The following is a 57,671-nucleotide window of genomic DNA, read 5'->3' as shown; positions in this document are numbered from 1 at the left end:
ACCGGATGGCCTGGGTCGTCGAGTCCGTTTACCGTCGTTGCCGTGGGTCACAACGACCTGTGGATGGGCCCCAGTCAATCCGCGCTCAGCTCGGCTTGCGAATCGGAAGCCCCGCGGCGAGGTAGATCGAATCGATGACCGACATGTTTTCGACCGCGTCCTCGGGCGTGGTCGACACCGGCTCTCCCCGCAAGATCGCCGCGGCGAATGCATCGAGCTGATAGGCATAGGTGGCCCGTCGCGGGAAGCGCTCCACCCGGCTGCGGCCATCAGCTCGTACCCAGAACCGATGAAAAAGGTGGGGCAGCACCGGGTTCAGCACTCGCAGCTCGCCACGATCACCGACCACGTTGACGCTTATCTTCAACAGATTGGACGACCACATCGAACAGCGAAGCCGACCGATGTGGCCCTCGGGGAACCGCAACTGGGCCGTCATCGCCCGGTCCACCAAACGGTCGCGCAATTTCGCTTGCGCCGAAATAACTTCGGGCGTCGAACCGCCGAACGTCCGCAACATGTGTACGGCGTAACATCCGGCATCCATCGTCGCGCCGCCGGCGAGTGCGTAGTCGTAGCGGATGTTGGAGAATCTCGGCAGCGGAAAGCAGAAAGCGACATCGACCCGTTGTAGGGTACCGAGCTCACCCGACGCGATGATCTCCTCGGCACGTAACGCAAACGGGTGATAGCGGTAGTGGAACGCTTCCATCACCACCTGGCCCGACTCAGCAGCCAACTGCGCGATCTCGCGAGCCTCGGCGGCATTGGCGGTGAACGGCTTCTCACACAACACGTGCTTGCCGGCCTCGAGTGCGGCTCGAGTCCATCTGCCATGCAAGCTATTCGGCAACGGGTTGTACACCGCATCCACATCCGGGTCAGCGATCAGAGCCTCATAGCTGTCGTGCACCCGACCGATGGCGTGTCTGGCCGCAAAAGCTTCAGCACGCGCGACGTTGCGCGCAGCGACTGCCGCCACCACGACCTCGTTGTTGTCCTTCGCCGGGCCGATCAACGCCGCCGGCGTGATTCGAGCGGCCCCCAAGACACCGATCCGCACGCGACTCACCACTAGCCGACGAATCCGTTCGTTGCGTCCGGCGGTACCGCGAGCCCGGCCGGCGTCTGCGGCCGGCCGCCGTCGCACACGGTCCGAAGCCGATATCGCACAGGTGCTCCTTGCCTAGCCGACCGACCGTACGCACTCGCAGTCCGCCGCAGGCCGGTGGCCATGATGAGGGTACGCCAACCGAGCATTGCACAGCACCATTGCGGATCAAGGTGTGCGGGTTGAGCATAAACTGTGGCCCGTGTTCGCCGTTGGGTCATTGGGCCGGATGAAAACCCGACGGCGCGTGCACACGAATTCACCCCCTGACGGTCCAACCCGCCCATGCGTTGTGGTGGTCTCAAATGTCAGCCGCTTCGGCGGTGGCGGCGTGATTGATTTTCATGACGCGCTATTGGCGGTGCGCAACAAGCGGCCGGATGTCGGTCTCGTCGCGATCGTCCCGCAAAAGGGCGACGTCGCACAGCGCTGTGCCGACGACGGTATCCGAACCAAGATCGCCTGGACACCGTGGTGGGCTTTTGGCAGATGGAGCCGTTCCCCACACGTCGACCCTCACGCGCTCATCGGTTGGCTGCCCTACACCGCTTTGCTTCTCCCGGGCATTGTGCAAGCACTGGTGTTCTTCCTACGTGAACGCCCAACAATGGTTCTCACCAACACCATGACCATTCCATCGCATGCCATCGCCGCCAAAATCCTCGGTATTCCCCACCACTGGATGGTTCGCGAGTTCGGTCGAGGTGACCACCGGCTCTGGTTCCTGTTCGGGTACCGCAGATCCGTCCGCTTGATCGGCCGGTTGTCGAAGTCGGTGATCTGCAATTCCCACGCCGTCGAGCAGGCGATGCTCGCGCTGGATCCCACGTTGAAAACACACGTCGTTTACCCCGCGGTCGACACCGAACTGGGCACGCCGCCTGAAAGGCAACCCGGCGAACGCATGCGCACCATCCTTGTCGGCTATTACTCCGCCGCAAAGGGACAGCGCCTGGCCATCGAGGCCATAGCGATCGCCCGCAGAGCCGGCGTCGACATCGAGTTGACGCTGGTCGGCGCCGGACGACGCGAGCCGTTTCACAGCCTCGCCCAGCGTATGGAGGTGGACGACTTGGTGACGATCCACGGACCGACAGACAATGTCGGACGCTTCTGGGCCTCCGCCCACGTCGGCCTGATGTGTAGCCACAGCGAAGCGTTCGGCCGCGTCACCGTTGAGGCCATGAGAGCCGGACTGCCGGTATGCGGGACGAACTCAGGTGGCACCCCTGAGATAGTCGAACACGGCGCCGCCGGACTCCTCAGTCCGCCAGGTGACGCGACCGCGTTGGCAGCCAACCTGATGAGACTCGAAGCAGACGAAGATCTGCGCCGAGACCTGGCGAACGGGGCGCTGGAAACTTCGCAACGCTTTCAACGCGGCAATCACGACGACGGGCTGATCGCCATCCTCGACCTGTCATGACGCGGATCGCCCGTGCGGGCACCTCAGTCGCACGTCCGAAAGCCCGACCTTTTTGACGTTCACGTAAGCGTTTTGCCATGGGCGCTTCTCATCGTTGATACGATCCCGAATCGGCCCGGACCAGGCCAGTTTTGGTCCATCAGGTTGAGGAGCGCAATTGTGCCTGACGGCGACTTGACGGGGCGTGAGGCAGAGCGCGTCGAATGGGATGTCATCGTCGTCGGCGCCGGCATGGGCGGAGGAATGCTCGGCCATTGGCTGGCACAAGCCGGGCGGCGGGTGCTCTTCGTCGAAAAAGGACGCTCCACCCTGCCAGGCACGCCGGGAACGATCCGCTCGACGATGCCCGAAATGGCCGAGCCACTGTCAGCCCGGTCGATGAAGACCTACTTCGACACGCTGGCGCGCGGCGGACGCAGCACGGACGAGATCACCGACATCACCGGCCGCTTCCCCAGACGGTTCGTGCCGTTCATCGGCAGCGGCACGGGCGGATCGTCGGCGCTCTACGGCATGGTGTGCGAACGGTTCTTCGCCGACGATTTCAGCCCGCGCCAACACTTCGCCAACCCGGGCGAATCGACCGTGCCCGAAGCCTGGCCGATCTCATACGAACAGCTGGCGCCCTGGTATTCGGAGGCCGAGAAGCTGCTCGGGGTGCGTGGTCAACGGGATCCGCTACGCCCCGAGGTGGCTGACGTCGACCTCCCCGCCGGACCCCCTTTTTCCGTGGACAACCAACCGCTGGTCAACTATCTGACCGGGCGCGGCCTGCACCCCTATCGCCTTCCGATGGCCTGTGATTACACCGACGATTGTCCGACGTGCCAGGCCTATCTGTGCCCCAAGGCATGCAAGAACGACGGCGCCCGAAGCGGTGTGTTGCCCGCCGTCGTCGAGTACGGCGCCGGCCTGCTCGACGAGTGCCGGGTCGTACGGCTCGAGGCGGACCGAACCCGAGTGCAACAGGTGATTTGTCAGCGCGGCTCCGACATGCTCGCGCTCAAGGCAAAGGTGGTGGTGCTGGCCGCGGGAGCGCTGGCTACCCCCATCCTGCTGCTCAATTCGCGCTCCGGGGATTGGCCGCGTGGGCTGGCCAACGGCTCGGACATGGTGGGCCGCAACCTGATGCGTCATCTGATGGACTGGATCGAGGTCTGGCCGCACCGCGGCAGCAAGATCACCGCCGAGAACAAGGAAATCGGGCTCAACGACTTCTATTTCATCGATGGCCAGAAGTACGGCACGGTGCAATCGGCCGGCTCGATGGCGTCGTTGGCGCCACTGGACATGATGATGAACCAACCCCGCTGGGCATCGAAGGCACTGCGCCTGGCGAACTCGGCCGTGCGGCCGGTCTACAACGTGCTCCTCAACGGCGGGCTGATACTCGTCGCGATGATGGAGGACCTGCCATATCTCGACAACCGTGTGCTGCCGAGCGATCAGCCCAGTTTCGACGGACGCCAACGTCTGCGCCTTCAGTACCGGTTCCACCCCAGCGAAATCGAACGCCGAAAGGTGTTTCTGCGTCAGATCAAAGAGGTGCTGCAGCCGTTCCGCACGCTCACTCTGCGCCACGGCGAGAACAACCAAACCCTGGGCCACGTCTGCGGCACGTGCCGGTTTGGAACCGATCCCACGACCAGCGTCCTGAACCCGCAGAACCGTGCCCATGAAGTCGACAACCTCTATGTGGCGGATGCGTCGTTCTTCCCGTCCAGCACGGGCCTCAACCCGAGCCTGACCGTCGCAGCCAATGCCTTACGCGTCGCAGACCACATCAACGGGCTGCATTTCGCTGCATAGCCGAACGCTGGATTCAGCGTCTAGACCGGCTGGCGAGGCGACAGGCCGGCAGCCCGATAGATGTCATCGATGACGGTCATGTTCTCGACCGCTTCTGCCGATGTCGTCTTGACCGGCTCGCCGCGCAGCACCGCCGCAGCGAACGCTTCCAGCTGGTAGTCGTAGGTCGTGCGGGCGCGAAAGAAGCGCTCCACACGGCTGCCGTCGGCAGATCGGACCGAGAACTGCTGAAAGGGAATCACCGGATGCAGTCGCAGTTCACCGCGGTCGCCCACCACCCTGGCGGTGACGTGTGGCAAATCGGCCGACCACAGCGAGCAGCGGAGCCGCCCGACATGACCGTCGGCGAACTGCAGCTCAGCCGTCATGGCGCGGTCTACCTGAGGACTTCGCAGTTTCGCTTGTGCGGAGACGACTTTCGGCGTGGAACCGCCGAACGTCCGGAGCATGTCGACCACGTAGCTGCCGAGGTCCATCAGCGCACCGCCGCCGAGGGTGTAGTTGTAGGCATTCGCCGAGAACTTCGGCAACCAGAAGCAGTCGGCCGCGTCGACCCGCTGCAGCGTGCCCAGCTCGCCCGACGCGATGATCTGCTCGACGCGTGCGGCGAACGGGTGGTAGCGGTAGTGGAATGCCTCCATCACGACGCGGTCCGACTTCGCCGCCAGCTCAGCGATCTCGCGGGCTTCCGCCGCGTTGGCGGTGAAAGGCTTTTCGCACAGCACGTGCTTACCGGCTTCAAGTGCGGCCCGAGTCCACTTGCCGTGTAAGGCATTCGGCAGCGGGTTGTACACCGCATCCACGTCTGGGTCGTCGATCAGCGCTTCGTAGCTTCCGTGGACCCGGGCGATGCCGTGTTTGGTGGCGAACTGCTGAGCACGTGCGACATCACGCGCTGCCGTCGCGACGACGGCGACCTCCGCATTCCGCTTCGCCGGCTTGATCAGTGCCGCAGGCGCAATGCGGGCTGCACCCAGAATGCCGATGCGGACCAGGTTGGCGCTGTCAGACATACACTCGATGCGATGGCGACATCCGCCGAACTGCAACTATTTTCGCCAAAACACGCCCGTTCCGTCGATGTCGATGATCTCCGCGGATATTCCGTGCTTCTCGCGGTAGTCGGTAACGGCTTTTTCGCAAGCCTTCACCGCCAGATAGTCATCGACGATGCAGAACCCCCCGGGCGACAGCCGCGGGTACAGCGCATCCAGGGCCTGGATCGTGGATTCATAGAGATCGCCATCGAGTCGCAACACCGCGATACGTTCGATCGGGGCGTCGTGCAAGGTGTCTCTGAACCACCCTGGGAGGAACCGAACTTGGTCGTCCAACAACCCGTAACGTTCGAAGTTGGCTCGGACGTCTGCTTCTGACACACCCAAGATGCCGGCCGCGAACTCTGCCCTGATCCCCTTGTCCGCCTTGTAGTTCTGGGTGTCGGAGCGCGGGACACCCTGAAAGGAATCGCACAACCACACGTTGCGGGTCGTGTCCCCATATGCCGCCAAGACCGCCCGCATCAGAATGCACGCACCGCCCCGCCACACTCCGGTTTCGACGAGATCGCCGGGCACGTCATCGGCGAGTACGGTCTCCACACATTCTTGCAAGCTGGTGAGCCTCTTCATGCCGATCATCGTCTCGGCCTCGGGCGGCCAGTCCAGCCCTGCATCGCGCACGTGTTGGCCCCGCACGCCGGCGCCTCTGAGCTTGGGGGCGACCGTATTGACCGCTTTGAGAAGCAGTCGGCGCCGCAACGGCCAATCCGACGGCATCCGCTCGTGCATCCCGAACCGGGTCAGGTTGCGCCGAAGCAGATCAAGGTACAAATAGCGCACGTCGTAGTCGGTAACGGTCAAGATGGCCCACTCTCGCACAGCGGCAATATCGGCGCTGAGTCTAGACTTACACTGTCGTCAATATTTGTAAATTTCGGGATCCGGCGCTACTCAGCCGACACGCTTGCGGCGCGCGTAACTCTCCATGAGGTCGGCAGCGGCGGCGACGCTGTCAGCGGGCTTGGTCATCCGGGTCGCGACCCGGCGGGCGCGGTCGACGTAGTCTGGGGCGAGGATGGTCCGCAGGTCGGCAACCAGCGTCTTCTCGGAAGCCGCAGAGAACCGCCGCGATGTGCCCACCTTCAAGCCCTTGACCGCGGCCCCCCAGATCAGCTGAACATCGGCCATCCAAAGCACCAGCGTGGGAACTCCAGCCCGCAGACCCGCCGCTGTGGTACCGGCGCCGCCGTGATGGACGACCGCACGGCAGGACGGAAAGACCGTCGCGTAATTGACCGCCCCCGCCACCTTGACGTGGTCGAACTGCGGAACGTTGCTCAAGTCGGTCCAACCGGCACACACCAGCGCCCGCTCGCCGACCTGCGCGCAGGCACCCGCAATCATGGCGACCATCTCGGCAGGCGACTCCACCGGAATGCTGCCGAACCCGAAGCAGATCGGTGGCGTCCCCGCATGAATCCAGGACATGACGTCCTCGTCCTCGTCCGTCGGCAACTCCAGCGTCAAGGTGCCGACGAAGGGTCGTTGACCATCCCATTTCGCCCATTCGGTCGCCAGCCCCGGAAAGAGCACCTCGTCATAGGCCTGGATCTCCAGCAGCCCACGTTCTGCGATCCGAGCCGGCACAGGACCCGTCGCGCGGACCAAGCCCAGTTCACGCCGCTGCGCAGCAACGACCTTTCGCACCCCACGCCAGATCAACCACTCGTACACCCGCATCGCGGCGCGGATCACCGGCGCAGGCAGATTCGGCACCAACCGGCCATTGACCCGCATCGGAAACCACAACACCGTGGCCAGCGCGATATCGCGAGATTCCGCGACATCGAAGGCGAGTTCTTCATAGCTGATCCCGGTAACCAGCAGATCGGCCCCATTCGCGAGCGAAACCAGGGTCTCGGTCATCTCCTTCCAGGCGCGAATGCCCGGCTCCCGCGATTCCCGCAGGTACCTCTGCACATCGCGGACCTTCCAGAAGTTGCGGAACAGGTAGCCCCAGAAGTCACGCGTGTCCTCCAGCCATGCCTTTGTCTCAGGTCCGTAAGGAGTCGCCGTGAGGCCGACCGACTCCGCCGAGTCCAACAGGTCAGGCGGAACGGCCATGCACACCTCGTGACCGCGGCGCGTCAACTCGCGGCCGAGCGCGATGCCGGGCTCGACATCCCCACGGGTTCCGTAGAAGGCCAGCACGAACTTCATCGGTCGCTTTCCACCCTCCTCCGCGTGCTGGCGCTATGCACGTCAAAGCGCCGGGCTCAAGGCCCAGGCTCAGTCGCCGGGCAGCGTTGTCCACCCCGGCGAACTACCCCGACCGAGACCCAATAGATCGCGAAAGCACCCCGGATATTCTGACGCTCGTGTCAAATATGTTCGACTCGTCGACGCCGACGACGTAGCGGAAGCACGCGCGACCATCGGAGGCCATCCGTGACCACTCAGGACCCTGTACGCGTATCCGGCCGTGATACGAAGCGGGACAATCGGCTCGCGTTGATGGACCAAGCGTTCTATGCAGGACATCGCGCGACCGGTCAGAAAGAAGTCATGCAGGTGGTGTGGCTCTACGACCGCGCCATCGATCTGGATGGGTTGGGCCGGTTTCACCAGAGCATGAGCCGCTCCCTGTGGGGCCGGCTGATCGAGCGTTCCCCGCTGCCGTTCGCTCGGTACCGATGGGTGGCGGACCAGCGGCCCGCACCCGTCGATATCGCCGACGCCACCCGCCCGCGGGCGGAACTCGGCGACTGGTTGGACGAGCGCGCGCAGGTTCCGGTCGATCCGGAGCAGGGGCCGGCCTGGCACATCGGCGTCCTTCCACTGACGGACGGTTCGACCGCGATCACCATGGTGATCTCGCACTATGTGCTCGATGGCCTCGGCAGCGTCGTCGAAGTGGCCAAGGCGGTGATGGGCTTGTCCCGGGATTACGACTATCCGCCGCCCCGCTCGCGCGGCCGCCTGCGTGCGTTGGTCGAGGATGCCGGTCAAACGGCGCGCGACTTGCCTGAGGTCGCCCGGGCGCTGGTCGCCGCCGCCAAGGAAGCGCGTCGGCGCCAGAACGACGACGCCCGACGCACACCGAGGACAACGGCCGTCCGAGAAGGCGGAGATCGCCACGTCGTCGTCCCCGGGGTCTGGATCCTGATCGACGCAGAGGAGTGGGATGCCCGCGCGAAAGCTCTTGGCGGTGCGAGCAACACACTGGCCACCGGGCTGGCCGCCAGGCTCGGGGAACGGTTGGGGCGCCGACATCGCGATGGCACCGTCAAGATGCAGGTCATTGTCAGCGACCGCACCGAGGACGACACGCGCGCGGTCGCGGTGTCGTTTGCCCGGGTGAGCATCGACCCGACACAGGTGAGGAAGGACCTGAGCGCTGCCCGCGGAGCGATCAAAGAGGCGCTGAAGACGCTGCGCGATACGCCAGACGAAGCTTCACCGCTACTTCCACTGACGCCGTTCACCCCGAGGCGGACGTGGAAACAGCTGATGGACTGGGCGATGGACGACCCTGATCAACCGACGGTCATTTCGAATTTCGGTGACGTCGGCTCAGCGGTGACCTGCCCGGACGGCACCCAATGCCAGAGCGCGTGGGCACGAGGAACGAATCAGCACATCAGCGAAGAGCGGCTCGAGCGAACCGGTGGACTATTGCAGGTGCTGTTCGGCCGGCTGCCCTCGGTGGGCCAGATCTCGATGAGCATCCAGGGCTACCAGCCCGGGGTGGTCACCACGAAGTCGGCTTTGCGGGAGCTGGTCGCGGACACGCTGGCCGAATTCGAGCTGTCAGCCCAGATCGACTGACACCGACGAAACGCAACGACGTCTACAGATCAGCGGATTTGCTGGTTGCGACGACGCAAGTCGAGAACGGATCCCAGGGCGGTGCCAGATCCCCCGATACGTCACAGGCTGATGCTTTACGATCCGTTACGGAAACGTCAATATGTGGTCACCTGCATGGTTGGGTGTCCTCAAGATCGGTCGCGGTCTTCAAGACGGTGGGCGTGACGAAAAGCCGCTGTTCGGCTGGCATGGCCCGTTGGTAAAACCGTCGGAAGGGGAAAGGAATGGGTGCGGTGGTCGACGGCAGCACGCACGACGTTGGGCCGGCCCGATCCGACGTCGCCGTCGAAGACGCCCCCGAAACCCCCCAGCGCCCCGCGCGCCGGCGTTTCTATCACCGACGAGAACGTCGACCTTCGCCGGATCCCCGCGTCAACGGTGGGGTTCGGAGACGTCGCCGAACCCCGGCATCGGCGATGTTCCGGCTCCTCAGGCGCGTGTGGCTGCCGCTCGTCATCGTGGCGGTCGTCGTCGCCGGCGGGTTCACGGTTTCGCGCCTGCACAACATCTTCGGCACGGTGAACTCTTTGTCCTACGGCGACACCAAGGCGGACGAGACTCCCATCAATCCCAAGTACTTGCGGTACGAGATATTCGGGCCGCCGGGAACGGTGGCTCAAATCAGCTATTTCGACGAGAACGGCAACCCCAAGTTCCTCACCGATGTACCCCTGCCGTGGTCGCTCGAGTTCCCCATCACCACCGCCGCGGGTGTCGGCAGCATCGCTGCGAACGGGGACAGCGAAAGGCTCGGCTGCCGCATCTTGGTCGACAACGTCGTGAAATCAGAGAACATCAAACACCACGCGGTCAGTACCTTCACCAGCTGCATGTTGAAGGCCGCATGAGCAACCACCAGCTGTACGACACTCAGCCTTTGGCGGCGCGAGCCATTCGCCGGTTCTCGCTGCCGATCATCTTGGCGTGGTTGGTGGTCATTGGTGTCTTGACCGTCGCCGTGCCGACTCTCGAGGAAGTCGAACAGCGACAAGCACTTTCACTCAACCCAACAGAGGCGCCGTCGTTTCAAGCCGCGGAACGGATGAGCGAGGCTTTCAACTCACCCGACTCCGGTGGCGCCGTAATCATTGTTCTGGAAGGCGATAAACCGCTAGGCCAGGACGCTCACGACTACTACGACCAATTGGTCGGTGAGCTTCGAGGCGATCAGAAACATGTGCAGAGCGTTCAGGACTTCTGGGGTGACGAACTCACCAGGGGGGCTGCGCAAAGCAGTGATGGCAAGGCTGCCTATGTCCAGATAAGCCTCGTCGGCACCCAGAACCAGGCCACGATCCTTGAATCGGTTGCCGCCGTTCGAGACATCGTCGACCGTTCACAACCGCCGCCGGGCGTCACTGCGTATGTCACCGGCCCTGCGGCGGTCGCCGCGGATATCAGCGTCAGCGGTAACAGGACAGTCATCCTGATCACGGTGGTGAGCATCGGCGTCATCTTTGTGATGCTGCTGTTCGTATACCGTTCGATCGCAACCGTTCTGCTCTTGCTGCTGGTGGTCGGTATCCAATTGCAGGCCGCCCGTGGAATTGTCGCGTTGCTTGGCCTACACGAGGTCATCGGCCTGACGACTTTCGGCGTGAACCTGCTGGTCGCTCTCTGCATCGCCGCCGGAACCGACTACGGAATCTTCTTCTTCGGGCGCTATCAGGAAGCACGCCAGGCCGGCCAGGACAAAGCGACCGCCTACTACACCACTTACCGCGGGGTCGCCAAAGTTGTGCTGGCCTCCGGGTTGACGATCGCCGGGGCCCTCTACTGTCTGAGCTTCACCCGGTTGCGCTTCTTCAGCCTTCTGGCGCTCCCGTGCGCCGTGGGCGTTCTGGTCGCGATCGCGGTCGCTCTCACGCTCTTCCCCGCGGTCATCGCTGTGGGAAGCCGGTTCGGGCTGCTTGACCCGAAGCGGAATCTCCACGCGCACGGGTGGCGGCGGATCGGAACGGCAATCGTGCGATGGCCCGCGCCCATCCTTACGGCCACCATGGCGATCACGCTGGTCGGACTGCTGGCCCTGCCCGGATTCAAACCGAGCTACAACGATCAGAAGTATCTACCGAAAGACATTCCGGCCAATCAAGGCATGGCGGCCGCAGCCCGGCACTTTCCCGAGTCGGTGATGATGGCGCCGGAAATGTTGATGGTCGAAACCGATCGCGATCTACGCAATCCGACCGATTTCTTGGTCCTCAACAAGCTCGCCAAAGCCGTCCTCGCCGTTCCGGGCGTTTCGAAGGTGCAGGCGGTGACTCGACCCGAGGGCACCCCGATCCCGCACACCACGATCCCGTACATGCTCAGCATGCAGCAGGCGGGCCAGCAGCAGTACATGGCCTTCCAGAAAGCGCAGATGGAGCAGATCCTCGAGCAGGCTGAAATGCTCGAGCAAGCGGTCGGAATCATGCGACATATGTACGGATTGATGGAACAGATGGTCGCCACGATGCATGACATGACCGCCAACACTCATGAAGTGCAGGAAATCACCGAACAACTACGGGACAGCATCGCGAATTTCGACGACTTCATCCGGCCGATTCGCAACTATCTGTATTGGGAGCCGCACTGCTACAACATTCCTCTCTGCTGGTCGATCAGGGGAATATTCGACACGATTGACGGCGTCGATGTGCTCACCGAAAAGCTCGACGCGCTGGTGGTGAACCTCGACAAGATCGACGTTCTCATGCCCCAGATGCTCGTCCAATTCCCCCAGATGATCGCGATCATGGAGAGCATGCGGTCGATGATGCTGAGCATGCACGCCACGATGTCCGGCGTCTTCGGTCAAATGGACGAAGCCAACGTCGATCCGACCGCCATGGGCAAGTCGTTCGATGCCGCACAGAACGACGATTCCTTCTATATACCGGCGGACATCTTCAAGAACGAAGACTTCAAACGCGTGATGGATATCTTCATCTCACCGGACGGAAAGTCGGTTCGGATGTTCATCACGCAAAAGGACGATCCGGCTTCCCCAGAGGGTATCGCGCGGGTAGATGCGATCCACAATGCCGCCGAGGAGGCACTCAAAGGAACGCCCCTGGAGGGCTCTCCGATCTATCTCAGCGGGACCGCCGCCATGACGAAAGACATTGTCGTCGGGTCGCAATTCGACCTGATGATCGCGGTCGTGTCGGCGATCTGCCTGATTTTCATCGTCATGCTGATCATGACGAGAAGCGTCGTGGCCGCTCTCGTCATCGTGGGCACGGTTCTTGTTTCCCTGGGTGCGGCCTTCGGGGTATCCGTCTTCGTTTGGCAGTATCTGCTTGGCATACAGATTCACTGGGCAGTGCTCGTGATGGCGGTGATCGTCCTTCTGGCAGTGGGCTCCGATTACAACCTGTTGCTTGTCGCACGGATAAAGGACGAACTGGGCGCCGGAATCAACACCGCGATCATCCGTGCGATGGGCGGCACCGGCAAGGTCGTCACCACTGCGGGGTTGGTCTTCGCCGCCACGATGGCCTCGATGGCGATCAGCGACTTGCTCAGCATCGGGCAGATCGGCACGACGATCGGACTGGGCCTGATGTTCGACACGTTGATCGTGCGCGCGTTCATGACGCCGTCGATCGCGGCCTTGTTGGGACGGTGGTTCTGGTGGCCGCAGCGAGTCCGGCAGCGGCCCGCGAGTTCGTTGCTGAGGGCCACCGGCCCCCGTCCCCTGGTGCGCGCTCTGTTGGAAAGCCCGCCGCCCGAAGGGGTCGACTTCACTGCGGGTGCCGGCAACGGCGGAGCGCATCGTGGTACAAGGCGGTAACAACCTCGGGCGCCGCTGCCTGCTGGCGGCCCCATGAGCCCCGAGAACCGTCGAATCCCCTTGATGGCACGGACGATTCGCAAGTTCGCGCCGCTCATCATCCTGGCCTGGGTGGCGCTGACCCTGCTCGTCACCTTTGCAGTCCCGTCCCTCGAGCAGGTCGGCCGCGAGCAGGCCGTGCCGATGAGCCCAAGGGATGCACCGGCGGTTCAGGCGATGGCGCGGATGGGGCAGGTATTCGAAGAATCTGATTCCGACAGCACGGCGATGATCGTGCTGGAGGGTCAGCAACCTCTCGGCGATGAGGCGCGCACATATTACGACGGGTTGGTCCGCGCGCTGAAAAACGACCCGCATGTCGAGCACGTCCAGGACTTGTGGGGCGATCGCCTGACGGCGGGAGGGGCCCAAAGCCCCGACGGCAAGGCCGTTTACGTGCAGTTGAATTTGGCCGGCGATCAAGGCACGCCCAAATCGCAGGAATCCGTCGAAGCTGTCCGCGACATCGTCGACCGGACTCCGCCGCCGGCCGGCGTCGAGGTCCATGTCACCGGGTCGGCAGCGCTTGTCGGCGATATGACGCACAGCGGTGAACGATCCATTCTGAAGTTGACCTTCGTCGGCGCCCTGATCATCTTCGTGGTGCTGCTCATCGTCTACCGTTCGTTCGCCACCGTGATACTGCTGTTGGTCACGGTCGGCGTGGAAGTGTTCGCGGCACGCGGAATCGTTGCCTTCATCGGCCATCACGACTTGGTTCTGCTCTCGACCTTCTCCGTCAACTTGTTGGTGGCGCTCGCGATGGCGGCCGGAACCGACTACGGGATCTTCTTTTTCGGCCGGTACCAAGAGGCGCGTCAGGCCGGCGAAGACAGGGAAACGGCTTTCTACACCACCTACCGCAGCGTGGCCCGCGTGGTCCTGGGTTCCGGCTTGACGATCGCCGGCGCACTGTTGTGCCTGAGCTTTACCCGGATGTCGATCTTTCAGACCGTTGGCGTGCCATGCGCGGTGGGCATGGTTGTCGCGGTCGTCGTCGCGCTCACGCTTGTCCCATCGGTTCTGACCATCGGAAGCAGGGTCGGGCTGTTCGACCCCCGGCGGTGGATCGGCACCCGTCGATGGCGCCGGCTCGGCACGGCGATTGTCCGCTGGCCCGGCCCCATACTCGTTGCGACGTTGGCGGTTACGTTGGTCGGTCTGATCGCACTGCCGGGTTACCGAACAAGCTATGACGACCGCCAGTACCTACCTGAAGACGTTCCGGCCAATCTCGGGTATGCCGCGGCTGATCGGCACTTCTCTCAAGCGCGAATGATGCCCGACATCCTGATGATCGAAACCGATCACGACATGCGTAACCCCGACGATTTTCTTGTGCTGCACAAGTTGGCCAAAGCAATTTTTCAAGTTCCAGGGGTCTCGCGGGTGCAGGGCATAACCCGTCCCGAAGGAACACCGATCGAACGAACGTCGATTCCGTTTCTCATCAGCCTGCAGAACGCCGGCCAGGTGCAAATGATGAAGCACATGAGGGCCCGCGTCGACGACATGCTCACGCAGGCCGATCTGATGGACAAGCAGATCGCCATAGCCCAAGTCATGTACGACATACAACGGCAGATGACCGACATCACCCATGACACGGTCAACATCACGAGAGACATGTCGGCAGCGGTGGCCGATCTCAGAGATCACCTCGCGAATTTCGACGATTTCTTCAGGCCGATCCGCAACTACTTCTACTGGGAGCCACACTGCTTCAACATCCCAGTCTGCTGGGCACTTCGAAGTGTCTTCGATGCACTCGACAACGTCGACATCCTCACGGGCAAGATGGACGAACTCGTAGCGGATCTGGAAAAGGTCGACGCCCTGCTGCCGCAGTTACTTGAATCATTGCCGCAAATGATCGACATCATGAAAACCATGCGGAACATGCTGCTGACCATGCACAGCACCATGTCCGGGCTTTTCGACGTGCTGAACGAATCCAACGAAGACGCGACGGCCATGGGTCAGGCATTCGACGCGGCCAACAACGACGACTCTTTCTATCTGCCTCCGGAGGTTTTCCAGAACCCCGATTTCCGCCGCGCGATGGATTCCTTCTTGTCCCCGGACGGAAGAGCGGCCCGATTCATCATCTCCCACAAGGGAGACCCGGGATCACCCGAGAGCATCGCGAACATCGATCAGATGAGAATGGCGGCCGAGGAGGCGCTGAAGACAACCCCGTTGCAGGGCGCCAGCATTCATATCGCCGGCGCCGCATCGACATTCCAGGACCTTCGCGACGGCTCGAAATACGATCTGTGGATCGCGGCGGTCAGCGCGCTCTGCCTGATTTTCATCATCATGCTCGTCATCACTCGCAGCATCATCGCCGCGCTGGTCATCGTCGGCACAGTCGCGCTCTCGCTGGGCGCATCCTTCGGGATGGCCGTTCTGATCTGGCAGTACATTCTGGGCATCAACTTGCATTGGATGGTGCTTCCGATGGCCGTGATCATCCTCCTCGGCGTCGGGTCCGACTACAACCTGCTGCTGGTATCCCGGATCAAAGAGGAGATTTCGGCCGGCATAAACACCGGGATCATCCGTGCCATGGGCGGCACGGGCAAAGTCGTGACGAACGCCGGGCTCGTGTTCGCGTTCACCATGGCCGCGATGGTGGTCAGCGACTTGAGGATCATCGGTCAGGTCGGCACCACCATCGCGCTGGGCCTGATGTTCGACACATTGGTCGTGCGGGCGTTCTTGACACCGTCGATCGCCGCGCTGCTCGGTCGGTGGTTCTGGTGGCCGCAAATAGTGCGCCCGCGCCCGGCCAGCCTCATGCTTCGATCCGAAGGACCTCGGCCGGTGGTGCGCGCGTTGCTGCTGCCGAAGGACGAAGACGACGCAGTTACAGACCAGCTCGAGGTTGTCAAGTAAGGATTGTCGACCCGACAACGGACTTTTCGGAGCAAGAGCTAGCTATCGTGGGTGTGTTTGGGTTATTGTCCGCAAAGTAAATTATCTGCAGAAACGAGGGCCAGACCAGTGTGTCGCGACGTGAGCGTCCCGAACTGGCAATGCCCTACGAGCACCTAGGGTTTCGATGGCAAAGCACCGAGCGAAGAGGGGCGGCGCGTTTGTCGGCGCGATGGCCGTCTCCACCGCGCTTGCGACCGGCACCTTCAGCGGAGTTCCGGCCGCCAACGCGACTTGCTTCTCGGCCTTCGGGCTGAACAACGGCAACGGTTGCACAAGCAACATCACATCGATCGCGATCGCGATCGGCCCCGGTGCCACCGCGAATGCCTCGATGGGATTCTTCAGCAGCGCCGTGGCGATCGGCGCCGGTGCCAACGCCACGGCTGCCCTGAGCGCCTTCACCGCCGTCACCGCGTTCGGCGACCACGCGACAGCAGGGGCGATCTTCTCCTTCTTCAGCATGGCGACCCAGATCGGGCCGGGAACAGCCGCGGCAGTCGGCGGACCCAATCTCGTCATCAGCGCCTCGCCCCTCGGCAACGCGGCCGCAAATGCCGGCGCCTCCGGCGGGGCCAACATCGTTTTGCAACTAGGGCCGGGCAGTGCCTCGGCGATCGGCATCGGCAACGCCGCACTCGGTATCTCGCCTTGGGGCGACGGGTCACAGAACACTGTTGCCGGTTTCATCGGCACAGCCGCTCTCAACCTTTACAGCAACAGCTACGCCGCAGCACAGGGTTTCCTCGCCCTCGCCGTGAACGTCCTGGATTACACGCTGTGGCCGTTCCAACCGCTGGTCGATGTGCTTCAGTGGATTGCCAACGGGCTCAGGGACATCCTGCAGGCCATCGGAGTGATCCCGGCGCCCCCGCCACCCGAGCCCGAACCCGAACCCGAACCCGAGGCGTCGGCTCTGGCGGCCGGGGATGACGACCTTGCGCAGCAGTCGGTTTCCCTCGCCGCGCGGCAGATGGCGGCGGCTGCTCTCGACGTCGACGGACCGGGTGGCACAGACGAGCAGGAAGCCGAACAGGCGCCGGCCGCGGACGCCGTGACAGAAGAGAATGCGGCTGACGAAACGACGGTCGAGGAGACGGACGTCGAGACTGACGTTGACACCGAAGTGGACGCCGCGATCGACGAGACCGACATCGAGGTGGACGTCGACACCGACACCGACACGGACATCGACATCGACATCGACACCGACGTGGATCCCGACACGGAAACCGACACCGTGGAGGCAACCAAAGAGGATGACGGCGCAGCCGAGAGTGTCGCTCCCGCATCGACAGGTCCGTCGGGGACCGTTTCCAAGCAAACATCGGGCGGCGACGCCAACACCGGCGACAGCGATCCGAGCGATACCCGCAAGGCAGCCGCATAGTCGGCAACGTCGATACCGGGTGGCTGCGCATTAAAGGGGCTGGCGGAGAAACGATTTCGTCATGAAGGGAATCATCCTGGCGGGCGGTTCGGGAACGCGCCTGCATCCGATCACGCTCGGGGTCTCCAAACAGTTGATCCCCGTCTACGACAAGCCGATGGTGTACTACCCGCTGTCCACGCTGATGCTGGCGGGTATCCGGGACATCTTGGTGATCACGACACCCCACGACGCGGAGAGTTTCGAGCGCCTGCTGGGCGACGGCTCACAGTTCGGCATCTCGATCACGTTTGCCCAGCAGCCCTCACCGGACGGACTGGCCCAAGCGTTCACGATCGGCGAGGACTTCATCGGCACCGAGAAAGTCGCCCTGATTCTGGGTGACAACCTCTTGTACGGGCCGGGCCTGGGTAGCCAACTCAGCCGCTTCGACGATGTCGACGGCGGCACGATATTCGCCTACTGGGTGAGCGAGCCCTCCGCGTACGGGGTGGTGGAGTTCGACGCCAACGGCGTGGTGGTGTCTCTGGAGGAAAAGCCCAAGCAGCCGAAGAGCAATTTCGCGGTGCCCGGGCTTTACTTCTACGACAACGACGTCGTCGCGATCGCGCGCGACCTCGCCCCCAGTGCGCGCGGTGAGTACGAGATCACCGACGTCAACCGCGCCTACCTGGAGCAGGGCCGATTGCGGGTTCAGGTGCTCCCCCGCGGGACCGCATGGCTGGACACCGGAACGTTCGACCAGATGACCGACGCGGCCGACTTCGTGCGCACCATGGAACGACGCACCGGCTTGAAGATCGGCGTGCCCGAGGAAATCGCCTGGCGCCAAGGGTTTCTCAACGACGACGAGCTGTGTGACCGCGCCACGAAGCTGATCAAGTCCGGTTACGGAACGTACCTGCTGGATCTGCTCGAACGGGGCCGCTAGTGGCTCGGATTCTCGTCACCGGAGGTGCGGGCTTCATCGGATCCAACTTCGTGCATTACCTGGTCAACCAGACCGCCCACCACGTCACGGTCCTGGACAAACTCACCTACGCCGGCAACCGCGCGTCGCTGTCCGGCCTGCCGGAGAACCGGGTGGAATTCGTCCATGGCGACGTCGCCCACCCGGAGCTGGTCGACGAGTTGGTGGCATCAGTCGATGCGGTCGTGCACTACGCGGCGGAATCGCACAACGACAATTCCCTGCACTTCCCGCAGACGTTCGTGCGCACCAATGTGATCGGCACTTTCACTCTTCTCGAGGCAGTTCGAAAGCACGGCGTCCGCCTGCACCATGTCTCGACCGACGAGGTGTACGGCGACTTGGCGCTCGACGATCCGGCGAGGTTCACCGAATCCAGTCCCTATCAGCCGTCCTCACCGTACTCGGCGACCAAGGCCGGCAGCGACATGCTGGTGCGGGCGTGGGTGCGATCGTATGGCGTTGAGGCGACGATCTCGAACTGCTCCAACAACTACGGTCCGTACCAACACGTCGAAAAGTTCATTCCCCGACAGATCACGAACGTGTTGTGGGACATCCGCCCCAAGTTGTACGGCGACGGTCGCCATGTCCGCGACTGGATTCATGCCGAAGACCATTCATCGGCGGTGCTGGCGATATTGGAGAAGGGCCGAATCGGCGAGACCTATCTCATCGGCGCCGACGGCGAAAAGGACAACAAGACGGTCGTCGAGCTGATCCTGACCATGATGGGCCATGACCCTGCTGGGTACGACAACGTCACCGACCGCGCCGGACACGATCTGCGGTACGCAATCGACTCGACCAAGCTGCGTGACGAACTCGGGTGGCGGCCGCGGTATGGCGACTTCGAAGAAGGCCTGTCGGCGACCATCGACTGGTACCGCGATCACGAGGATTGGTGGGCGTCAACCAAGGGAGCCACCGAAGCGTTCTATGCCGAACTCGGGCAATGACGGAGAATCCAAGCGATGACGGTGTACGGCAAGACCTTGGAGGCTGAGCACACGCCTATTCCCGGGCTGACGGTTTGGCAGCTGCCCGTCCACGGCGACAACCGAGGGTGGTTCAAGGAGAACTGGCAGCGCGAGAAGATGCTCGCCGCGGGTATGCCGGACTTCGGTCCCGTCCAGCACAACATCGCCTTCAACGAACACCTGGGCACCACGCGCGGCATCCATGCCGAACCTTGGGACAAATTCGTTTCCGTCGCGGCCGGGCGGGCGTTCGGGGCGTGGGTCGACCTGCGCGCGGGCGCGACGTTCGGGACCGTCTTCACCGTCGAACTGGATCCGTCGCGCGCCGTGTTCGTGCCCCGCGGGGTGGGCAACGCATACCAGACGCTCGAGCCGAACACGGTCTACTCCTACCTCGTCAACGACCACTACTCCGCCGATGCGAGCTACACATCGGTACACCCCGCCGACGAGAGCGTCGCCATCAGCTGGCCGATCCCGCTGGACCGAGCGGTGTTGTCTGACAAGGACCGCGCCCAGCCCCGGCTGGCCGACATCGACCCCGTGCCGCCGCCGAAGATCTTGGTGCTCGGCGCTGGCGGGCAGCTGGGGCGCGCCCTGCGCGCGGCTTACGGGGACGCGTCGCATGTCGAGTTCCCCACCCGGGCCGACATCGATCTGGTTGCCGGTGACCTCCAATCGGCTCGCCGCTGGGGCGATTACGACACGATCATCAACGCCGCGGCGTACACCGCTGTCGACAACGCTGAGACCACCGAAGGGCGGGCGGCAGCGTGGGCGACCAACGTCGCCGGCGTGGCGGCACTCGTGCGGGTCGCTGCCGAGCGCGGCCTCACCGTTGTGCATATCTCGAGTGACTATGTCTTCGACGGAACGAGCACGCGGCCGTACCGCGAGGACGACCCGTTCACGCCGCTCGGCGTATACGGACAGACCAAGGCGGCGGGCGATCAGATCGTGGCCACCTTGCCGCGCCACTACATTCTGCGCACGTCCTGGGTGATCGGGGACGGGCGCAATTTCGTCCGCACCATGTTGTCGCTGGCCGACCGGGACGTGAACCCTTCCGTGGTCGACGATCAGTGGGGACGCTTGACCTTCACCTCCGAACTGGCTCGGGCGATCCGGCACCTGGTCGAGACGCACGCGCCATACGGCACGTACAACGTGAGCGGTTCGGGGCCCGTGGGGTCATGGGCGGACGTGGCGCGTCGCACGTTCTCCCTCGCCGGTCACGACCCGACCCGGGTGACCGGGGTGTCCACCGCCGAATACTTCGGCAAGACCCAAGGTCCCGTCGCCCCGCGCCCAACAAACAGCGCACTCGATCTGACCAAGATCGAGTCCACCGGATTCATCCCGGCCGACGCCGACGAGATGCTCGTCGACTACGTGAGATCGCAGACACGCGAGAGCCCCCACACGGCCCGCCGTTGAAGACCCCTACCGCGTGCCCGCGCAGGAAACCGGCCACATCCCGCCCCGGCTCCCGCACCCCTGTCACAGAAATTGAGAAATGCCGACAAAATGTACAAACAGCAAATAGTGTAGAACGTCAATTTACGGCTGAAACGCCGCTTGTAAAGGGATCGTTGCCGGTAGAGTGCTGCGAGTGGCCGCCAGACATTCTGCGACGAAGCCAGCCAGGAGAGCCCGAAGAAAAACAAGCGGGCGCGCAGGTCGGCATCGTGTTCAGAGCCGGCACAACGACGTCAGTTTGTGGCTCGGAACAGGGGTTATCACCCTCGGCGTATGCACCGGTATGGCTGCCGGAACTGGAGTCGCCCACGCCGATACCCCGAGCAATGATTCCGCGTCGGCCAGCGATAGCAAATCTGACGGTCAAACCGCGACAGATCGCAACACTACGGACAGCCGTGACACTACCGGCACCATGCGTAACGCCAACGTCGCTGAAAGCCTCGACGACTCCACCATCGACGACGTCGACAGCAACTTGGATTCCACCGATGCGGACGACCTTGCCGAAGTAGACGATGAGGACCTCGCAGAAGAGGAGCCCCTCGAGGACGAAGAGCTCGCAGAAGAGGAGGCACTCGAGGACGAAGAGCTCGCAGAAGAGGGGGCGCTCGGGGATGAAGCGCTCGCGGATGAGGAGCCCGCAGAAGAGGAGCCGGTAGAGGAAGTTCCGTCAGAGCAGTACCCGGTAGAGGACGTCCCGGCCACGGAAGATCCTGTAGAGCCACCCCCGCCGGCCGACGACGTCCCGCCGAGCACATCGCCGCCGCCCGTCCTTGCCGATGACTCAGCACCCGGCGACACCACGACCGTCCCGATCACTCCGATGGCGCAGCTGGTCTCCAGGGCGCAAGAGCTGATGGACACGTACGCGGCCGGTGACGGATCCCAACCGCCGACGATCGGGGCAGCGGCAGCGCCAGAGGTCAGCCCAATGGCAGGCGAGATCGACTTCATTCTGGCGCTTCCCGGCGTCCTCGCTTCCCTTATCGGCCAAGTCCAGGCCGCCATGGCGCCGCTTTTCATCTTCGATTTCCCGGTACACATAACTGTCGAAGAAGCCATCACGGCCGTATTCACCAATCAGTGGAGAGGGCGACCGCTCATCGGCCACGGTGCCGACGGCACCGCGGACAGCCCGGACGGCAAACCCGGCGGCTGGCTGTTCGGCAACGGCGGGGACGGCTATTCGCCGCCCGCGGGCTCCGGCCTGGACGGCGGCAACGGTGGGGCCGCAGGATTCATCGGCAATGGCGGCAACGGCGGCAACGGTGCATCCGGCGGCACTTTCCCGGTGCTCGCTCCATCCGGTGGTAAGGGCGGCAACGGCGGGTCGGCGTTCCTATGGGGCAGCGGCGGTAACGGCGGTAACGGCGGTGACGGCGGCAGCAATTTGACCGGCACCCTGCGCGGCAGCGGCGGCAACGGCGGCAACGGCGGCAACGGCGGGTTCTTCAGCGGAAACGGCGGTAATGGCGGTAGGGGCGGCGACGGCGCGCCGGGCGGCAACGGCGGCAACGGCGGGCAGGTCATCAGCTTCGCGCTCGGCTACTTCAACCCGTTCTACGTACCCGGAACCGTCATGGGCGGTGCCGGCGGCGACGGTGGCAACGGCGTACAGGGCGGCGCGGGTGGCAACGGCGGCGCCGGTGGCCTCGCGCTCAATTTTGAGTATCCGCCCGTGAGCGCCCTACTGAACGTCGCCGCGTTCCTCTTCCCCACCAACGGTGATCCGATGCGAGCTATCGGCGGTGCCGGCGGGAACGGCGGCAACGGTGATGGCCTCGGCTCCGGTGGCAACGGGGGCAAGGGCGGTGACGCGTACTCACTGCTGGCCGATGCAACCGATATCCCCGGAGCCGCCATCGGCGGCCGCGGCGGCGACGGGGGCATCGGTGGTCTTCTGGGCACGCGTGCTACCGGCGGCCGGGGCGGCGACGCCTACGCGTTCGATATCCGCACCCCTGGTCAGCCCGGCGCCGGTGGCGGCTGTCTCCTCGGCATAGGCGCCTGCCCCGGCACGTCGGGAACCCCGCCCGTCCTGCTCACTTTCATGATCGACCTCATCCGCCTTGTTGTCGGCGGTCTTCAATAGCAACAACGGCTCTGCGGGCGGAACGTGAGCTTGTGCGCTGACTTTCGCCATCGCTCCTACGACGAGCTCATGTTCGAGCAGTCGAAATGCTCGCCGGCGATCGCGGCGTCCTAGACATCGAAGCGCGCTGATAGTTCCCGAGATCCGCAGCTCCGCCAGGGGAGCGTTCGACTTCCAAAATTCCCCTAGCTCAACGGCTTTGGCTCATAAGAGGCGTACAACGCCACGAACGCGCCACTTCGGCCAAATGATTCGCATCGGCGTTTTGTCGCCGCTGGTCAGGTGGACATGTGTAAGGTAAATGTCTAAGCAACCTGCTTACAAAATAACGTGCGCGAAAATTTTGGGGAATCTAGCGCTTGAATATCGCGGGTCTGGGGGGACCGTTATGTCATGGGACGTGGGACATATGGACGAGGAAGACTTCGCGGTCGCCGTGGGCGCGGCCGCGCAGCACGCCGTCTGGAACACCGAGCACCCGCTCACCCACCGCCTGGCCGAGGATGACCCACGCCGGGAGAAGTACCTGCGCGAATACCACTCGTCCGTAGGTCACCAGGTGCTCGCCGCCATCGCGCACCTGGAGGCGTCCAGCCCGTGCGGCGGGCGGCAGGGCTGACCGACCCCTAGCGCTGATTGCGCGGCTGCCACACCACCAGCGCGGTGCTCTTGGGCCGAGGCTGCGCCCGCAACTCCTCGACCTCACGGGTCAACTCCTTGACCCGCGCCTGCAACGCCTCGACCTGATTGGTCAACTCGATGATGCGTTTGATGCCCGCGAGGTTCACACCCTCGTCCTGAGACAGGCGCTGCACCTCCCGCAGCAGCTCCACGTCATGCTGCGAATAGCGCCTGCCCCCACCGGGTGTGCGCTGCGGACGCACCAGCCCGAGCCGGTCGTAGGTGCGCAACGTCTGGGCGTGCATGCCCGCCAGCTCGGCCGCCACAGAGATCAAGAAGGTGCGGGCTTCCTTGTTGGAGCGCTTGGCCATCACGCACCTGCCCATCCCGCCCGCGGGTCAAAACCGCTGGCGCGCTCGGCCTTTGCGTACGCCTCAAGCGCCTCCACCGCCTCGGGCGGCAAGTTCGGCGGCACCGCCACCTTGACGGTGACGAGCAGGTCGCCGTGGCCACCAGACCGCTTGGGCACCCCGCGTCCGCGCACCCGAAGGATCCGTCCGTCGGACGTGCCCTTGGGCACCCGCACACCGACCTTGCCATCCAGAGTCGGCACCGAAAGCGTTGTGCCCAGTGCCAATTCGTGGAAGCTCACCGGCACGGTGACGGTCAGGTCGTCGCCCTTGCGGCCGAACACCTTGTCCGGCCGGACATGTACGGTCACATACAGATCGCCCGACGGTGCACCGCGCAGGCCGGCTTCGCCCTGTCCGGGCAACCGGATTCGCTGACCGTCCTCCACGCCCGGCGGGATCCGGACGTTGATCGTGCGGGTCCGCGTGGTGACACCGGTGCCCTTGCACTCCTGACACGGGTGCTCGATGATCGAGCCGCTGCCCCGGCATTCGGTGCACGGCTCGGAGAACCCGAACGCCCCCTGGTTGCGGCTGATCACACCGGAGCCGTTGCAGTTCGGGCACACCTTCGGGCTGGTGCCCGGGCGTGCGCCGCTGCCATGACAATTCGTGCACGGCGCGGGACTGGTGAGCCGCAACGGCATCGCAACGCCCTTGGTCGCCTCGAGGAACGACAGCTCCGTCTCGGTCTCCAGGTCGTTGCCCCGCCGCGGCCGGCTCGGCCGGGGCTGCTGCGCACCGCGTCCGAACAGACCGCCGAACAGGTCGCCGATGTTCGCGCCGCCGGTCTGGCCGGCGGCATCGAACAAGTCGTTCAAGTTGAACTCGACGCCGTCCGAGCCGTAGCCGCTGAATCCACCGAAACCACCGCCGAACCGGCCGCGACCGAAACCACCGTTGGCGAAAAGCCGTCGGGTCTCGTCGTATTCCTTCCGCTTGGCCGGATCGGTCAGCACCTCTTTGGCTTCCGAGACGGCCTTGTACCGTTCCTCTGCCGCCGGGTTGCCCGGGTTGCGGTCGGGATGGTTCTCCGCGAGCAGCTTGCGCGCCGCCCGCTTGATCTCCTGTTCGCTGGCGTCAGAGGAGACGCCAAGCTCGGCGTAGAAGTCCTTCTCGACCCATTCACGTTGAGCCATGTCGCGTCACCTCCTCACCGTTCGTCGCGTCGCTCTCTAGGATTCTGCGGGGTCCTCCGCCGATTCGTCGTCCTTATCCGCCGTGTCGGCCCCATCCGGGACGGTGTCGACGACACCGACCATGGCGTGCCGCAGCACGAGATCGCCCACCTTGTAGCCGCGCCGCATCACGTTTCCGACGATCGGATGTGTGCCGTCGCCCTCATGCTGAACGGCCTCGTGCAGCTCGGGGTCGAACTCCTCGCCCTCGTCGCCGAATCCCGAAAGGCCGAGGCCCTCGAGGATGCCGATCAGCTTGTCGGCGACAGCCTTGAATGGACCGGACTCCAGATCACCGTGGCTGCGCGCCCGCTCCAGGTCGTCCAGCACCGGCAACAGCTCGGTGAGGACGGCGGCCTTGGACCGCTCGGCGATGACCTGCTGGTCCCGCAGCGTGCGCTTGCGGTAGTTGTCGTACTCGGCCTTGACGCGCTGCAGTGTCGACTTCAGCTCGGTGACTTCCTCCGGCGAACCCCCGGCTTCCGGCGCCGGCCCGCTGGGGGCCGGCCCGGTCGCCTGTTCACGAACTTCACCAGTTTCGGGGTCGATACGCCGCTTGTCGGTGACGGTCACCGGCTCGTGCGAATCGTTCTGGCTCACTTGTTCTCCTGGTCATCATCGACAACCTCGGCGTCCACCACGTCGTCAGCCGACGAGCCCGCGGCGCCACCCTCGGCGGCACCGCCGCCTGCGGCCTGTGCGGCCTGGGTCGCCTCGTAGATCGCCTGGCCGAGTGCCTGGCTTTCGACGCCGAGCTTCTCCATCGCGGACTTGATCGCGGCGATATCGGTGCCTTCCAGCGCCTTCTTCGCGTCGGCGATCGCGCCGTCGACCTTGCTCAAGGTTTCCTCGGGGACCTTGGACCCGCCTTCGGCTTCGCGCTGCTCCTTGACGAACTTCTCCGTCTGGTACACCAGCGACTCGGCCTGGTTGCGGACGTCGGCCTCCTCGCGCCGCTTGCGGTCCTCCTCGGCATGCGCCTCGGCATCCTTGATCATCCGGTCGATCTCCTCCTTGGAGATGCCCGAACCCTCCTGGATGCGGATGGTGTTCTCCTTGCCGGTGCCCTTGTCCTTGGCGGTGACGTGCACGATGCCGTTGGCGTCGATGTCGAACGTCACCTCGATCTGGGGCACACCGCGCGGAGCCGGCGGGATACCGGTCAGCTCGAAGCTGCCGAGCAGCTTGTTGTGCGCGGCGATCTCACGCTCACCCTGATAGACCTGGATCTGCACCGACGGCTGGTTGTCGTCGGCCGTGGTGAAGGTCTCCGACCGCTTGGTCGGGATCGTGGTGTTGCGCTCGATCAGCTTGGTCATGACGCCGCCCTTGGTCTCGATACCAAGCGACAGCGGCGTGACGTCAAGCAGCAGAACGTCTTTCACCTCACCCTTGAGCACACCGGCCTGCAGCGCGGCGCCCACCGCGACGACCTCGTCGGGGTTGACGCCCTTGTTGGGCTCCTTGCCGCCGGTCATCTCCTTGACCAGATCCGACACCGCGGGCATCCGGGTCGAGCCGCCGACCAGCACCACATGGTCGATGTCGGACACCGAGATGCCGGCGTCCTTGACCACCTGCTGGAACGGCTTGCGGGTGCGGTCCAGCAGATCCTGCGTGATGCGCTGGAACTCGGCACGGGTCAGCTGCTCGTCGAGGAACAGCGGGTTCTTGTCCGCGTCGACCGTGATGTAGGGCAGGTTGATCGAGGTGCTCTGCGAGCTCGACAGCTCGATCTTGGCCTTCTCCGCAGCCTCACGCAGCCGCTGCATCGCCATCTTGTCCTTGGTCAGGTCGATGCCGGTGGTGCCCTTGAACTTCTCGACGAGCCATTCGACGATGCGATCGTCCCAGTCGTCGCCACCGAGATGGTTGTCACCGCTGGTGGCGCGAACCTCGACGACGCCCTCGCCGATCTCCAGCAGCGAGACGTCGAACGTGCCGCCGCCGAGGTCGAAGACCAGGATCGTCTGCTCCTTCTCACCCTTGTCCAGCCCGTAGGCCAGCGCCGCGGCGGTCGGTTCGTTGACGATGCGAAGCACGTTGAGGCCGGCGATCTGGCCGGCGTCCTTGGTGGCCTGCCGCTGGGCGTCGTTGAAGTAGGCGGGCACGGTGATCACCGCGTCGGTGATGTCCTCGCCCAGGTACGCCTCGGCGTCACGCTTGAGCTTCATCAGCACCCGCGCGCTGATTTCCGGCGCGGTGTACTTCTTGCCGTCGATCTCCACCGACCAGTCAGAGCCCATATGGCGCTTCACCGACCTGATGGTCCGGTCGACGTTGGTCACCGCCTGGTTCTTGGCGGGCTGGCCGACCAGCACCTCGCCGTTGCGAGCGAACGCGACGACGGACGGCGTGGTGCGGGAGCCCTCGGAGTTCGCGACGACGACGGGGTCGCCACCTTCCAAGACCGCGACGACGGAGTTGGTGGTCCCGAGGTCGATTCCGACCGCACGAGCCATAGTTCTGCCTCCTGAGATAGTCCTGCTAGGGGTCTGAGTGCACCGCACTCAAGACTGCTCCGACCAACCCTGTCATGTCAAACCAGACTTGCGCCTATGTCACTCAACTGTCGAACGGGTCAACGGCATCGACCGCCGGTTTGTTCCCCGGACGTGCGGCTCCTACTCGAAACCGACAAAATGGCGGCTTCACATGCCACGAATCGACCGTTGCGTCGGTTTCGCGTCCGTGTTCCTAACATCGAGGTATGTGCCAGTACTGCGGATGCCGTGACATGCCGCTCATCCGCGACTACATCAGCGAGCACGCCCACGTGCTCAACCTCGGGGGCGAGGCGGTCCGCGCGATCGAGCGCGGCGACCTGCAAACTGCGCGGGAACGGCTGAGTGCGATGGCCGAGGAGCTGCAGTCGCATTTCAAGGGCGAGGAGAACGGGCTGTTCGCGGTCATGGCCGCCGACGAGCTGTTCGCCGAACACATCGAACCCCTGGTCCGCGAGCACCGCGAACTCGAGCAGCTCCTGGCCACCGCGGACATCGCCGAGGCCGAGGGCCAGCAGGCCATCCGCGACGCGGTGGAAGGCCTCTTCGAACACACCAGGAAAGAAGAGGACGGGCTCTTCCCCGCGGCGTTGACGTCGCTGGACGGCGACCAGTGGGACGCCGCGATCCAGGCGTGGCACGATGCTCACCCCGGGCGCGAGATGGTGCGCTGGGCCTGAACAGCCCCGCCGTCGCAGTGGCCGTCGATTCCTGCGCCATGGCTGCGCCGGGCGGTCGAACCACGACCCAGCCGCAGAAATCGGCGCACAGGAGCGGCCGGCGCCGTCCTAGCTGACCGGCGGCGGGTTCACCCCGAACGGCTCGGCGGTGCGCGACGCCAGGTACTCGGGCCGCGGGCGCGGCGCCGCGAACGGCTCGGTGAGCGCGTTGTCGACCGAGTTGAACACCAGGAAGACGTTCGACCGCGGCAGCGGCGTGATGTTGGATCCGGAGCCGTGCAACAGATTCGAGTCGAACCAGACCGCCGTGCCTGCAGGTCCTGTCATCTGCTCGATGCCGTATTCGCCGGCGGCCTTGGTCAGGGTGTCCTGATCGGGCACGCCCGTCTCCTGCCGAACGAGCGAGGAGGTGTGGTGGTTGTCCGGAGTGGCGCCGACGCAGGGATAGAACACCTGATGGGATCCGGGCATGACCATCAACGGCCCGTTGTACGGGTAGTTGTCGGTCAACGCGATCGAGCACGACACGGCGCGCATGGCCGGCATCCCGTCCTCGGCGTGCCAGGTCTCGAAGTCCGAGTGCCAGTAGAAGCCGGTGCCGGTGAACCCCGGCATGAGGTTGATGCGGGCCTGGTGGATGTAGACGTCGCTGCCGAGCAGCTGCCGCGCCACCGGGATCACCGTCTCCAGCCCGACCACCTCGGCGACCAGGTCGCTGATCACGTGGGGCTCGAACACCGAGCGAATGCTTCCGCCGCCGGGCTCGTAGATCACCCGGGGGTCGTCCCGGTCGAGTTCGGCGCCCATGCGCTCGAGTTCTTGGCGCAGTGGCGGCAGCCAGTCCTCGCCGAGGGTGCCGGGGCGGATCAGATAGCCCGCCTGCTCGAAGGCGTCCAACTCCGCCTGGCTCAGCGGGCCGTCGTGCGGGCCACCCCACACCGTCGGCTCGGCCCGGGGAATCGGCGCGATCGCGTGGCCCAGCCGCGTCGGATACTGGTCGTGTACGCGGGGCATCGTTACTGCACTCATGCTATCTGTGGCGGTGGATAAGCGCCGGTCTCGTCGTGGACTTCGGTACCGGTCACCGGGGGGTTGAAGACGCACAGCATGCGGAGCTGCTCATCGCAGGTGACCCGGTGACGTTCGTGGCCGTCGAGCAGGTACATGGTGCCCGGGGCCAGCGGCCAGGTCTCACCGGTTTCGAGGTTGGTCACCGAGCCGCTGCCTTCGACGACCCAGACGGCCTCGACGTGGTGCTGGTAGTGGAACTCGCTGACCGAGTTCGGCTTGATGGTCGTCTCGTGAAACGAGAATCCGACACCGTCACCGGCGAGGATGATCCGCTTGGACCGCCACGCGCCGTCCGAGACATCGCGTTCGGTGCCGGTGATCTCGGAGGTAGTACGCACAATCATGGCGGGAACACTTTCTATGAGGAGGCCGTCGCGGTGACGGCCTCGGCGAGAATGTCCAGGCCGGTCTCGAGTTCGTCCCGTGAAGCGGTGAGCGGCGGCAGGAGCTTGACCACCTCGTCCGAGGGCCCGCTGGTCTCCATCAGCGCGCCGCGGTCGAATGCGGCGCGGCAGACCTGCGACGCCAACTCGGTGTCCTCGAACTTCAGGCCCTGCGCCATGCCGCGACCACGCGCCGAGACGCCGTCGTGGTCGGCGGCGATCTCCTCGAGACGCGAGCGCATGAATTCGCCCTTGCTCACCGTCGCTTCGGTGAAATCTGAATTCTGCCAATAGGTTTTGATCGCCTGGGTGGCGGTGATGAACGCCGGGTTGTGGCCACGGAAGGTGCCGTTGTGCTCGCCGGGCGCCCAGACATCCAGGTCACGACGGAACAACGTCAGCGCCATTGGCAACCCGTAGCCGCTGATCGACTTCGACAGCGTCACGATGTCGGGCACGATCCCGGCTTCCTCGAAGCTGAAGAAGGGACCCGTTCGGCCGCAACCCATTTGAACGTCGTCGACGATCAGCAGGATGTCGCGCTTGTGGCACAGCTTCTCCAGCGCCTGCAACCACTCGATGCGGGCGACATTGAGACCGCCCTCGCCCTGCACGGTCTCGACGATCACCGCCGCGGGCCGGTTGAGCCCGCTGCCGGAGTCATCGAGAACCCGCTCGAACCAGTGGAAGTCCTCGGTGACGCCGTCGAAGTAGTTGTCGTACGGCATCGGGGTGGCGTGCACGAGCGGCACGCCCGCACCCGCACGCTTCATCGAGTTGCCGGTCACCGAAAGCGCGCCCAACGTCATCCCGTGAAAAGCGTTGGTGAAACTGATGATCGACTCGCGGCCGGTCACCTTCCTGGCCAGTTTCAGCGCAGCCTCAACCGAGTTGGCGCCGGTCGGCCCGGGGAACTGCACTTTGTAGTCCAGCCCGCGTGGCCGCAGGATCTCCTGTTCGAAAGTCTGCAGGAACTCCGTTTTCGCGGAGGTGGCGATGTCCAGGGAATGCACGATCCCGTCGGACGACAGATACTCCAGGAGCGGGCGCTTCAGCACCGGGTTGTTGTGTCCGTAGTTCAAGGCTCCTGCGCCGGCGAAGAAATCGAGATACTTCCGGCCCGACGTGTCGGTGACCCAGGAGCCCTGGGCGGTCTCCATCACGGCCGGCCAGCCGCGGCAGTAGCTGCGGACTTCGGATTCCACCGAGGTATAGACCTCGGGAAGGTCGGTTTCGGACAGGGGGGCAATCATTGCCAGCGACATGCAGTCAATCCTCAGTTTCGATCAATCAATTTACGGTTTCGGTCATTTCATGCGGTTAGTGCTGCCGTGAGCGGGCCGATACGAAGCAGCGGCTCGTCCTCGTGCTCCCCCTCCACGGAAAGGAGCGCGGAGCTGAAGTGCGGACTCTCGGTCAACGGCACCCCATGGCGCCGGGCGAACGCTCCGAAGAACGCCCGTGACGCCGTGTTGCTCGGGGCCACCGTGGTCTCCACCGTGACGGGGTGACCGCAGCGGTCACGCCGGACGCGGTATACCAGCGCGTCGAGCATTGCGCCGGCCAGACCTTGTCCGCGTGCGGCTTCGGCCACTGCCACCTGCCAGACGAACAGCACATCGGGGCGGGCCGGCGGGTGATAGCCGGTGATGAGCCCGAACAGTCTGCCGTCGCGATGCGCCACGATCGAGGTGTCCGCGAAATCCGTCGCCATCAACAGGTACGCGTATGACGAGTTGAGGTCAAGCACACCCGTCTCAGCAACTAATTGGTGCATTGCGAGCGCATCTGCAGCCACCGGTGCGCGTAGGGAATCAGCCCACGAATCCGGGGCAGGGTTCAGAGCGGACATAACTTAGTTAGCAGTCACCACCGAGCAGTTGTCGACCATCGCTAGTTCAGATCACGGTGTGCCGACCGTAAGCCAGCCTCACTAGCCGATCAAGCGCCTCGACCGGCCCGATCGTCGAGCAGAACTTCGACTTCACCCCCCAACCCTGCGCAAACACGAGGGCAGGCGACGGCCGATCGCGGGACGGCAGCGTTATCAAATCGTTACCAAATGTGGCGTCGGGGTGAGCTGCGCCACAACCTGCCTCTACGCTGGCGTACGTGAACTCACTGTCGAATTTCCGGGTCTTCGTCGAACCGCAGCAAGGCGCCTCCTACGCCGACCAACTGGCCGTCGCTCTCGCCGCCGAGCAACTTGGCTACGGCGCGTTTTTCCGGTCAGACCACTACCTCGCGATGAGCGGTGACGGTTTGCCCGGCCCGACCGATTCGTGGGTCACGTTGGCGGGCATCGCGCGCGAGACGTCATCGATCCGGCTCGGCACGCTGGTCACCTCGGCGACGTTCCGCTATCCGGGACCGCTGGCGGTCTCGGTCGCGCAGGTCGACGAGATGAGCGGCGGGCGTGTGGAATTCGGGATCGGTGCCGGCTGGTTCGAGCCCGAACACGCCGGCTACGCGATCCCGTTCCCCTCGGTGCGTGAGCGCTTCGAGCGGCTCGAAGAACAGCTGCACATCCTCACCGGGATGTGGACGACCCCGCCGGGCAAGACATTCGACTACACGGGCACCCACTACACGGTGACGAACTCGCCGGCGCTGCCGAAACCCGCGCAGACGCCGCATCCGCCGATCATCATCGGAGGCACCGGCGCCAAACGCACACCGGCGCTGGCGGCGGAGTTCGCCGCGGAGTTCAACGTGCCGTTCGTTTCGCTCGACGTCGCCACGACCCAGATCAGCAGGGTCCGCACGGCGTTGAACGATGCCGGGCGCGCTGTCGACTCGATGACGTTCTCCGCCGCGTTCGTGGTCTGCGCAGGCCGCGACGAGGCCGAGATCGCCCGGCGCGCCGCGGCCATCGGTCGCGAGGTCGACGAGCTGCGCAGCAACTCACCGCTGGTGGGCACGCCCGCCGAGATCGCCGACAAGCTCGCCGGCTACACCGACGCCGGAATCCAGCGGGTGTACCTGCAGCTTCTCGACATGTCCGATCTCGACCACCTCGAGTTCTTCGCGCGCGAGGTCGTTCCCGCGCTGCGCTAACGCGCGCCGGCAGCAACCCGCGGCTACGATGCGTGCCGTGACCCGCCGGGACGACGATGGCACCGACGGGCAGCCGTGGCACAACCGGACGCCCACGGTGGCCGGGGCGAGCATCGCCGGCTTGGCGGTGATCGGCCTTCTGGTGCTCGCCGTGTCGATGCTGACCCGCCAGTTCAGCGCGCCTGAACAAGCTCCGCTCCATTTCGTCGAGCCCAGCTATTCGGCGGTCACCCAGGCGGCCACCACGACAGCCACCACCACCACCGCGACGATCACCACGACGAGCCCACCGCAGACCACCGATCTGTCGGCGATCGAGACCACATCCACCTCGGAAACCACGTCGCCGCCGGAAACCACGTCGGAACCCGAAACCTCCAGCGCCGAGCCGACCAGTGAGACCGACGACGAAGACGAGGACGAGACGACGGAGCGCACCACCCGCCGACCGCGCACGAATGTGACGCGCACGCTCTATCCGTTGCCCTGAGCGCCTAGTATCGATCTTCGTGGCGCGCTACGGACCTCCCGACGACCCGAACTATCCCAACGACGAGCCGACCGCATACATGAACTACGGCAACGGCGGCCCGCCCGAGGAGCCGACGCCGTGGTACCGCAAACCCGCCGCGTTGGTCGCGTTCGGCGCGCTCGGTGCGGTGGTGATCGCGCTGATCGTCTGGGGCCTGGCGCACCTGATCGCCGGTGGTGACGAACCGACCGACTCCGAGACGTTGACCCCGCTGACCACGACGTCGCGGTCGGTGGTGACGACGGTGCCGCCGCGCGAAACCGTCACGGAGACAGTCACTCCGACGACAACCGCGCCACCGCCGACCACCACGACGACCACCACCACCACGACCACGACGACGACCACCACCGAACCGACCACCACGATCAGCACCAGCACCGAAACCGTTACCGAGACCGTCACGGTGCCGGCGGAGGGCGAATAGCCGGCGGCGGGTTGCGCTCGATCCTGCGCTGAGAGCGCGATTTCAGCTGATTTCGCGCGCTGGACGCAGAGTCAATGCTGGGCCGCTCAGCGGCCGCGGGCGGCGTACTCGGCCACCAGCGCCTCGGCGCTGCGCACCGCCGCGCGGCACGCCCGCGTGGTGAACGGGTCGTTGAGCGGGTGATCGGCCCGCCGGCGCCAGCGCTGCGCCGCCGCGAACGCCGCCCTCGGCCCGTCGTACGGCGCATCGGGTTGCAGTCCCAGCCGGCTGGCGGCGTCGGTGCCCGAACCACCGATGATCCGACGCAGCGACGCCATCTCGTCCTCGTTCAACGTCGTTGGCCGCGAGTGCAATTGGGAGAGCAGCCGCAGCTCTTCGAAGGCGTGGGTGTCGGCGAGCAGCGGGTCGATGTCGGCGATGATGTAAGGCGTGGCGTAGATCGGATTGTTCTGCACGAACTGCCGAAGCGACCGCAACGCCGTGTGGGCCTTGAGCAGATCCGAGCGCTGCGCGAACTGCTGGTCGATTACATCGCGCAGGGCCACCAGGCCGCTGCGTTCCAACAGTTCGTCGGCCAACGCCACCGAATCGGTGACGCCGGCACGCAGCACCGCGATCGAAATCCGGATCCCGAACATGCCGAAGCGGTCCAGCAGCGCGGCGCGGGTGGCGGCGTCGACCGGTAGATCGCTGTCCTCGCGCACGAACCGGTCCACCGACAACATCGCCTTGGTGAGTTCGGCGGCATCGACCGCGGCGAGTTTCTCCAGCGCGACGAACTCGCTCTGCCGCAGCGTGCGGGCGGTGAATGCGAGCAGACCCGACACCGGGACCACCGCCTGGCAGATCCCGGTCCTGTCCATCTCTCTGGTGAACCGGGTGGCCACGTCTTTGGCCGACAGCATCGCGTCGATGCGTCCGGCGCCGATCTCGTCGGCGCGTGACACGACGCCGATCACCCCGAGCGCCCCCGCAGACCCGCCCACCAATTCACCGATCTGCTTGAGCAGCGCGATGTCTGGGGCGTTGAGCGTGCGCAGCAGGAACACCACGGCGTCGACACGCGGCACACCGTCCTCGGGCACCAGCAGCCGCAGAGTGCGTTCGGAGACGTCGCGGTTCAGCGACGACGTGCCCGGGGTGTCGATGATCGTGGTGTCGATGAGTTCGGCGGCGGGCCACTCCACGTCGAGGTCGACGATGTCCTCGGGGTCGAGGCTGGCGAAGTCGAACGTGAGGCCACCCTCTTTGGGGTCGCGGCCGATCGGCACGTTGGAGCGCCGGCCGCCGACGTGGTTGGCCGTCACCTTCGGCGTCGGGCCATGTCGGAAGCACGTCACGATGCGGGTGGCCTCGGTGGCGTCGGTGGGTGCGATGTCCTCTCCCACAAGGGCATTCACCAGGGTGGACTTACCCGCCTTCAGCGTCCCTGCCAGGGCGATGCGGATCGGTTGGTTGAGCCGGCGACCGATACGGTCCAGCTCGTTGTGCACGTCGGGACGGTGGCGGTAAGCGGGGTCGGCGCGGTAGGCCTGGATGGTTCCGTCCAGGATCGCGCGCACCTGATCGCTCGTGCTCATCTCGCGCTACCTCGACGTCCTCCCGCTCGGTAATGATCGGAAGAACCAGCTTAGGCCCGCGGGGTGGCACCTATGCCACACCGCACCCCGGTTCACGGGTCAGGCGGGGCGCGCGGGCGTCAACTTCGCCGCGTGCTCGAGCACCTGCTTGAGAATGTTGAGCTGTCGTTCGAGTTCACGGATCCGGTTGTTGCGCTCGGTTTCCTCGAGCCTGGCCGACGCGATGGTGGCCTGCAGCGACTCGTTGAGCGATCGCGTGGTCTGGTTGGCGATTGCGCGGTAGTGGTCTCGCAGCTGCCGCTGGATGCCCTTGAGGCGGTCGCGGGATTCCTTGCTCACCACGAACTGGGTGTCGTCGATGAACCGGCGGGTGTTCAGCTTCGCCTCGTTGCGCACCCGCAGCATCCGGTTCTCCATGTTCTCCTTGTAGGCGGTGCGTCCCATCAGCAGCCCGGCGCCGATGGACAGCGGGTTGAACATGCCCAGCCCGGCGAACGACGTCATCATCCCGAACATCAGCACGCCGCCGTAGGACCCCTGCATGCCCATGGTGAGCTTGCGGCCCTTGCCGATCGGCTTGGCCTCGAGGCTGGCCAGTGACTTGATCTCACCGAGGCTCGCCCCCATCTGGCTGGGATCGATCTGCGGCATCTTGACCGCCTCGAGGCCCGCCTCCACGAACGTGCGGGCGACCTCGGCGGCCAGCACCTCCGCCCGCTGGTAGGCCCACACGAAGTTGTCGCCCACCGCGGTGGCGACCGCCTCCTCCAGCTCGGACCCGATCTCGGCCCAGTGGTGGGTGGGATCGCAGTTGTCGATGACCTTCTCGATGTGTTGGCTGATGGCCCGGAACCGGTTGCGCAGATCGTGGTCGACGTCGGCGGTCAGGTCCGAGATCCCGTCGTTGAGTACCTGCTGCCACAGCGCGGTCTGCTGCAACGCGTCCTGGGCTTCCTCTTTGCGTTGCTCGAGTTCGGCTTTGAGCCGCTCCCGGGTCTCGGAGTCGTTCAGCGCCGCCAGTTCGGATTCCACGGCCATCGTCAGATGCTCTGCGGCCGAACGGACCTCGTTGACCACCAGGTTGCGGATCCGGTCGTTCTGCTGGGCCAACACCTGCTCGCTGAGGAACCTCACGATCGCAGGGAAATTCGATTCCTCGTTGAGCTCTTTGTCGTTGAGCTGGATGGCATGGCTGCGCAGCAGCGACGACGACGGAATGATCGGAATGTCCAACCCCGCCCGTTGCAGATGGGACCTGTTGGCTTCGACGATCTGGCGCCAATGCGGGTAGAGGTCGGTCTTGGTGGCGATGATCGTTGCCAGCGGACATATCTCAAACGCCTGCCGCATGAACGTCATCTCGGGTTCGGTGAACTCCTGGCTGGTGTCGCTGCACATCAGCACCGCGTCGGCGTCGGGCAGCAGGCCGAGCGTCGCGGAGAGATGCGGTTGACCGTGCCCGCCCACACCCGGGGTGTCCACGAACGACAACCCGTTCTTCAGCAGCGGGCCGGCCGCGGTGACCTCGACCCGCAACACCTCCCTGCCACCCGCCTGCGGGGCGCGGCGCAGGTCGTTCTTGAGGTCGGCCATCGGGATGTCGATCTCGTCGGGCTCCTCGCCTTCGCCCCGCGCCACAATGATTTTCGCGGCCGCGGTCTCCCCGTAGGACACCACGGTCGGCAGCACCGTGCTCTCGTCGTCGCCGACACGCGCCACCGGCACGTTGAGCAGTGAGTTCAACAATTGACTCTTGCCCTGCTTGAGCTGGCCGGCGACCACTACGCGGATCTGCGGGTCCGTGACGCGATTCTTGGCCCTGGCCAGCCGATCCACCAGGTCGGTCCGTTCGTGCGCGTCGGCGATCTTGCTGGTGTGGTCGATCAGTTCGACGATGACCTTGGTGGATTTGGCCGGCCCGGCGGCCGCTGCCGATTTGGCGGGCCCGCCGGCCGGTGCCGCCGCCTTGCGAGGGTCGGTGGATTGCGTCATGGATTCCTCTTGGTCGAAAGGCGCTGTCTACTAACGGTAGATGCGCCAACTGGCGGGGATCAGATTTTGATCTCCGCCAGCCGCGCGATCCGGATGAGTCAGAAGAGACCCACGTCGGTGCTCACATCGACATCGGTGTTGACCTGGCCGGAGTTGTCGGTGGAGTTGTCGACCGAGTTGTCCTGGCCGGAATTGTCCACCGAGTTGTCGACGGAGTTGTCCACCGAGTTGTCCTCGATGCTCGAGCCGCCGGAGATGCCACCGGAAACCGAGCCGTCGATGTCTCCGACGTTGGTCTGGTTGCCGTCGACGTTGGTGGTGTCGTTGTCGTTGATGATGATCCCGCCACCGCTGCCGCCGGCTCCGCCCGTGGCGTTGCCACCGTCGTTGCCGACGCCGATCAGCCCGCCGCCGCCGTCACCACCGACCGCGCCGCCGCCGTCGCCGCCGCTCATGTCGACGTCGTTGATGACGGGGCCGTCGTTGTCGGAGATGATATCGCCGCCCGCGGTCTGGTCGCCGCTGTCGTCGATCTCGTTGTCCTCACCGATGTTGACGTTGGAGTCGTCGATGTCGCCGGTGTTGACGTTTTCGTTGTCGTCGCCGACCACGTTGCCGTCGCCGTCGACGTTGGTCGCGTCGATGTCGCCTGCGGTACCGGTGTTGACCACGCCGCCGTCGGTGGCGGTGTTGGTGGTCTTGTCGCCGAAGGTGATGTCACCGAAGTCCAGACCAACGTTGACCGCACCCTGCTGCTGGTCCTGGCCGGCGATGTTGTTGACGTCGTACTCCGGGCTCAGGAAGCGGGTGTCGTTGTTCGACAGCAGATCGGTTTGGCGCTGCGGCGCGAACGCGATGCCGTGGGTCTGGGCAACGGCCTGCTGCAGCCCGACGACGGGGTCACCGCCGCCTTGCAACACGGCGGCCGGCGCCACGGTGGCGGCCACGGACTGCACCTGCGCGGCGGTCAGGTTCTGGACGCCGGCATTGGACATGGCCCGATCGGGGTCTGCGATGAACTCGTGCGCCCGAACCGGATCGCGAAACAGGTTGAGGATCCAGTCGATTACGTTCGTCATTTCTTCGGTCCTTTCACTTGTGAGGGGAGCTGGTTGCCGGGCTGTCCGGCGAGCTGACAACCACGTTATGGAGCCGACGACCCCCACGGAACGGGGTCTGAACCCCTCCCTTCGACCCGGCAGCAGGGGCTGCCCCAATACCGCCCGTTAGGGGATTAGGGGGTCTTTAGGGGATGCCGCATGACCAGGCCGAACAACACGAAGACTGCGTGGCCGGACACCGGCCGCGCAGTCTCGGGAAGGGTTACAGGGGTGCGTCAGAAGATGTCGAATCCCGACGCCTGGGGATCCACGTCGACGACGGTGTCGTCGCCATCGCTGCCGACATACGGCTCGGCGATCGGGATGTCGTCGATGATCGGCACCTCGGAAACATCGGACGTGTCGTCGAGCATGTCGAGTCCGGACTGCAGCACCTCATCGGGCTCGTCGATGGCATCGACGCGATCGGCGATCAACGACTCCGTGTCGTCGATCACCGGAGCCGGCACCTCGTCCCCGAAGGCGTCGAAGGCAGCGGTGGCCGCACCGCTGGCCCACACGTTCGTCGCCGCCTCACCAAGCCCGTCCAGCCCGGCGACGGCGGGCATATCGGTCACCAACGACGACATCGACTCGGTGACCACAGGGATCAGGGCTTCGACGTCGGCGCTGGTCACGTTGGTCAGGTCGGCGTCGGCGATCGCTTGATCGGGATCGGCGGCGAAGCGGGCAGCGGTGTCCGGGTCCCGCACCACCGACATCACGAAATCGAGCAGCGAGTTGGCCATGAAACACCCTCCCTCCCATTGCAGATATATATGCGGTGACAGCGTTGTTGGTTCACGGCTGTCCATGGCTTGATTTCGATGCTATCGACGGCGAACTCGCCGGTGATCGGTGCCGAACCCAGCTCTCCCCAGCACCCATTAGGGGGATCTGCGTTAGGGGCTTTCGACGCACTAGGGGATGTGCCGTAGCTTGGCGCGCCGAACCATTATCGTGAAACACGGCCAAACGTAGAGGTGAAGATGAGCGACTCACTCGGGTTGTCGATCGGAATGACAAACCTGGTGGCGGCCCGCATTGGCCGTCCCCCGGTGATGCGCCGCTCGGTCCTCACCCTCTTCAACGACCGGCCCGCCGAAGTGGGGTTGCCGACCGAGTACGGCCACGAGCCGAACCAGCCCGGCCTGGTGCTCAGCGGCTTCGTCGAACGGGTCGGTGACCCGGTCCCGCTGGTGGCCGCCGACGGGTCGGCGCACCGCGGCGAATACGTGCTCGTCGAGGCGCTCGACGCAATGGCCCGCACCGTCGGCGGCGGCGCCCCCATCGCGATCGCGGTACCCGCGCATTGGGGGCCCGGAACCGTCGGCGCACTGCGCGGCGCGTTGCGCAGCAAGCCGAGCCTCATGCCCGACGGGCAGCCGCCGGCACTCATCCCCGATTCGGTCGCCGCGCTGGCGTCGCTGCAGGCCGCCCCGGGACTGCCCGGCGACGGCATCGTCGTGCTGGTCGATCTGGGCGGCAGTGGTACCAGCATCACCCTGGCCAACGCCGGGTCGAACTTCGACGCCGTCGGTGAAACCGTGCGCTATCACGAATTCTCCGGCGACCAGCTCGACCAGGCGCTGCTCAACCACGTCACCGCAAGCATCGCCGAGTCCGCCAACGCCGACCCCACCGGCACGCTCGGCCTCGGCGCGCTGGCCCGGCTGCGCGACGAGACCAGGCGCGCCAAGGAGCGGTTGTCCGCGGAGACGGCGACCGTGGTGCCCGTCGCGGTGCCCGGGTTCACCTCCGACGTCCGGGTGACCAGAGGCGAACTCGAACAGCTGATGTCCGCACCGCTGGCCGGTCTCCTCGACACCATCGAAGAAACCCTGCAGCGCAACAACATCGCGCCGGCCAACATCTCCGCCGTCGCGACCGTCGGGGGCGGCGCGAACATCCCGCTGGTCACCGCGCAACTGTCGGAGCGGCTGCGCGCCCCGGTGATCACCACCCCGCAGTCTCAACTCAACGTCGCCGCCGGTGCCGCCCTGGTCGCCGACCGCGGGATCGCCGCGGACGCCCCCACCGGGCTGGCGCCGGCCGCCGACGTGCCGACGAGCATGGCGGCCGCGGCATGGGCGGCCGGGGCGGCGGGCATGGCGGCGACTGAGTCGGCCGCAGACGGTGCCGCGTCGGCGACGTTCCGCGCGCTTGCCTGGTCGCAGGACGACTCGCCTGCCGGCGAACCCGTGCCGTACGCCGGCGAGGACTACACCTTCGACCAAGGTGGCACCGGCGCCCGCCCGCCGATGGCGTTCGCCCACGAAGAGGAGGGCTTCGAACCCGAACCGGAACCGCTGCCGTGGTACAAGCGGCCGCCGTTGCTGTTCGGCGCAGCGGCCGCCGCCGCGCTGCTCGCGGTCGGCGGGCTTGCCGTCACGCTGACCAGCACCAGCAGCGACACGGGCCCGGTGACCGAGACCGCCACCACCGTCGAGACCGGCCCCTCACCCGAGGGTCCACCGACAACCCTTGCGCCCCAGACGATCACGGTGACAGGAACCGATGGCCAACCGACCACGTCGGTGATACCGCCGCCCCCGCCGCCCACCACGACCACGTCGCCGACCACAACGAGCCCGACGACCACCACCACCACCACGACAACCACGACCACCACGACGACGACCACGACCACCACGGCGCCGACGACCACCCAGACGACCATCACCACGACGTCGCCGCCGGCACCCGAACCAGAACCAGAGCCAGAGCCCGAACCGGAACCGGAGCCGGATCCAGGAGCGTGACCCCATGGCCAGACCGGCGCCGGAGCGACTCGCCGACATTCCGCCGGGTGCGCGGACCGTCGTCGCGACGCTGATCTCTGCGCCGACGACGCCGGTCAAGCTGCTGGTCTCGGGAGGCGTCGGCACCGGCAAGAGTTCCGTGCTGGCCGCCGTGCGATCGGCGCTGCGAGCGGCCGAGATCCCGGTGATGACCCGGCCCCCGCGTGACGGCGACGATCCGGGCGTCCCGGTGGTCATCGACGACGCCCATCTGCTCGGCGACGACGAACTCGCCCGGCTCACCGACCGGGTCGCCGCCGCGGACGCCACCGTCATCGTGGCTACCGAACCGCTGGCGCACCGGCCTGCCCTGCGCGCGTTGACCACAGCGCTCGAGCGGGAGAACCCCGCCGTGCCGTTGAGCGCACTGAATCCCACCGACGTGGCCCATGCCGCAGCCGAACGGTTCGGTGCCACACCGACTTCGGAGTTGATGCGGGCTCTGATGGCGGCGACCGCCGGGTTGCCCTTCCTGCTCTACCCCGCCCTGGCGGCCGCGGTCTCCCCCGGCTCCGAGGTGCCCGCCACCGCGATGGCCGATGTGGCGAGATTCGCGTTGATCGAACGGCTGCGGCAGGTCGACGAACCGGTGCTCGACACCCTGCTGGTGTCGTCGCTGAGCCGCGACCTCGGACCCGACGATGTGGCAGCGACGTTGCGGCTCAACGCCGATGACGCCCAGGATGCGGTGGACCGCGCTCGGGCCAGCGGGCTGATCGACCCCTCGCACAGCCACGCCTTCCTGCGCACGCTGCACCGTTGCATCGCCCAGATTCTGGGCGCGGCACGCCATCACGAGATCGAGGTGTCGCTGCTCGTCTCGCAACTCGAATCCGGCACGCTGTCAAGTGATCTCGCCCTGCAGCTGGCCGAACACGGGCTACGCGACGATCGTCTCGGCTCCGCGCTCACCGAACTGGCATCCCGCCAGCGGCGCCACCCAGCCAGGGCGGCAAGGCTTTACCGGGCCGCGGCCGCAGCCGGCGCGACAGCGCTGAGCCCACAGCTCGCCGATGCTCTCGCCTTGACCGGTGACTGCACGACAGCCGGCCGGATGGCCGACGAGTTACTCGGTTCCGGCGACGCGGCCGAACGCGCGGCGGCCGTGCGGATCGCCGCCAGCATCGCGGTCCATGACGGCAGCGCCGCGCACGCCGCCGACCTGTTCCGCTGGCTCGGCCCCTATCCGGACGCCTTCGTCAGCGCGGCCGGTGCGATCGCCTTGCTGGCCGCGGGTGACCTGCCCGGAGCACGCGCGGCACTCGACGTCGAAAACACCGGGCCGCCGACGTCGACCGCGCGCGCGGCCCGCAGCCTCGCCGAGGGAATGCTGATGTCGGTGGAGGCGCCGTATCCGCAGACGGTCGTCCGACTCGGGCAGGCACTGGCCGCCGAGCACGCGCCGGCCGGCGTCGCACCCGACACCCCCGCGGCACTGCTGACGCTGACGGCGCTGCACGGCGGGGACCCCGTGCGGGCGCGCAGCGTCATCGCCAGGGCGGTGCGCGCCGGGCTCGAGGAGGGCGCCAACGGCGCCTTCGCCGCGCATCGGCACCGGCTGCTGCTGGGCTGGACGCGGTTGCAGGACGGCCACCTCTCCGCGGCGAGCGGCGACGTCACCGCTGTGCTCACCGACCCGGCCTTGCACCGCCGCGATGCGCTGTGGGCGACCGCGCTGCAGACCGGCATCGCCCGGCGCAGCGGGGACAGCGGCGCGATGCAGAAGCACTGGTATGCCGCGATGGAAGTGCTCGCCGAGTACTCGGTGGACCTGTTCTCGCTGCTGCCGTTGGGTGAACTGTGGGTGGCCGCGGCCAGGCTGGGCCAGGTCGACCGGCTGCGCCACACCCTCGACGAGGCTTTCGGGCTTCTCGAAGCACTCGGCAGGCCCCTGTTGTGGTCGGTGCCGCTGCACTGGGCCGGTGTGCACGCCGGGATCCTCGCCAATTCGCCGGACGCGGTGGCCCCGCACGGGCAGGCGCTGACCGCGGCCAGCCGGGCGGACGGACCCGACAGCGCGTTCGCCAGGGCGCTGGCCACCGCGGGCCGGACCTGGCTGCGGGTGCTCGCCAACAGCGTCGACGTCGAGGAGGTGACCACCGCGGCGCGGCTGTTGTCGCAGTTCGGTCTGACCTGGGATGCCACCCGGCTGGCCGGCCAGGCCGCGCTGCAGACACCCGACGGCCGGGTCTCCGGGGCGATGCTGCAACTCGCCCGCGACCTCAAGCAGTCCGCGGCGCTCGACGACGCCCCGAAGTCAGACAGAGACGCCGGCCCTGAGTCTCGGCTCGCGGCATCGTCCCGCCCGGTGGCCACGCGGTTGTCCGACCGCGAACGCGAGGTCGCCGAGCTGTTGCTGCTGGGCATGCCGTACCGCGACATCGGCGCCCAGCTGTTCATCTCGGCGAAGACGGTCGAGCACCACGTCGCCCGGATCCGTCGCCGCCTCGGTGCCGAATCCCGGTCGGAGATGCTCTCGATGCTGCGGGCCATGCTGGCGCCGCAGGGTTGACGCGGGTCGATCGACCTGGTGGCGTCGACGGCGGAAACGGGTACAGCTACCCCACCGATCACCCCAGGGCACGGCGGTGCGGAATGTAGTTAGGTAAGCCTTCGTAGCGGTCTTTCCGCGCGAAGTGCAACGATGAGCAGGGCTTGAGCTGGCACTGAGCGAAAGCTACTGGCCGGTAACATGCGGTAAGTTACCCTCCGGTAACTTCAACACGGGAGGCACGTGGTGGAAACACAGATGCTGATAAGGCTCGTCGTCGGCCTTGGCATGACGGCGATCGTGCTGGTGTTCGCGGCCAAACGTGTGCTCTGGCTGACCAATCTGATTCGGGCGGGCGCGCCGACCAGCCCCGAGAACAACCGCAAGGACAACCTCGGCACCCGCATCCTCACGCAGATCAAAGAGGTGTTCGGGCAAACCCGGCTGCTGCGCTGGTCGATCCCCGGTCTGGCGCACTTCTTCACGATGTGGGGCTTCTTCATCCTCGCGTCGGTCTACCTCGAGGCCTACGGGTACCTGTTCGACCACGATTTCCACATCCCGCTCATCGGTCGGTGGGACCTGCTGGGCTTCCTGCAGGACTTCTTCGCGGTCGCAGTGCTGCTGGGCATCATCACCTTCGCGATCATCCGGTTGCGCACCGAACCGAAGGAACACGGCCGCGACTCGAGGTTCTACGGCTCACACACCGGCGGCGCGTGGCTGATCCTGTTCATGATCTTCAACGTCATCTGGACCTATGCGCTGGTGCGCGGCGCCGCGGTCAACACGAACGCGCTGCCGTACGGTGACGGCGCCTTCTTCTCCCAACTCATGGGTCAGGTGCTCAACCCGCTCGGCCCGACCGCCAACGAGTGGATCGAAACGATCGCGCTGTTGCTGCACATCGGCGTGATGCTGATCTTCCTGCTGATCGTGCTGCACTCCAAGCACCTGCACATCGGCCTGGCACCCATCAACGTGACCTTCAAGCGGCTGCCGGACGGGCTCGGTCCGCTGCTTCCCGTCGAGTACAACGGCAAGCGGATCGACTTCGAGGATCCGCCGGAGGACGCGGTGCTGGGCCGCGGCAAGATCGAGGACTTCACGTGGAAGGCCTATCTCGACATGGCCACCTGCACCGAGTGTGGCCGCTGCCAGTCGCAGTGCCCGGCGTGGAACACCGGCAAGCCGCTCTCGCCCAAGCTCGTGATCATGGACCTGCGCGACCATCTGTTCGCCAAGGCCCCCTACATCCTCGGCGACAAGGAGTCGCCGCTGGAGAACACCCCCGAGGGCGGCCTTGGTGAGGAACTGCGCGGCGAGAAGCACGCCGAACACCACCACGTGCCCGAGTCGGGCTTCGGCCGGATCACCGGATCGGGACCCGAGCAGGCGACCCGCCCGCTCGTCGGGACCGCCGAGCAGGGCGGTGTCATCGACCCCGACGTGCTGTGGTCCTGCACCACCTGCGGCGCCTGCGTCGAGCAGTGCCCGGTGGACATCGAGCACATCGACCACATCGTCGACATGCGCCGCTACCAGGTGATGATGGAGTCGGATTTCCCCGGCGAGCTCGGCGTGCTGTTCAAAAACCTTGAGACCAAGGGCAATCCGTGGGGTCAGAACGCCAAGGACCGCACCAACTGGATCGACGAGGTCGACTTCGACGTGCCGGTCTACGGCAAGGACGTCGACTCCTTCGACGGCTATGAGTACCTGTTCTGGGTGGGCTGCGCCGGCGCTTACGAGGACCGCGCCAAGAAGACCACGAAGGCCGTCGCCGAGCTGCTGGCCACCGCCGGCGTGAAGTACCTGGTGCTCGGCGAGGGCGAGACCTGTAACGGTGACTCGGCCCGTCGCTCGGGCAACGAGTTCCTGTTCCAGCAGCTGGCCGCGCAGAACGTCGAGACCCTCAACGAGCTGTTCGAGGGCGTCGAGCGGGTGGACCGCAAGATCGTCACCTCCTGCCCGCACTGTTTCAACACGCTGGGCCGCGAATATCCGCAGGTCGGCGGCAACTACACGGTGCTGCATCACACGCAGCTGCTGAACCGGCTCGTCCGGGACAAGAAGCTGGTGCCGGTCAAGCCCGTCGACGGTGGACGCGACATCACCTACCACGACCCCTGCTATCTGGGCCGGCACAACAAGGTCTACGAGGCGCCGCGGGAGCTGGTCGGCGCGTCCGGCGCGCACCTGACCGAGATGCCGCGTCACGCCGACCGAGGCCTGTGCTGCGGTGCGGGCGGCGCGCGGATGTGGATGGAGGAGCACATCGGCAAGCGCGTCAACCATGAGCGCGTGGAAGAGGCCATGGACACCGGCGCCTCCGTCATCGCGACCGGCTGCCCGTTCTGCCGCGTGATGATCACCGACGGGGTGGACGACGTCGCCGCCGCCCGCGAGGTCGAGAAGACCGAGGTGCTCGACGTGTCCCAGCTGCTGCTGGACTCGCTCGACAAGAGCAGCGTCAAGCTTCCCGAAAAGGGCACGGCCGCAAAGGAAGCCGAGGAGCGTGCGGCCAAGCTCGCGGCGGCTGCGCCCGCGGTGGAGAAAGCCGCGCCGCAGGCCGAGCCGCGGCCCGAGGCCGCGCCGGCTCAGGCGCAATCCGCGCCGACAGCCGACAAGCCGGCGGCTGCAGCACCCGCCAAGGGACTCGGGATCGCCGCCGGGGCCAAGCGGCCGGGAGCGAAGAAGACCGCCGCGCCGGCAGCCGGGTCGGCCGCGCCCGCCAAGGGCCTCGGCCTCGCTCCCGGGGCCAAGCGGCCAGGGGCCAAGAAGGCCGCGCCGAAGGCGTCGCCCAACGAGGGTGAGGCCACCGTCACACAGCCGCCCAACGCGGATCCGGATCAGGCCACACCGGAAACCAAGACCGACACCGCCGATTCCGACCGTGCGGTACAGCAGACACCGGTCAAGGGGCTCGGCCTCGCCCCCGGCGCGCGGCGCCCGGGCGCGAAGAAGTCGGCGGCACCGGCGAAACCCGCTGAGCCGCAGTCGAAGCCAGCAGCCGAGAGCGAATCCAAGGCTGCGCCTGAGGCTTCCGCGGGCGGCGACGGCGACAAACCGTCACCTCCGGTGAAGGGTCTGGGAATCGCCAAGGGCGCTCGGCCACCGGGCAAACGGTGAGCGGCTCACGAACGTTTGACCAGCGACTTTAGATATTCGTTGGACAGCAGTGAGACTATTGGGGACGTGACCACTCACCACCTGCCGTTCCACGCCACCGGGCATCACCCGCGGCAGCGCACGTTCACGCAGTCATCCAAGCTGCAGGACGTCCTGTACGAGATCCGCGGGCCGGTGCACGAGCATGCGTCGCGGCTGGAGGCTGAGGGGCATCGGATCCTCAAGCTCAACATCGGCAATCCGGCGCCGTTCGGGTTCGAGGCGCCCGATGTGATCATGCGCGACATCATTCAGGCGTTGCCCTATGCCCAGGGTTACTCCGACTCCAAGGGCATCCTGCCCGCGCGGCGCGCGGTGTTCACCCGCTATGAATTGGTCGAGGGCTTCCCCCGGTTCGACGTCGACGACGTGTTTCTGGGCAACGGGGTCTCCGAGCTGATCACGATGACGTTGCAGGCGCTGCTGGACAACGGGGACCAGGTCCTGATTCCGGCTCCGGACTATCCCCTGTGGACCGCGTCGACGTCGCTGGCCGGCGGCACCCCCGTGCACTACCTGTGCGACGAAACCCAGGGCTGGCAACCTGACCTCGCCGATCTGGAGTCCAAGATCACCGAACGCACCAAGGCCCTGGTGGTGATCAACCCCAACAACCCCACCGGCGCCGTCTACAGCCGCGAGGTGCTGTCCCAGATCGCCGACCTGGCGCGCGAGCACCAACTGCTGCTGCTGGCCGACGAGATCTACGACAAGATCCTCTACGACGGCGCCGAGCACATCACGATGGCGTCAGTGGCGCCCGACGTGTTGACGCTGACCTTCAACGGGCTCTCGAAGGCCTACCGGGTGGCCGGCTACCGCGCGGGCTGGCTGGTCATCACCGGCCCGAAAGAACACGCCTCCAGCTTCATCGAGGGCATCAGCCTACTGGCCAACATGCGGCTGTGCCCCAACGTGCCGGCGCAGCACGCCATCCAGGTCGCGCTGGGCGGCTACCAGAGCATCGACGACCTGGTGCTGCCCGGTGGGCGGCTGCTCGAACAACGCGACGTGGCGTGGGAGAAGCTCAACGAGATCCCCGGGGTGTCGTGCGTCAAACCGCAGGGGGCCCTCTACGCGTTCCCGCGGCTGGACCCAGAGGTCTACGACATCGTCGACGACGAGCAACTGGTCCTCGACCTGCTGTTGCAGGAGAAGATTCTGGTCACTCAGGGCACGGGCTTCAACTGGCCCACCCCCGACCATCTGCGCATCGTCACGCTGCCCTGGGCGCGTGACCTCGCCGCCGCGATCGAACGCCTCGGCAACTTCCTCGCCAACTACCGCCAATAGTTCTTGGCCCCCGACACACGTCCGTTCCCAAGATCGCGCGGATGCGCGAGACTGAGACGATGGCGGCTACCGACCGGGCAGCCATCGCGTTCGAGCGCCACGCTTGGACCGACGTGTACAGGTGCCTCACCGACACCCGCGAGCCGCTCACCGCTGATGACCTCGAACGCCTGGCGGTCGCGGCCGATCTGATCGGCGAGGACCAGCAGTGCGCCCACGCCTGGGAGCAGGCCTACGCCGCGCGCTTGGCGATCGACGACGCGGGCCGCGCGGCCGAGTGCGGCTTCTGGTTGGCGCTGACCCAGCTTCTGCACGGCAACACCGCCCGAGCGAGCGGATGGCTCGCCCGGGTGGGCCGGCTGCTGGACGACGCGAACCTCGACTGCGCCGCCAGGGGATACCTGCTGATTCCCCCGGCTATCGGGGCGTGGAGCAGCGGCGATTCCGCCGGAGCAGCTGAAATGTTCGGTGAGGCGGGCCGGATCGCGGCACGCTTCGGCGACAAAGATCTGGCCGCGATCGCGTGGCTGGGCCAGGGTCAGGCAGCGGTCACCGCAGGGGAGACAGCGCGCGGCGCCGCGCTGCTCGACGAGGCGATGGTGAGCGTCACCGCGGGCGAGGTCTCACCGATTCCGGCCGGGATCGTCTACTGCGGCGTCATCGAGACGTGCATGGGCGCCTACGACCTGCGCCGGGCAACGGAATGGACCATGGCGTTGAGCGTCTGGTGCGAATCCCAACCCGATCTGGTGCCCTACCGCGGTCAATGCCTGGTGCATCGCTCGCAGATCCTGCAGATCCACGGTGAATGGCCGCAGGCGACGCAGGCGGCTCGGCTGGCGTGCGAGCATTTGGCGCAGCCGACCGCGCACCCCTCCCTGGGGATGGCTGCCTACCAGCGTGCCGAGTTACACCGGCTGCGCGGCGAATTCGACGACGCAGAGACCGCATACCGGCAAGCTCACGAGCACGGTAGGGAGCCGCTGCCCGGCCTGGCGCTCCTCAGACTCGCCGAGGGGAACGTCGACGCGGCCGTCGCGGCCATCCGCCGTGCCCTGGACACCAACCCAGACCCTTTCGCCCGGCCCGCGACCCTCGCCGCTCAGGTCGACATCATGATCACCATCGGTGACGTCGTGGCCGCGCGAGCGAGTGCGGACGAACTGTCCGGGCTGGCCACCACCGTCGACGCTCCGTACCTGTATGCGGTCGCCGCACACAACGAGGGGTCGACGCTACTTGCCGAGGGCGAGGCCACGTCCGCGCTGACGCCGCTACGTCGTGCCGCCGCCGCGTGGCGGGAGTTGGCGATGCCCTATGAAGCCGCACGCACCCGGGTTAAGACCGGCCTCGCCTGCCGAGAACTCGGCGACTCTGAGTCGGCCGCAATGGAATTCGACTCCGCAGGAGAGACTTTCCGCCGACTCGGCGCCCAACCCGACATGGACCGGTTGGCCGAACTCGTGGGGACCGCGCCCCGCCCGGCGGGCGGGCTGACCGAGCGGGAATGCGAGGTGTTGCGATTGGTGGCCGCGGGCAAGACCAACCGCGAGATCGGTGCGAGCCTGACGCTCAGCGAGCACACGATCGCGCGACACCTACAGAACATCTTCGCCAAGCTGGGCTTGTCATCGCGGGCGGCGGCCACCGCCTACGCCTACGAGCAACACCTCGTGTGATCACCCGCGGTGGTCAGAACTGACCACGGCAGCGGCACCGGAATGGTGGATCCGGTCGACGCGGTGAGGACTCCGGTATCCCTACCGTTGCAGCATGTCTCAACACGTTGGCTACCGCGATCTCCGGCGCACCGAAGCCGAGAACTACGCCCGCGACTTCGTCCCGGTCATCCCCGCTCCGCTTGCTGCGGACCTCATCGAGTTGGCTGCCCCCGAGCCGGGCGAGTTCGTCGTCGACGTCGCATGCGGAACCGGCGTCGTGGCCCGGCTGGCGGCCGAAAGAGTCGGAGCCACCGGAAAAGTCGTCGGAATCGATCTGGTCCCCGAGATGTTGGCGGTCGCCGAGAAAGTGTCCGCATCTGTCGACACGCCGATGGAGTGGCGGGAGGCCCCCGCAGACGCACTCCCCCTTCCTGACGAGTCGTACGACCTCGTCCTGTGCCAGCTCGGGCTGATGTTCTTTCCCGACCGGTCCGCAGCGGTGCGGGAGATGCGGCGGGTGCTGTCGCCCGGCGGGCGCGTCGCCATCAACGTACCGGGGACCATGCCACGGCTGTTCAAGGTGATGGCCGACGCACTCGGTCACCACATCAACCCGGACCTGCCCGGTTTCCTACGCGGTGTCTTCTCGTTGGGCCGAGACGAGCTCCGCCGACTGTTGCGCGACGCCGACTTTCAGCACGTGGCTGTCAACACCGCGGCGAAGACGCTGCGGCTGCCACCGCCGGCCCAGTTCCTTTGGCAATACCTGCAAGTCACGCCGATTGCGGGACTCGTCATGGCCGCCGAACCCGAACGCCGCATGGCCCTTGAAGACGACGTCGTCGCGGGCTGGCAGGAGTTCCTCGATGGCGACAGCCTGGTCGTCGAGCTACCCATCATCACGGCGACCGCCCAAGAATAGTCAACGCCTGTCCATGCGAACCTCCTCCCACGGGGGCGGGCCCCGCAGGAGCTCCGAATGCTTGCCGGCCAGGGTGTTTTCGAAGAACGCCGCGGAGTACGCGGCGACGATCTCGTGGCCGCGTCGACCACCGATCGGACCGGAGAAGGCCAGCTGCTCCGCCAACCGCGTCCAAGCGGGGGCGTCGGTGTAGTTCATGTGAAACATGCCGGGAATCTCGATGTGGTAACCCTGTCCGGGTGTGCTCTTGGCGAAGGTCGCCCGCTGCGTGCTGAGCGTTTCGTGGATTTCATGGTCCGGCCAACCACCGCTGCGGCTTCGTTCCAGCAGGATGGAGTCGGCATCGCGGGTCAGCCACATGCTCGGCTGTGAAAGACCGTCCCGCACCACGTTTGCGGGCATCGCCGCATCCATCATCAAGCAGGCCTTCAGGCGCGGATCGGCGTGACAGCCCTGCGCGACGGTGATGGCACCCAGCGAGACGCCGAACGCTCCGGCCCGCTCCAGATCCAGCCTGCCGGTCAACAGACCATGCGGATCCGACGTGTCCAGCCAGGCAAGCTGATCAAGCGCGAAGCTGATATCGCCGGCGAGGTAGGGAAACAACCCGTCGGGCAACGACACGTCGCCCAGCGACGGCGCCGGGTCGGAGGGTGTGATGCTCTGCTGGATGACGTCGACGAGCCGTTCCTTGCTCCATCCGTCGATCGTGCGGCCGTCCGGGAATGCGGTGACCGCCGAGGTGTAGGGCTGGTCGAGGCCCACCACCACAAATCCCCGCGACACCAATTGTTCGACCTGAAACGTGTTGGACTGGCGGAACGCGTTGAGCCCGGATACAAAGACCAGCACCGGGTAGCGGGGACGCTCAGATGCCATTGGAGGCATCTGGGTCGCGTGGGTGGGCACGACGTCGAAGTGATCGAAAACGAAGCCGGGAACGCCCAACAGCCTCCCCGCCGACGGCGCAAATGCCGCGGAGTCGGAGATATACGGCGCGTTCGGGGCGTCGGCGCCGGCCTGGGCCGGATACCAGACTTGCGCCATGAGTTCGCGGCGCGCGGCGGGGTCGGCGTCGAAGATCTCGCGCCGGTCGTCGTCGCGCCAGTGGTAGGTGACCGTCCCGATCGCGTACGGGCCTTCTGGGGCGGGAAACCGGAACACCGGAACGGCCACGGGAACCGCCGCCGAAACCGCGAACACGGCGACACCGAGGCCGACAGCGACCCGCCGCACCCACCTTGGACCGCTCACCCGCGTGATTCGCCACAGCACGATCGCTCCGGCCAGCACGTACGCTGGGACCATCTGCCAGCGGTACCCCTCCAGCGCCAGCTGGGCGATCGCCGCCAGGGCCGGCAACAGCGCAAGGTGGCGAACGTCGCTGAGCCGGCCGCGTGGTGGAACAGACAGCGCCACCAGACCGGCCGCGTTCACGACACACAGCAGGATCTCGAGAGGCCTCACCCGCCCGATTATCCGGAGGACTGCAGCCCGTCCTGCGCCCGCTGCGCGGTGGGTGGCATCGCGCCGGCGCTGTCGGTGCCGCTGACGACGGCGATCGCAGCGGTGCTCGCCACCCCGCGCGCCGCTAGCGGTCCTCCAACAGCTGCAACAGATATGCGCCGTAGCCCGATTTGAGCAGCGCGTATCCCCGCTCGGCCAACTGTTCGTCGTCGATGAAGCCGACCCGCCACGCGACTTCCTCGGGCACGCTGATCTTCAGGCCCTGGCGGCGTTCGATGGTGCGCACGAAGTCGCCGGCGTCCAGCAGCGAGTCGAATGTCCCGGTGTCTAGCCACGCGGTGCCGCGGGCCAACACCTCGACGGCCAGCCGGCCCTGGTTGAGGTAGGTCTGGTTTATCTCGGTGATCTCGTACTCGCCACGCGCCGAAGGCTTCAACGACTTGGCGATCTCGATGACGTCGTTGTCGTAGAAGTACAACCCGGGCACCGCGTAGTGCGACTTGGGTGTCGCGGGCTTTTCCTCCAGCGACAGCGCGACGCCGTCGTCGCTGAACTCAACCACACCGTAAGCCGACGGGTTGGCCACCCAGTAGGCGAAAATCACGCCGCCGCTGACGGTTTGAAATCGGCGCAGCCCGGTACCCAGTTCGGGGCCATAGAATATGTTGTCGCCCAACACCAATGCCACCGGCCCGGTTCCGATGTGGTCGGCGCCGATGATGAAGGCCTGGGCCAGCCCTTCCGGCCGCTGCTGGACCGCATACGTGAGGTTGATGCCGAATTGCGAACCGTCGCCGAGCAATCGATGAAAGGCCGGCGCGTCGTCGGGTGTGGTGATGACCAGAATGTCGCGGATACCCGCCATCATCAGCGTGGACAACGGGTAGTAAATCATCGGTTTGTCGTAGACGGGCACCAACTGCTTGCTGGTGCCCATGGTGATCGGATAAAGCCGGGTGCCGGACCCGCCGGCGAGAATGATGCCGCGCATCAGCTCGTGAGGTCCTTTTCGGTCAGTTCGGTGGCGGCCAACGCGGACGCGAGGTCGCCGTGGTGGAAGACCGCCGTGACGTGGTCGCGCACGACGCGGAACGCTGACGCCGTCGCCACAGCGCCGGGGTCGGCGGCGAGTTCCTCGGCCACCACGACGCCGTCGCGCACATACATCCGGCCCGTCTCGACCTTGATGGCGGGCTGCTGCTGCGCCCATTGCCGCAGCGCGGTGTGGCCCTGGCTGGCCCCGTCGGCGTCGCCGAGTTCGATGTCGTCGCTGGACAGCGCCACCAGCGTGTCGAGGTCTCGCTCGTTGAGCGCGTCATACCAGGCGAGTACGGTAGCGATCTCCGAAGTGCTCATGGTCGAGAAGGTACGCCACCTAGAACGGTGTGCGCTCCAGCCACGCGTCCCACACCTTCACATCACCGAAGATCTCCAGGCCGCTGTCGGCGGCGCTGCGCCGACGCGTGATTGCCAACAGCAGATCCTTGGCCGGACCGCGCACCGCGACGTCGCCCTTGCCGTGGTCGTGCGTCCAACTCATCCCGTGTTCGTCGTTGACGATGGTCCATTCGCCGGTGGGACCGAGCCCGTCGTCGGTGGCGTGCAGATGCATGGTGCGGCCGAAGTCGACGGGGGCTGCGGCCCGCGTGGCCTGAATCGACATCAACTCGATCCACTCGCTGATGCCGTCGGCGGCCACCTCGACCGGTATGTCGTAAGGAGCGCCCAGCGCCAAGGCGGCATCGGCGCGGTGCACGACCACTTCATGCAGCAGCCTGCGGACCCACCACCCCGACGGGCGCGGCCCCGCGGCTGTCCACACCCGCTCGGGGCCGACCCGCTCGACAGCGGCGATGACGGCCCGCGGACCGGCGTTGAGCCAGTCGATCGCGGCGTCGGGGTCGTCGGGCGGCTTGCCGTCGCGCACCTCGCGCGGGTCAAGCGGTGTCATCCGGCGCTCGGCGATGATCTGTGCGGCCCAGCGGCTTCCGCGCCCGACGTGGCGGAACAGCTGCTTGAGTGTCCAGCCCGGACAGGTCGGCACCGGTGTTGACGGATCTGCGCTGCGGATCAGCTCTCCGAACTCCCGGGTCTGGTCGAGCAGCGCTGCTCGGAAATCCACGCCCCGAACTTAACCCAACTGATCGGACTTGACCGCAGAACCGATTGAGGCGCGCGCTTTGCCGAGCGTGACCGGCAGTGACGACCAGCCGCGCAGCACGCGGGTTTCGCGGCGGCTGCCGTCGCCGGTTAGGCGCGCGTCGGGGAAGCGTTCGAAGAAGGTGCGCAACCCCACCTCGCCTTCGGCCCGCGCCAACGCGGCACCCAGGCAGTAGTGTCTGCCGCCCGAGAATGACAGGTGCTTGCCCGCGTTCTCGCGTTCGATGTCGAAGCGATGCGGGTCCTCGAAGACCTTCGGGTCGCGGTTGGCGCCGGCGAGATAGAGGATGACGACGTCGCCGCGACGCACCCGGGTGCCCGCAATGTCGGTGTCTTTCGCCGCGATTCGCGCGGTGAGCTGCACCGGCGAGTCGAGGCGCAGGATCTCCTCGACGGCGTTGGGCCACAGTTCAGGTCGGTCGGCCAATGTTTCGAGATGCTGGGGCGAGTCCAGCAGCATGCGAATTCCGTTGCCCAGCAGGTTGACCGTCGTCTCGAAGCCCGCGGCCAGCACCAGGCCCGCGGTGGCCATCAGCTCTTGTTCGTTGAGCCGGGCACCTTCGGCGCTGGCCTGGATGATCTGGCTCATCAAGTCCTCGCCGGGGTTGCGGCGAAGCTCGGCCAGGTGGTCGACGAGCCAATCGTTGAAGCCCTCGACGCCCCGGTTGACCTGGCGGTACACCTTCCACGGCACCCCTATGTCCAGGCTGGGCGCGCCGAGCTCACCGAACTCCAGAATGCGCGGTCGCGCTTCGTCGGGCACGCCGAGAATGTCGCCGATCACCGTGACGGGCAGCCGCGAGCAGTAGCGCTCCACGATGTCGACGGTGCCGGGGGTGTCGGCGATCTCGTCGAGCAGAGCGTCGGCGGCGTCCTGCACCCGGTCCTTCAGCGCGGCAACGGCTCTGGTGGTGAACACCGACGACACCAGCTTGCGGTAGCGGGTGTGGTCCGGCGGTTCGACCGACAGCATCGACGGAGGTTCCAGCGGATGCAGCATGTCGGTCCTGGTGCGCTCGGCGACCCACCGCAGCGGTGTGGGCAGGGTCGTGCCCATCGCGAAGACCCGGAAGTCGTCGGATCGCAGCAGGTCGTTGACGATCTTGTGGTCGACGGTCAGGTACGCGGCCCGACACCGCACGATCGGCCCGCGCGCACGCAGCTCCTCGGTGAACGGGACGGGATCGGTCCGGACCGCGGGATCGGCGATCAACCTGCCCTGCGGGTCACCGCGCCGCGCGGCCAGCCGCGAGAACATGCGCACCACCCCGTGCATGGCCACCCACCGAACCCGTTGCTTGATCGGGCCGTTGCGTCGAGGCGGATGGCTGGTCTGCACGATTGAAGGCACTCTTGTTTCGGTTCCGTCGGGTGGCGTCCAGCCTACCCAATTCTCGGGTGCGCCAAGGAGGCAGAGGCCCCTTGGGAGAGCCGGCGCTCACGAATTGCGTCTGCCGAGGCCGTACACCTGCCAGCCGGCGTCCCTCCACCGCACGGCATCGAGGCAATTGCGGCCGTCCACAACCACTTTGGCCCGCACTGTCGCCGCCAGCTCGGTCGGGTCCAGCTCGACGAACTCGCGCCATTCGGTGAGTACCAGCACCGCGTCGGCGCGGTCGCAGGCCTCCACCACCGACGTCGAATAGTTCAATGTCGGAAACACCCGGCGGGAGTTCTCCATCGCCCGCGGGTCGTAGACGTTGACGGTCGCGCCGTTGAGTTGCAGCATGCCTGCGACGTTGAGTGCCGGCGAGTCGCGCACGTCGTCGGAGTCGGGTTTGAACGCCGCGCCCAGCACCGCGATGTTCGCCCCCAGCAGCGAGCCGCCGCACGCGGTGGTGGCCAACTCCACCATGCGGGTTCGACGACGCATATTGACGTTGTCCACCTCCCGCAGGAAGGTCAGCGCCTCGCTGGCGCCCAACTCGCCTGCGCGGGCCATGAACGCCCTGATGTCCTTGGGGAGGCATCCGCCGCCGAACCCCAGGCCCGCGTTGAGGAAACGCCGTCCGATCCGGGGGTCGTGCCCCAACGCGTCGGCGAGCACAGCCACGTCGGCGCCGACGGCTTCGCACACCTCCGAGATCGCATTGATGAACGAGATCTTGGTGGCGAGAAAGGCGTTCGCAGACACCTTGACCAGCTCGGCGGTGTGCAGATCGGTCACCAGAAACGGAACGCCGTCGTCGAGCATGGCAGCGTACAGGTCCCGGATCGCGGGTTCGGCCCGCGTCGAGTCCTCTTGCACACCAAGCACGATCCGGTCTGGGTGCAGCGTGTCGTACACGGCGAAGCCCTCCCGCAGGAACTCCGGATTCCACGCGATCTCGACGTCCACCCCGTCGACGGCCAGCGGGTGCGCCCGCTCGGCCAGGTCGGCGGCCGTACCCACCGGCACGGTCGACTTGCCGACGATCACCGCCGATCGCCGCAGCCGCGGCACCAGCGTGTCGATGACCGCGTGCACATGGCGCAGGTCGGCGCCGTAGTCGCCTTTCTTCTGCGGGGTCCCGACAGCGAGGAAATGCACGTCGGCGAACTCGGCCGCCTCGTCGTAGTCGGTGGTGAAGCGCACTCGTCCAGCGGTGAGGTTGTCGCTCAACATCTTTGGCAGGCCGGGTTCGTAGAACGGAACATCTCCGGCTGCGAGCTTGGCGACCTTGCCCGGATCGATGTCCACGCCGAGCACCTCGTGCCCGAGTTCGGCCATTCCCGCGGCGTGGGTGGCGCCGAGATACCCCGTACCGAACACCGTGCATCGCATACTGCCTCTATAGGCAGCCGCGATGAGCTATCCGCTACGTGACACTGAGCGGCCGGCCAACATCAGGTGACCAGCCGGGGGCGGCGTCAGCTGCAGAAGAGCAGGAAGCAGTTGTTGCCCGAACCGCCGCGCCCGGACGGCCCGTGGGAACCACCGGAGCCGCGCGAGCCCGGCCCGAAGTCACCCGAGCCGCGCGATCCCGACGAGCTACCCGAACCCGAGCCGTTCTCCCACGGCCACTGCGGGCTGCGCGGCTTGTCGGGTTTCTGCCACGGCGGCTTCCACGGCGGCTCGGGCGGCGTCCAGGTGGGCGTCGGCGGGTCATACGACGGCGGCGGACGCCACGGCGGAGTCCACGGGTTCCGTGGCCTCGGGTACCACACGGTCGGTGGCTCATACACCGGCGGCGGAACGTACACCGGCGCTGGAACCGGGGCAGGCGCCACGGGAACCGGCGCCGGAGCGGGCGCGGGCGCGGCGGGCGGAGCCGGCGGCGGCGCCGCTGGCGGTGGGGC

At 66.0% G+C, this 57,671-nt stretch carries 44 protein-coding genes and 2 pseudogenes; 24 read left to right on the top strand and 22 right to left on the bottom strand.

The window, feature by feature from the left end; all coding sequences use genetic code 11:
* Positions 1–85: 85 nt before the first annotated feature.
* On the bottom strand, positions 86–1,072 hold the full coding sequence (locus MELE44368_RS15585) for a Gfo/Idh/MocA family protein (protein WP_064929738.1): 987 nt from the start codon (positions 1,070–1,072) through the stop codon (positions 86–88).
* 241 nt (positions 1,073–1,313) lie between these two features.
* Here MELE44368_RS15585 and MELE44368_RS15580 point away from each other — a divergent pair, with 241 nt between their 5' ends.
* Together MELE44368_RS15580 and MELE44368_RS15575 are read left to right on the top strand one after the other, a co-directional pair.
* On the top strand, positions 1,314–2,537 hold the full coding sequence (locus MELE44368_RS15580; RefSeq protein WP_128109311.1) for a glycosyltransferase family 4 protein: 1,224 nt from the start codon (positions 1,314–1,316) through the stop codon (positions 2,535–2,537).
* A gap of 159 nt (positions 2,538–2,696) precedes the next feature.
* A complete protein-coding gene (locus MELE44368_RS15575; protein WP_128109310.1) occupies positions 2,697–4,346 on the top strand; it encodes a GMC oxidoreductase in 1,650 nt (549 codons plus the stop codon).
* A gap of 20 nt (positions 4,347–4,366) precedes the next feature.
* Here the strand turns inward: MELE44368_RS15575 and MELE44368_RS15570 are convergent, their stop codons facing one another.
* The 3 genes from MELE44368_RS15570 to MELE44368_RS15560 all read right to left on the bottom strand — a co-directional run bounded on the left by MELE44368_RS15570 (position 4,367) and on the right by MELE44368_RS15560 (position 7,567).
* A complete protein-coding gene (locus MELE44368_RS15570; protein ID WP_128109309.1) occupies positions 4,367–5,359 on the bottom strand; it encodes a Gfo/Idh/MocA family protein in 993 nt (330 codons plus the stop codon).
* A 36-nt stretch (positions 5,360–5,395) separates the two neighbouring features.
* Positions 5,396–6,208 carry a TylF/MycF/NovP-related O-methyltransferase gene (locus MELE44368_RS15565; protein ID WP_064929734.1) on the bottom strand — a complete coding sequence of 271 codons (813 nt, stop codon included), beginning with the start codon at positions 6,206–6,208 and terminating at the stop codon, positions 5,396–5,398.
* Positions 6,209–6,298: 90 nt separating this feature from the next.
* Positions 6,299–7,567 (bottom strand): glycosyltransferase, encoded by a 1,269-nt coding sequence (locus MELE44368_RS15560; protein ID WP_064929695.1) that lies wholly within the window; start codon positions 7,565–7,567, stop codon positions 6,299–6,301.
* Between the two features lie 294 nt (positions 7,568–7,861).
* Between MELE44368_RS15560 and MELE44368_RS15555 the strand changes: the two genes are divergently transcribed.
* The 10 genes from MELE44368_RS15555 to MELE44368_RS15505 all read left to right on the top strand — a co-directional run bounded on the left by MELE44368_RS15555 (position 7,862) and on the right by MELE44368_RS15505 (position 23,510).
* On the top strand, positions 7,862–9,175 hold the full coding sequence (locus MELE44368_RS15555; protein WP_064929693.1) for a condensation domain-containing protein: 1,314 nt from the start codon (positions 7,862–7,864) through the stop codon (positions 9,173–9,175).
* Between the two features lie 458 nt (positions 9,176–9,633).
* Positions 9,634–10,065 (top strand): MmpS family transport accessory protein, encoded by a 432-nt coding sequence (locus tag MELE44368_RS15550; RefSeq protein ID WP_064929691.1) that lies wholly within the window; start codon positions 9,634–9,636, stop codon positions 10,063–10,065.
* A complete protein-coding gene (locus tag MELE44368_RS15545) occupies positions 10,062–13,001 on the top strand; it encodes an MMPL/RND family transporter (RefSeq protein ID WP_128109308.1) in 2,940 nt (979 codons plus the stop codon). The genes MELE44368_RS15550 and MELE44368_RS15545 overlap by 4 nt, the downstream gene beginning before the upstream one ends.
* A gap of 33 nt (positions 13,002–13,034) precedes the next feature.
* Entirely contained in the window at positions 13,035–15,938 is a 2,904-nt protein-coding gene (locus MELE44368_RS15540; protein WP_064929687.1) for an MMPL/RND family transporter, read from the top strand.
* A 166-nt stretch (positions 15,939–16,104) separates the two neighbouring features.
* On the top strand, positions 16,105–17,367 hold the full coding sequence (locus MELE44368_RS15535) for a hypothetical protein (RefSeq protein ID WP_128109307.1): 1,263 nt from the start codon (positions 16,105–16,107) through the stop codon (positions 17,365–17,367).
* Between the two features lie 61 nt (positions 17,368–17,428).
* Positions 17,429–18,298 (top strand): glucose-1-phosphate thymidylyltransferase RfbA, encoded by an 870-nt coding sequence (gene rfbA / locus MELE44368_RS15530; RefSeq protein ID WP_064929683.1) that lies wholly within the window; start codon positions 17,429–17,431, stop codon positions 18,296–18,298.
* Complete coding sequence (gene rfbB / locus MELE44368_RS15525) at positions 18,298–19,296, top strand: dTDP-glucose 4,6-dehydratase (protein ID WP_064929681.1); 999 nt, start codon at positions 18,298–18,300, stop codon at positions 19,294–19,296. Before rfbA (MELE44368_RS15530) ends, rfbB begins: the two co-directional genes overlap by 1 nt.
* Positions 19,297–19,311: 15 nt before the next feature.
* On the top strand, positions 19,312–20,754 hold the full coding sequence (locus MELE44368_RS15520) for a sugar nucleotide-binding protein (RefSeq protein WP_064929679.1): 1,443 nt from the start codon (positions 19,312–19,314) through the stop codon (positions 20,752–20,754).
* Between the two features lie 457 nt (positions 20,755–21,211).
* Complete coding sequence (locus MELE44368_RS27350; RefSeq protein WP_164890119.1) at positions 21,212–22,891, top strand: PGRS repeat-containing protein; 1,680 nt, start codon at positions 21,212–21,214, stop codon at positions 22,889–22,891.
* Positions 22,892–23,300: 409 nt separating this feature from the next.
* Positions 23,301–23,510, top strand: coding sequence for a hypothetical protein (locus MELE44368_RS15505; RefSeq protein ID WP_046753536.1), 210 nt, complete (start codon positions 23,301–23,303; stop codon positions 23,508–23,510).
* 7 nt (positions 23,511–23,517) lie between these two features.
* Here the strand turns inward: MELE44368_RS15505 and MELE44368_RS15500 are convergent, their stop codons facing one another.
* From MELE44368_RS15500 to dnaK, 4 genes are read right to left on the bottom strand one after another with little or no spacing between them, the layout of a single operon-like run.
* Positions 23,518–23,883, bottom strand: coding sequence for a heat shock protein transcriptional repressor HspR (locus tag MELE44368_RS15500; protein ID WP_046753535.1), 366 nt, complete (start codon positions 23,881–23,883; stop codon positions 23,518–23,520).
* On the bottom strand, positions 23,883–25,061 hold the full coding sequence (dnaJ, locus tag MELE44368_RS15495; RefSeq protein WP_046753534.1) for a molecular chaperone DnaJ: 1,179 nt from the start codon (positions 25,059–25,061) through the stop codon (positions 23,883–23,885). The genes MELE44368_RS15500 and dnaJ overlap by 1 nt, the downstream gene beginning before the upstream one ends.
* 36 nt (positions 25,062–25,097) lie before the next feature.
* Positions 25,098–25,700 (bottom strand): nucleotide exchange factor GrpE, encoded by a 603-nt coding sequence (gene grpE / locus MELE44368_RS15490; protein ID WP_064891025.1) that lies wholly within the window; start codon positions 25,698–25,700, stop codon positions 25,098–25,100.
* Positions 25,697–27,562 (bottom strand): molecular chaperone DnaK, encoded by a 1,866-nt coding sequence (gene dnaK, locus MELE44368_RS15485; protein WP_064891027.1) that lies wholly within the window; start codon positions 27,560–27,562, stop codon positions 25,697–25,699. The genes grpE and dnaK overlap by 4 nt, the downstream gene beginning before the upstream one ends.
* A gap of 248 nt (positions 27,563–27,810) precedes the next feature.
* Here dnaK and MELE44368_RS15480 point away from each other — a divergent pair, with 248 nt between their 5' ends.
* Positions 27,811–28,284 carry a hemerythrin domain-containing protein gene (locus MELE44368_RS15480; protein ID WP_128109306.1) on the top strand — a complete coding sequence of 158 codons (474 nt, stop codon included), beginning with the start codon at positions 27,811–27,813 and terminating at the stop codon, positions 28,282–28,284.
* A gap of 108 nt (positions 28,285–28,392) precedes the next feature.
* On the opposite strand, the gene thpD is transcribed toward MELE44368_RS15480, so the two are convergent.
* Genes thpD through ectA form a run of 4 tightly spaced genes read right to left on the bottom strand, consistent with a single transcriptional unit; the run spans position 28,393 to position 31,590 of the window.
* Positions 28,393–29,298, bottom strand: a complete 906-nt coding sequence (gene thpD, locus MELE44368_RS15475; protein WP_407662021.1) for an ectoine hydroxylase — start codon at positions 29,296–29,298, stop codon at positions 28,393–28,395.
* Between the two features lie 11 nt (positions 29,299–29,309).
* A complete protein-coding gene (locus tag MELE44368_RS15470) occupies positions 29,310–29,699 on the bottom strand; it encodes an ectoine synthase (protein ID WP_046753529.1) in 390 nt (129 codons plus the stop codon).
* A 14-nt stretch (positions 29,700–29,713) separates the two neighbouring features.
* A complete protein-coding gene (gene ectB, locus MELE44368_RS15465) occupies positions 29,714–31,003 on the bottom strand; it encodes a diaminobutyrate--2-oxoglutarate transaminase (RefSeq protein ID WP_064891029.1) in 1,290 nt (429 codons plus the stop codon).
* Between the two features lie 47 nt (positions 31,004–31,050).
* Complete coding sequence (gene ectA / locus MELE44368_RS15460; protein ID WP_128109305.1) at positions 31,051–31,590, bottom strand: diaminobutyrate acetyltransferase; 540 nt, start codon at positions 31,588–31,590, stop codon at positions 31,051–31,053.
* Between the two features lie 260 nt (positions 31,591–31,850).
* Between ectA and MELE44368_RS15455 the strand changes: the two genes are divergently transcribed.
* The 3 genes from MELE44368_RS15455 to MELE44368_RS15445 are packed head-to-tail and all read left to right on the top strand — an operon-like array spanning position 31,851 to position 33,754.
* Positions 31,851–32,795 (top strand): LLM class F420-dependent oxidoreductase, encoded by a 945-nt coding sequence (locus tag MELE44368_RS15455; protein ID WP_082933056.1) that lies wholly within the window; start codon positions 31,851–31,853, stop codon positions 32,793–32,795.
* 28 nt (positions 32,796–32,823) lie between these two features.
* The gene (locus MELE44368_RS15450; RefSeq protein ID WP_046753526.1) at positions 32,824–33,285 is read left to right on the top strand and encodes a hypothetical protein; all 462 of its coding nucleotides are present in this window, start codon (positions 32,824–32,826) and stop codon (positions 33,283–33,285) included.
* 19 nt (positions 33,286–33,304) lie between these two features.
* Positions 33,305–33,754 (top strand): hypothetical protein, encoded by a 450-nt coding sequence (locus MELE44368_RS15445; RefSeq protein WP_064891035.1) that lies wholly within the window; start codon positions 33,305–33,307, stop codon positions 33,752–33,754.
* An 86-nt stretch (positions 33,755–33,840) separates the two neighbouring features.
* On the opposite strand, the gene MELE44368_RS15440 is transcribed toward MELE44368_RS15445, so the two are convergent.
* The 4 genes from MELE44368_RS15440 to MELE44368_RS15425 form a co-directional block, all read right to left on the bottom strand.
* The gene (locus tag MELE44368_RS15440) at positions 33,841–35,334 is read right to left on the bottom strand and encodes a dynamin family protein (RefSeq protein WP_128109304.1); all 1,494 of its coding nucleotides are present in this window, start codon (positions 35,332–35,334) and stop codon (positions 33,841–33,843) included.
* A gap of 99 nt (positions 35,335–35,433) precedes the next feature.
* A complete protein-coding gene (locus tag MELE44368_RS15435) occupies positions 35,434–37,326 on the bottom strand; it encodes a dynamin family protein (protein WP_128109303.1) in 1,893 nt (630 codons plus the stop codon).
* A gap of 98 nt (positions 37,327–37,424) precedes the next feature.
* Entirely contained in the window at positions 37,425–38,405 is a 981-nt protein-coding gene (locus tag MELE44368_RS15430) for an IniB N-terminal domain-containing protein (RefSeq protein ID WP_046754588.1), read from the bottom strand.
* Between the two features lie 257 nt (positions 38,406–38,662).
* Positions 38,663–39,175 carry an Rv0340 family IniB-related protein gene (locus MELE44368_RS15425; RefSeq protein WP_128109302.1) on the bottom strand — a complete coding sequence of 171 codons (513 nt, stop codon included), beginning with the start codon at positions 39,173–39,175 and terminating at the stop codon, positions 38,663–38,665.
* Positions 39,176–39,415: 240 nt separating this feature from the next.
* Between MELE44368_RS15425 and MELE44368_RS15420 the strand changes: the two genes are divergently transcribed.
* The 6 genes from MELE44368_RS15420 to MELE44368_RS15395 all read left to right on the top strand — a co-directional run bounded on the left by MELE44368_RS15420 (position 39,416) and on the right by MELE44368_RS15395 (position 50,765).
* Positions 39,416–41,188, top strand: coding sequence for an Hsp70 family protein (locus tag MELE44368_RS15420; RefSeq protein WP_164890118.1), 1,773 nt, complete (start codon positions 39,416–39,418; stop codon positions 41,186–41,188).
* 4 nt (positions 41,189–41,192) lie between these two features.
* On the top strand, positions 41,193–43,739 hold the full coding sequence (gene iniR, locus MELE44368_RS15415; RefSeq protein WP_128109301.1) for an isoniazid response ATPase/transcriptional regulator IniR: 2,547 nt from the start codon (positions 41,193–41,195) through the stop codon (positions 43,737–43,739).
* A gap of 225 nt (positions 43,740–43,964) precedes the next feature.
* Positions 43,965–46,850 (top strand): heterodisulfide reductase-related iron-sulfur binding cluster, encoded by a 2,886-nt coding sequence (locus MELE44368_RS15410; protein ID WP_128109300.1) that lies wholly within the window; start codon positions 43,965–43,967, stop codon positions 46,848–46,850.
* 57 nt (positions 46,851–46,907) lie between these two features.
* Positions 46,908–48,182 (top strand): pyridoxal phosphate-dependent aminotransferase, encoded by a 1,275-nt coding sequence (locus MELE44368_RS15405; protein ID WP_128109328.1) that lies wholly within the window; start codon positions 46,908–46,910, stop codon positions 48,180–48,182.
* 41 nt (positions 48,183–48,223) lie between these two features.
* Complete coding sequence (locus MELE44368_RS15400) at positions 48,224–49,861, top strand: helix-turn-helix transcriptional regulator (RefSeq protein WP_206613779.1); 1,638 nt, start codon at positions 48,224–48,226, stop codon at positions 49,859–49,861.
* Between the two features lie 94 nt (positions 49,862–49,955).
* Complete coding sequence (locus tag MELE44368_RS15395) at positions 49,956–50,765, top strand: methyltransferase domain-containing protein (protein ID WP_128109299.1); 810 nt, start codon at positions 49,956–49,958, stop codon at positions 50,763–50,765.
* On the opposite strand, the gene MELE44368_RS15390 is transcribed toward MELE44368_RS15395, so the two are convergent.
* Positions 50,766–52,232 carry an alpha/beta hydrolase family protein gene (locus MELE44368_RS15390; protein ID WP_241566640.1) on the bottom strand — a complete coding sequence of 489 codons (1,467 nt, stop codon included), beginning with the start codon at positions 52,230–52,232 and terminating at the stop codon, positions 50,766–50,768.
* A 36-nt stretch (positions 52,233–52,268) separates the two neighbouring features.
* Here MELE44368_RS15390 and MELE44368_RS27520 point away from each other — a divergent pair.
* A pseudogene (locus MELE44368_RS27520) lies at positions 52,269–52,406 on the top strand (YibE/F family protein); the annotation flags it as partial.
* Here the strand turns inward: MELE44368_RS27520 and rfbA (MELE44368_RS15380) are convergent.
* The 5 genes from rfbA (MELE44368_RS15380) to MELE44368_RS15360 all read right to left on the bottom strand — a co-directional run bounded on the left by rfbA (MELE44368_RS15380) (position 52,357) and on the right by MELE44368_RS15360 (position 57,156).
* Positions 52,357–53,223 carry a glucose-1-phosphate thymidylyltransferase RfbA gene (gene rfbA / locus MELE44368_RS15380; RefSeq protein ID WP_128109297.1) on the bottom strand — a complete coding sequence of 289 codons (867 nt, stop codon included), beginning with the start codon at positions 53,221–53,223 and terminating at the stop codon, positions 52,357–52,359. The pseudogene MELE44368_RS27520 and the gene rfbA (MELE44368_RS15380) sit on opposite strands and share 50 nt — an antisense overlap.
* On the bottom strand, positions 53,223–53,588 hold the full coding sequence (locus tag MELE44368_RS15375) for a nuclear transport factor 2 family protein (protein WP_128109296.1): 366 nt from the start codon (positions 53,586–53,588) through the stop codon (positions 53,223–53,225). Before MELE44368_RS15375 ends, rfbA (MELE44368_RS15380) begins: the two co-directional genes overlap by 1 nt.
* Positions 53,589–53,607: 19 nt before the next feature.
* Positions 53,608–54,354 (bottom strand): maleylpyruvate isomerase family mycothiol-dependent enzyme, encoded by a 747-nt coding sequence (locus tag MELE44368_RS15370; protein ID WP_128109295.1) that lies wholly within the window; start codon positions 54,352–54,354, stop codon positions 53,608–53,610.
* A gap of 9 nt (positions 54,355–54,363) precedes the next feature.
* Entirely contained in the window at positions 54,364–55,668 is a 1,305-nt protein-coding gene (locus MELE44368_RS15365; protein ID WP_128109326.1) for a cytochrome P450, read from the bottom strand.
* A gap of 162 nt (positions 55,669–55,830) precedes the next feature.
* Positions 55,831–57,156 (bottom strand): UDP-glucose dehydrogenase family protein, encoded by a 1,326-nt coding sequence (locus tag MELE44368_RS15360; RefSeq protein ID WP_164890116.1) that lies wholly within the window; start codon positions 57,154–57,156, stop codon positions 55,831–55,833.
* A 66-nt stretch (positions 57,157–57,222) separates the two neighbouring features.
* On the opposite strand from MELE44368_RS15360, the pseudogene MELE44368_RS27345 reads away from it, so the two are divergent.
* A pseudogene (locus MELE44368_RS27345) lies at positions 57,223–57,671 on the top strand (hypothetical protein); the annotation flags it as partial.

The organism is Mycolicibacterium elephantis DSM 44368, assembly GCF_004014805.1.
GTDB lineage: Bacteria > Actinomycetota > Actinomycetes > Mycobacteriales > Mycobacteriaceae > Mycobacterium > Mycobacterium elephantis.
This window is presented reverse-complemented; position numbering and strand designations above follow the sequence as displayed.

Coding starts and splice junctions, on each gene's coding strand:
- MELE44368_RS15570 (WP_128109309.1), bottom strand. CDS start 5,359: ATGTCTGACAGCGCCAACCTGGTCCGCATCGGCATTCTGGGTGCAGCC.
- MELE44368_RS15560 (WP_064929695.1), bottom strand. CDS start 7,567: ATGAAGTTCGTGCTGGCCTTCTACGGAACCCGTGGGGATGTCGAGCCC.
- MELE44368_RS15555 (WP_064929693.1), top strand. CDS start 7,862: ATGGACCAAGCGTTCTATGCAGGACATCGCGCGACCGGTCAGAAAGAA.
- MELE44368_RS15550 (WP_064929691.1), top strand. CDS start 9,634: ATGTTCCGGCTCCTCAGGCGCGTGTGGCTGCCGCTCGTCATCGTGGCG.
- MELE44368_RS15545 (WP_128109308.1), top strand. CDS start 10,062: ATGAGCAACCACCAGCTGTACGACACTCAGCCTTTGGCGGCGCGAGCC.
- MELE44368_RS15540 (WP_064929687.1), top strand. CDS start 13,035: ATGAGCCCCGAGAACCGTCGAATCCCCTTGATGGCACGGACGATTCGC.
- MELE44368_RS15535 (WP_128109307.1), top strand. CDS start 16,105: ATGGCAAAGCACCGAGCGAAGAGGGGCGGCGCGTTTGTCGGCGCGATG.
- rfbA (WP_064929683.1), top strand. CDS start 17,429: ATGAAGGGAATCATCCTGGCGGGCGGTTCGGGAACGCGCCTGCATCCG.
- MELE44368_RS15520 (WP_064929679.1), top strand. CDS start 19,312: ATGACGGTGTACGGCAAGACCTTGGAGGCTGAGCACACGCCTATTCCC.
- MELE44368_RS27350 (WP_164890119.1), top strand. CDS start 21,212: ATGCGTAACGCCAACGTCGCTGAAAGCCTCGACGACTCCACCATCGAC.
- MELE44368_RS15505 (WP_046753536.1), top strand. CDS start 23,301: ATGGACGAGGAAGACTTCGCGGTCGCCGTGGGCGCGGCCGCGCAGCAC.
- MELE44368_RS15500 (WP_046753535.1), bottom strand. CDS start 23,883: ATGGCCAAGCGCTCCAACAAGGAAGCCCGCACCTTCTTGATCTCTGTG.
- dnaJ (WP_046753534.1), bottom strand. CDS start 25,061: ATGGCTCAACGTGAATGGGTCGAGAAGGACTTCTACGCCGAGCTTGGC.
- dnaK (WP_064891027.1), bottom strand. CDS start 27,562: ATGGCTCGTGCGGTCGGAATCGACCTCGGGACCACCAACTCCGTCGTC.
- MELE44368_RS15480 (WP_128109306.1), top strand. CDS start 27,811: ATGTGCCAGTACTGCGGATGCCGTGACATGCCGCTCATCCGCGACTAC.
- thpD (WP_407662021.1), bottom strand. CDS start 29,298: ATGCCCCGCGTACACGACCAGTATCCGACGCGGCTGGGCCACGCGATC.
- MELE44368_RS15470 (WP_046753529.1), bottom strand. CDS start 29,699: ATGATTGTGCGTACTACCTCCGAGATCACCGGCACCGAACGCGATGTC.
- ectB (WP_064891029.1), bottom strand. CDS start 31,003: ATGTCGCTGGCAATGATTGCCCCCCTGTCCGAAACCGACCTTCCCGAG.
- ectA (WP_128109305.1), bottom strand. CDS start 31,590: ATGTCCGCTCTGAACCCTGCCCCGGATTCGTGGGCTGATTCCCTACGC.
- MELE44368_RS15450 (WP_046753526.1), top strand. CDS start 32,824: ATGCGTGCCGTGACCCGCCGGGACGACGATGGCACCGACGGGCAGCCG.
- MELE44368_RS15440 (WP_128109304.1), bottom strand. CDS start 35,334: ATGAGCACGAGCGATCAGGTGCGCGCGATCCTGGACGGAACCATCCAG.
- MELE44368_RS15435 (WP_128109303.1), bottom strand. CDS start 37,326: ATGACGCAATCCACCGACCCTCGCAAGGCGGCGGCACCGGCCGGCGGG.
- MELE44368_RS15430 (WP_046754588.1), bottom strand. CDS start 38,405: ATGACGAACGTAATCGACTGGATCCTCAACCTGTTTCGCGATCCGGTT.
- MELE44368_RS15425 (WP_128109302.1), bottom strand. CDS start 39,175: ATGGCCAACTCGCTGCTCGATTTCGTGATGTCGGTGGTGCGGGACCCG.
- MELE44368_RS15420 (WP_164890118.1), top strand. CDS start 39,416: ATGAGCGACTCACTCGGGTTGTCGATCGGAATGACAAACCTGGTGGCG.
- iniR (WP_128109301.1), top strand. CDS start 41,193: ATGGCCAGACCGGCGCCGGAGCGACTCGCCGACATTCCGCCGGGTGCG.
- MELE44368_RS15400 (WP_206613779.1), top strand. CDS start 48,224: ATGCGCGAGACTGAGACGATGGCGGCTACCGACCGGGCAGCCATCGCG.
- MELE44368_RS15395 (WP_128109299.1), top strand. CDS start 49,956: ATGTCTCAACACGTTGGCTACCGCGATCTCCGGCGCACCGAAGCCGAG.
- rfbA (WP_128109297.1), bottom strand. CDS start 53,223: ATGCGCGGCATCATTCTCGCCGGCGGGTCCGGCACCCGGCTTTATCCG.
- MELE44368_RS15375 (WP_128109296.1), bottom strand. CDS start 53,588: ATGAGCACTTCGGAGATCGCTACCGTACTCGCCTGGTATGACGCGCTC.
- MELE44368_RS15365 (WP_128109326.1), bottom strand. CDS start 55,668: ATGCACGGGGTGGTGCGCATGTTCTCGCGGCTGGCCGCGCGGCGCGGT.
- MELE44368_RS15360 (WP_164890116.1), bottom strand. CDS start 57,156: ATGCGATGCACGGTGTTCGGTACGGGGTATCTCGGCGCCACCCACGCC.